Annotated in this window: 51 protein-coding genes and 13 tRNA genes (1 of these 64 running past the window's edge); 8 read left to right on the top strand and 56 right to left on the bottom strand. The window is 36.0% G+C overall.

All coding sequences use genetic code 11. From position 1 onward, the window contains the following. From FN817_RS20290 to FN817_RS20265, 6 genes are all read right to left on the bottom strand, one after another. Positions 1 to 640 carry the 5' portion of a helix-turn-helix domain-containing protein gene (locus FN817_RS20290; protein WP_167498906.1) on the bottom strand. Its footprint begins 239 nt before the window's first position, so the window shows 640 of its 879 coding nt (coding positions 1-640); the start codon lies at positions 638 to 640; its stop codon lies off the left edge, out of view. Positions 641 to 911: 271 nt separating this feature from the next. Then, positions 912 to 2,084: an MBL fold metallo-hydrolase gene (locus FN817_RS20285; RefSeq protein WP_142719517.1), complete on the bottom strand. Its 1,173-nt coding sequence runs from the start codon at positions 2,082 to 2,084 to the stop codon at positions 912 to 914. Between the two features lie 17 nt (positions 2,085 to 2,101). Next, positions 2,102 to 2,755, bottom strand: a complete 654-nt coding sequence (locus FN817_RS20280; protein WP_142719516.1) for an NAD(P)-dependent oxidoreductase — start codon at positions 2,753 to 2,755, stop codon at positions 2,102 to 2,104. 59 nt (positions 2,756 to 2,814) lie between these two features. Beyond that, a complete protein-coding gene (locus FN817_RS20275) occupies positions 2,815 to 3,225 on the bottom strand; it encodes an Rrf2 family transcriptional regulator (RefSeq protein WP_142719515.1) in 411 nt (136 codons plus the stop codon). 65 nt (positions 3,226 to 3,290) lie between these two features. Next, positions 3,291 to 4,241, bottom strand: coding sequence for a hypothetical protein (locus tag FN817_RS20270; protein ID WP_142719514.1), 951 nt, complete (start codon positions 4,239 to 4,241; stop codon positions 3,291 to 3,293). 146 nt (positions 4,242 to 4,387) lie between these two features. Then, entirely contained in the window at positions 4,388 to 4,822 is a 435-nt protein-coding gene (locus FN817_RS20265) for an FKBP-type peptidyl-prolyl cis-trans isomerase (protein WP_051934256.1), read from the bottom strand. Positions 4,823 to 5,120: 298 nt separating this feature from the next. Here FN817_RS20265 and FN817_RS20260 point away from each other — a divergent pair, with 298 nt between their 5' ends. Then, positions 5,121 to 6,128 carry a catalase family protein gene (locus FN817_RS20260; protein ID WP_142719513.1) on the top strand — a complete coding sequence of 336 codons (1,008 nt, stop codon included), beginning with the start codon at positions 5,121 to 5,123 and terminating at the stop codon, positions 6,126 to 6,128. Between the two features lie 206 nt (positions 6,129 to 6,334). Here the strand turns inward: FN817_RS20260 and FN817_RS20255 are convergent, their stop codons facing one another. The 9 genes from FN817_RS20255 to FN817_RS20215 all read right to left on the bottom strand — a co-directional run bounded on the left by FN817_RS20255 (position 6,335) and on the right by FN817_RS20215 (position 13,636). Next, positions 6,335 to 6,748 (bottom strand): nuclear transport factor 2 family protein, encoded by a 414-nt coding sequence (locus tag FN817_RS20255; protein WP_142719512.1) that lies wholly within the window; start codon positions 6,746 to 6,748, stop codon positions 6,335 to 6,337. A 3-nt stretch (positions 6,749 to 6,751) separates the two neighbouring features. Beyond that, positions 6,752 to 7,279 (bottom strand): TetR/AcrR family transcriptional regulator, encoded by a 528-nt coding sequence (locus tag FN817_RS20250; protein ID WP_142719511.1) that lies wholly within the window; start codon positions 7,277 to 7,279, stop codon positions 6,752 to 6,754. A 362-nt stretch (positions 7,280 to 7,641) separates the two neighbouring features. Further along, complete coding sequence (locus tag FN817_RS20245; RefSeq protein ID WP_142719510.1) at positions 7,642 to 8,685, bottom strand: TerC/Alx family metal homeostasis membrane protein; 1,044 nt, start codon at positions 8,683 to 8,685, stop codon at positions 7,642 to 7,644. An 85-nt stretch (positions 8,686 to 8,770) separates the two neighbouring features. Beyond that, on the bottom strand, positions 8,771 to 9,379 hold the full coding sequence (locus tag FN817_RS20240) for a TerD family protein (RefSeq protein WP_047424109.1): 609 nt from the start codon (positions 9,377 to 9,379) through the stop codon (positions 8,771 to 8,773). Positions 9,380 to 9,445: 66 nt separating this feature from the next. Beyond that, a complete protein-coding gene (locus FN817_RS20235) occupies positions 9,446 to 10,393 on the bottom strand; it encodes a hypothetical protein (RefSeq protein ID WP_142719509.1) in 948 nt (315 codons plus the stop codon). Between the two features lie 16 nt (positions 10,394 to 10,409). Continuing rightward, entirely contained in the window at positions 10,410 to 11,585 is a 1,176-nt protein-coding gene (locus tag FN817_RS20230; RefSeq protein WP_185149927.1) for a toxic anion resistance protein, read from the bottom strand. A 2-nt stretch (positions 11,586 to 11,587) separates the two neighbouring features. Next, positions 11,588 to 12,145 (bottom strand): TerD family protein, encoded by a 558-nt coding sequence (locus FN817_RS20225; protein ID WP_142719508.1) that lies wholly within the window; start codon positions 12,143 to 12,145, stop codon positions 11,588 to 11,590. Beyond that, the gene (locus tag FN817_RS20220) at positions 12,135 to 12,959 is read right to left on the bottom strand and encodes a phosphoribosyltransferase family protein (protein ID WP_142719507.1); all 825 of its coding nucleotides are present in this window, start codon (positions 12,957 to 12,959) and stop codon (positions 12,135 to 12,137) included. Before FN817_RS20220 ends, FN817_RS20225 begins: the two co-directional genes overlap by 11 nt. An 8-nt stretch (positions 12,960 to 12,967) precedes the next feature. Further along, positions 12,968 to 13,636, bottom strand: a complete 669-nt coding sequence (locus tag FN817_RS20215) for an HAD family hydrolase (RefSeq protein WP_142719506.1) — start codon at positions 13,634 to 13,636, stop codon at positions 12,968 to 12,970. Positions 13,637 to 14,263: 627 nt separating this feature from the next. Between FN817_RS20215 and fusA the strand changes: the two genes are divergently transcribed. Continuing rightward, positions 14,264 to 16,330: an elongation factor G gene (gene fusA, locus FN817_RS20210; RefSeq protein ID WP_142719505.1), complete on the top strand. Its 2,067-nt coding sequence runs from the start codon at positions 14,264 to 14,266 to the stop codon at positions 16,328 to 16,330. Positions 16,331 to 16,415: 85 nt separating this feature from the next. Here fusA and FN817_RS20205 read toward each other — a convergent pair whose 3' ends face one another. Next, positions 16,416 to 17,954, bottom strand: coding sequence for a SulP family inorganic anion transporter (locus tag FN817_RS20205; RefSeq protein ID WP_142719504.1), 1,539 nt, complete (start codon positions 17,952 to 17,954; stop codon positions 16,416 to 16,418). A gap of 609 nt (positions 17,955 to 18,563) precedes the next feature. Here FN817_RS20205 and FN817_RS20200 point away from each other — a divergent pair. After that, positions 18,564 to 18,992 (top strand): transposase, encoded by a 429-nt coding sequence (locus FN817_RS20200; protein WP_142719503.1) that lies wholly within the window; start codon positions 18,564 to 18,566, stop codon positions 18,990 to 18,992. An 11-nt stretch (positions 18,993 to 19,003) separates the two neighbouring features. Continuing rightward, on the top strand, positions 19,004 to 19,339 hold the full coding sequence (locus FN817_RS20195; RefSeq protein WP_142719502.1) for a helix-turn-helix domain-containing protein: 336 nt from the start codon (positions 19,004 to 19,006) through the stop codon (positions 19,337 to 19,339). 871 nt (positions 19,340 to 20,210) lie between these two features. Here the strand turns inward: FN817_RS20195 and FN817_RS20190 are convergent. Beyond that, positions 20,211 to 20,432: a phosphate ABC transporter substrate-binding protein gene (locus FN817_RS20190; protein ID WP_142719501.1), complete on the bottom strand. Its 222-nt coding sequence runs from the start codon at positions 20,430 to 20,432 to the stop codon at positions 20,211 to 20,213. 839 nt (positions 20,433 to 21,271) lie between these two features. Continuing rightward, positions 21,272 to 22,789, bottom strand: a complete 1,518-nt coding sequence (locus tag FN817_RS20185; RefSeq protein ID WP_142719500.1) for a TROVE domain-containing protein — start codon at positions 22,787 to 22,789, stop codon at positions 21,272 to 21,274. A 416-nt stretch (positions 22,790 to 23,205) separates the two neighbouring features. On the opposite strand from FN817_RS20185, the gene FN817_RS20180 reads away from it, so the two are divergent. Beyond that, complete coding sequence (locus FN817_RS20180; protein ID WP_142719499.1) at positions 23,206 to 23,658, top strand: VOC family protein; 453 nt, start codon at positions 23,206 to 23,208, stop codon at positions 23,656 to 23,658. 124 nt (positions 23,659 to 23,782) lie between these two features. Here the strand turns inward: FN817_RS20180 and FN817_RS20175 are convergent, their stop codons facing one another. The 30 genes from FN817_RS20175 to FN817_RS20045 form a co-directional block, all read right to left on the bottom strand. Continuing rightward, complete coding sequence (locus FN817_RS20175) at positions 23,783 to 25,144, bottom strand: SWIM zinc finger family protein (protein ID WP_142719498.1); 1,362 nt, start codon at positions 25,142 to 25,144, stop codon at positions 23,783 to 23,785. Between the two features lie 3 nt (positions 25,145 to 25,147). Beyond that, a complete protein-coding gene (locus tag FN817_RS20170; protein WP_142719497.1) occupies positions 25,148 to 27,844 on the bottom strand; it encodes a DUF6493 family protein in 2,697 nt (898 codons plus the stop codon). A 553-nt stretch (positions 27,845 to 28,397) separates the two neighbouring features. Further along, positions 28,398 to 30,389, bottom strand: coding sequence for an AAA family ATPase (locus tag FN817_RS20165; RefSeq protein WP_142719496.1), 1,992 nt, complete (start codon positions 30,387 to 30,389; stop codon positions 28,398 to 28,400). A gap of 105 nt (positions 30,390 to 30,494) precedes the next feature. Then, on the bottom strand, positions 30,495 to 31,046 hold the full coding sequence (locus tag FN817_RS20160; protein ID WP_047424089.1) for a 3'-5' exonuclease: 552 nt from the start codon (positions 31,044 to 31,046) through the stop codon (positions 30,495 to 30,497). An 87-nt stretch (positions 31,047 to 31,133) separates the two neighbouring features. Then, positions 31,134 to 32,057: an RNA ligase family protein gene (locus tag FN817_RS20155; RefSeq protein WP_142719495.1), complete on the bottom strand. Its 924-nt coding sequence runs from the start codon at positions 32,055 to 32,057 to the stop codon at positions 31,134 to 31,136. Between the two features lie 99 nt (positions 32,058 to 32,156). Further along, the gene (locus FN817_RS20150) at positions 32,157 to 32,720 is read right to left on the bottom strand and encodes a DinB family protein (RefSeq protein ID WP_142719494.1); all 564 of its coding nucleotides are present in this window, start codon (positions 32,718 to 32,720) and stop codon (positions 32,157 to 32,159) included. Continuing rightward, complete coding sequence (locus FN817_RS20145; protein ID WP_394345056.1) at positions 32,720 to 33,076, bottom strand: cyclic-phosphate processing receiver domain-containing protein; 357 nt, start codon at positions 33,074 to 33,076, stop codon at positions 32,720 to 32,722. The genes FN817_RS20150 and FN817_RS20145 overlap by 1 nt, the downstream gene beginning before the upstream one ends. A 96-nt stretch (positions 33,077 to 33,172) precedes the next feature. Beyond that, a complete protein-coding gene (locus tag FN817_RS20140) occupies positions 33,173 to 33,658 on the bottom strand; it encodes a ribonuclease H-like YkuK family protein (protein ID WP_047382462.1) in 486 nt (161 codons plus the stop codon). Between the two features lie 98 nt (positions 33,659 to 33,756). Beyond that, positions 33,757 to 33,827 (bottom strand) — tRNA-Trp (locus FN817_RS20135). A gap of 182 nt (positions 33,828 to 34,009) precedes the next feature. Next, positions 34,010 to 34,082 (bottom strand) — tRNA-Phe (locus FN817_RS20125). An 85-nt stretch (positions 34,083 to 34,167) separates the two neighbouring features. Continuing rightward, positions 34,168 to 34,243, bottom strand: a tRNA-Leu gene (locus tag FN817_RS20120). Between the two features lie 367 nt (positions 34,244 to 34,610). Further along, positions 34,611 to 34,682, bottom strand: a tRNA-Glu gene (locus tag FN817_RS20115). Between the two features lie 77 nt (positions 34,683 to 34,759). Continuing rightward, positions 34,760 to 34,896, bottom strand: a tRNA-OTHER gene (locus FN817_RS23265). Positions 34,897 to 35,104: 208 nt separating this feature from the next. Next, a tRNA-Cys gene (locus FN817_RS23260) sits at positions 35,105 to 35,186 on the bottom strand. A 218-nt stretch (positions 35,187 to 35,404) separates the two neighbouring features. Further along, positions 35,405 to 35,478 (bottom strand) — tRNA-Ile (locus FN817_RS20110). 5 nt (positions 35,479 to 35,483) lie between these two features. Beyond that, positions 35,484 to 35,555, bottom strand: a tRNA-Glu gene (locus FN817_RS20105). A 6-nt stretch (positions 35,556 to 35,561) separates the two neighbouring features. Next, positions 35,562 to 35,633, bottom strand: a tRNA-Pro gene (locus FN817_RS23255). Between the two features lie 68 nt (positions 35,634 to 35,701). Beyond that, positions 35,702 to 35,773 (bottom strand) — tRNA-Asp (locus FN817_RS23250). Positions 35,774 to 35,779: 6 nt separating this feature from the next. Then, positions 35,780 to 35,853 (bottom strand) — tRNA-Arg (locus FN817_RS20100). Between the two features lie 7 nt (positions 35,854 to 35,860). Then, a tRNA-Lys gene (locus FN817_RS20095) sits at positions 35,861 to 35,934 on the bottom strand. 8 nt (positions 35,935 to 35,942) lie between these two features. Further along, positions 35,943 to 36,010, bottom strand: a tRNA-His gene (locus tag FN817_RS20090). A 575-nt stretch (positions 36,011 to 36,585) separates the two neighbouring features. After that, positions 36,586 to 36,714 carry a penicillin-binding protein gene (locus FN817_RS20085; protein WP_142719492.1) on the bottom strand — a complete coding sequence of 43 codons (129 nt, stop codon included), beginning with the start codon at positions 36,712 to 36,714 and terminating at the stop codon, positions 36,586 to 36,588. Between the two features lie 243 nt (positions 36,715 to 36,957). After that, positions 36,958 to 37,980 (bottom strand): soluble NSF attachment family protein, encoded by a 1,023-nt coding sequence (locus FN817_RS20080; protein WP_142719491.1) that lies wholly within the window; start codon positions 37,978 to 37,980, stop codon positions 36,958 to 36,960. Then, the gene (locus FN817_RS20075; RefSeq protein WP_142719490.1) at positions 37,973 to 39,670 is read right to left on the bottom strand and encodes a nicotinamide mononucleotide transporter; all 1,698 of its coding nucleotides are present in this window, start codon (positions 39,668 to 39,670) and stop codon (positions 37,973 to 37,975) included. Before FN817_RS20075 ends, FN817_RS20080 begins: the two co-directional genes overlap by 8 nt. Then, positions 39,660 to 42,038 carry a hypothetical protein gene (locus FN817_RS20070; RefSeq protein WP_142719489.1) on the bottom strand — a complete coding sequence of 793 codons (2,379 nt, stop codon included), beginning with the start codon at positions 42,036 to 42,038 and terminating at the stop codon, positions 39,660 to 39,662. The genes FN817_RS20075 and FN817_RS20070 overlap by 11 nt, the downstream gene beginning before the upstream one ends. Next, complete coding sequence (locus FN817_RS20065; protein WP_142719488.1) at positions 42,029 to 42,772, bottom strand: hypothetical protein; 744 nt, start codon at positions 42,770 to 42,772, stop codon at positions 42,029 to 42,031. Before FN817_RS20065 ends, FN817_RS20070 begins: the two co-directional genes overlap by 10 nt. After that, positions 42,745 to 43,878, bottom strand: a complete 1,134-nt coding sequence (locus FN817_RS20060; protein ID WP_047424062.1) for an AAA family ATPase — start codon at positions 43,876 to 43,878, stop codon at positions 42,745 to 42,747. The genes FN817_RS20065 and FN817_RS20060 overlap by 28 nt, the downstream gene beginning before the upstream one ends. 12 nt (positions 43,879 to 43,890) lie before the next feature. Continuing rightward, on the bottom strand, positions 43,891 to 44,472 hold the full coding sequence (locus FN817_RS20055) for a DUF4919 domain-containing protein (RefSeq protein WP_142719487.1): 582 nt from the start codon (positions 44,470 to 44,472) through the stop codon (positions 43,891 to 43,893). After that, positions 44,459 to 45,115 carry a hypothetical protein gene (locus FN817_RS20050; protein WP_167498904.1) on the bottom strand — a complete coding sequence of 219 codons (657 nt, stop codon included), beginning with the start codon at positions 45,113 to 45,115 and terminating at the stop codon, positions 44,459 to 44,461. The genes FN817_RS20055 and FN817_RS20050 overlap by 14 nt, the downstream gene beginning before the upstream one ends. A 336-nt stretch (positions 45,116 to 45,451) precedes the next feature. Further along, on the bottom strand, positions 45,452 to 45,841 hold the full coding sequence (locus tag FN817_RS20045) for a VOC family protein (RefSeq protein WP_142719486.1): 390 nt from the start codon (positions 45,839 to 45,841) through the stop codon (positions 45,452 to 45,454). A 262-nt stretch (positions 45,842 to 46,103) separates the two neighbouring features. Here FN817_RS20045 and deoD point away from each other — a divergent pair, with 262 nt between their 5' ends. After that, complete coding sequence (gene deoD, locus FN817_RS20040) at positions 46,104 to 46,814, top strand: purine-nucleoside phosphorylase (RefSeq protein WP_047424056.1); 711 nt, start codon at positions 46,104 to 46,106, stop codon at positions 46,812 to 46,814. Positions 46,815 to 46,872: 58 nt separating this feature from the next. On the opposite strand, the gene FN817_RS20035 is transcribed toward deoD, so the two are convergent. The 3 genes from FN817_RS20035 to FN817_RS20025 all read right to left on the bottom strand — a co-directional run bounded on the left by FN817_RS20035 (position 46,873) and on the right by FN817_RS20025 (position 49,257). Beyond that, the gene (locus FN817_RS20035) at positions 46,873 to 47,658 is read right to left on the bottom strand and encodes a TatD family hydrolase (protein ID WP_142719485.1); all 786 of its coding nucleotides are present in this window, start codon (positions 47,656 to 47,658) and stop codon (positions 46,873 to 46,875) included. A 231-nt stretch (positions 47,659 to 47,889) separates the two neighbouring features. Beyond that, positions 47,890 to 48,540 carry a hypothetical protein gene (locus FN817_RS20030; protein WP_142719484.1) on the bottom strand — a complete coding sequence of 217 codons (651 nt, stop codon included), beginning with the start codon at positions 48,538 to 48,540 and terminating at the stop codon, positions 47,890 to 47,892. 3 nt (positions 48,541 to 48,543) lie between these two features. Beyond that, positions 48,544 to 49,257: a DUF434 domain-containing protein gene (locus tag FN817_RS20025; RefSeq protein ID WP_167498903.1), complete on the bottom strand. Its 714-nt coding sequence runs from the start codon at positions 49,255 to 49,257 to the stop codon at positions 48,544 to 48,546. A gap of 291 nt (positions 49,258 to 49,548) precedes the next feature. On the opposite strand from FN817_RS20025, the gene FN817_RS23435 reads away from it, so the two are divergent. Further along, on the top strand, positions 49,549 to 50,388 hold the full coding sequence (locus tag FN817_RS23435; RefSeq protein ID WP_228451619.1) for a DUF4822 domain-containing protein: 840 nt from the start codon (positions 49,549 to 49,551) through the stop codon (positions 50,386 to 50,388). 90 nt (positions 50,389 to 50,478) lie between these two features. Here FN817_RS23435 and FN817_RS20015 read toward each other — a convergent pair whose 3' ends face one another. The 4 genes from FN817_RS20015 to FN817_RS20000 form a co-directional block, all read right to left on the bottom strand. Beyond that, entirely contained in the window at positions 50,479 to 51,528 is a 1,050-nt protein-coding gene (locus FN817_RS20015) for an MBL fold metallo-hydrolase (RefSeq protein WP_142719482.1), read from the bottom strand. A 12-nt stretch (positions 51,529 to 51,540) separates the two neighbouring features. Then, positions 51,541 to 53,121, bottom strand: coding sequence for a Na+/H+ antiporter (locus tag FN817_RS20010; protein WP_142719481.1), 1,581 nt, complete (start codon positions 53,119 to 53,121; stop codon positions 51,541 to 51,543). 130 nt (positions 53,122 to 53,251) lie between these two features. Further along, positions 53,252 to 53,815 carry a hypothetical protein gene (locus tag FN817_RS20005; RefSeq protein WP_142719480.1) on the bottom strand — a complete coding sequence of 188 codons (564 nt, stop codon included), beginning with the start codon at positions 53,813 to 53,815 and terminating at the stop codon, positions 53,252 to 53,254. Between the two features lie 253 nt (positions 53,816 to 54,068). After that, complete coding sequence (locus tag FN817_RS20000) at positions 54,069 to 55,820, bottom strand: alkaline phosphatase D family protein (protein ID WP_142719479.1); 1,752 nt, start codon at positions 55,818 to 55,820, stop codon at positions 54,069 to 54,071. A 92-nt stretch (positions 55,821 to 55,912) separates the two neighbouring features. Between FN817_RS20000 and FN817_RS19995 the strand changes: the two genes are divergently transcribed. Next, a complete protein-coding gene (locus tag FN817_RS19995; protein ID WP_142719478.1) occupies positions 55,913 to 56,302 on the top strand; it encodes a hypothetical protein in 390 nt (129 codons plus the stop codon). A gap of 513 nt (positions 56,303 to 56,815) precedes the next feature. Here FN817_RS19995 and FN817_RS19990 read toward each other — a convergent pair. Further along, positions 56,816 to 57,592, bottom strand: coding sequence for a hypothetical protein (locus FN817_RS19990; RefSeq protein ID WP_142719477.1), 777 nt, complete (start codon positions 57,590 to 57,592; stop codon positions 56,816 to 56,818). Between the last annotated feature and the right edge of the window lie 79 nt (positions 57,593 to 57,671).

Below are 57,671 nucleotides of genomic sequence, written 5' to 3'. Positions count from 1 at the left end.
TTTCGCTGTAAAAAGTAAGCCTGTGCTGATTTCTAAAATTATTTTCTATTAAAGTCTGAAATTCTTGAAACTGAATGAATGATGAATTGGAGATACTTTGAATAGGGACATTCTTTTTTTTAATCTGGTAGATTTTCAGCAACAATGATTTTAATAAATTTAGAATTAAAGCTGAAGTGAATATCTGATCCGTTTTAGCCTGCGAATGAAGAATCCCGAAAAGCGATTTTATTTCTTTTGCTTCACTTGCGGACAGATTGATTACCGGGAAAACATCTATATCATTGAAAACAGTAAATTTTAATAAGAATTTTGATTGCGGTTCATCATTCTCAAAAAATCTATCATTAAATTTAATGACTCCTCCTTCTGAAAGTGTTTTTTTATGAATTTTATGTACATTTTTTGGATGGAGCAGAAATAAACAGGGCCCGGAATAGGAATAATCGGTAAGATCAATTGTATGAACTCCATGGCCGGTTTCTACCCAAATAATCTCATAATAAGTATGCTGATGTTCGTCTACCCTATTTACGTATTCGATATTTTTATCCTTATAATAGTTAATGTAAAAGTTTTCTATCTTACTGTTATGAAAACTTTCCTGTTCAGAATAAAGATGAATATGGTCTTTTTTCAAGAGAATAATGATTATACTTTTAACAAAGAATAAATTTATATATAAATTGAATATCATCTATAAATTTATATATAAATTGAATAGAAGGATAAATTTCTCCTTCCCCTTACTTACTATATAATCAATTAAGTCTTTGAGAGACTTTTTACGCAAAATTTCATTTTCTAACCTGTAAATTTTAAGTTTAAAAAGAAGGGATCAACAAGTTGGTTGATATTTAAGTATTGATCTATAACAGAAACTGCTGTCTCGTGACAGCAGTTTCTATTGATTATTTCAAAATCTTAAGGGTTCCTTTCGGATGGGTAAATGTCCCATCAGGACCTGCGATATTTGAATACACTATATTTTTATTATAATCCTGGATATGGGTTACATTGAAGCCAAGATGAGGCTCATGCCAATAGATCATGAAAACATTCTTTGCTACTTCTACAGCTGTATATTCTACGGTATCTGTACTGTTTTTTGAACTTCCGGCTGTTCCGGTAAAGGTCATTGTTTTATTATCTTTAAAATCAAGAAGGAATTTCACTGTTCCAAAATCAACTTCAACCTTATGACCAATGGCCGGGTATGGAGATTTAAGATCCCAATCCATTTCGCCAAAGAAAACTTTAGCTCCCATTCCCAGTTCGTCTTTTCCCGGAAGATCAGGATATTTTTTAACCATAAAATCTACAACAGCAGAGGAAGTTTTATTTTCTGTCACTGCCTGTCTATAGTTTTCCAGATAGCTTTTCACAAAATCAAGAGATTTTGGAGTGGTAGAAAGTTCTGCAAAATGAGAAGGAATAACCTGCTCCGGCTTCAATGCTTTCATGGCATCGATCTGTCCTATCCACTGATTAATTGCTTTTACATTCGGAGTGTCTGCCATCCAAAGGTGTGAGCCTACGGAGACTGAAATACCACCCGCAATGGTTTTAATGGAAGGGATCCAAAGAAAACTGTGTGCAGGGTCTTCAGGATTTTGTCTGATTTCGATTTTGTTTCCTTCAAGATCAGGAATGGAAACAGCAGCTTCAGGAACGATAATTTCTGATGGAGCATCTGCCTTCAACTGTGGTTTCCACACTGCAAGTTTTTCATCTTTGGAGGCTGATATCAGGTAAGCTGTCTGCGCTGTTGAAATAATCTTTGCATCAGGAAACGCTTTTCTGATAACATCCAATCCAAAATAAAAATCAGGATCGCTGTGAGAAATAAAAACTGTTGTAAGGTTTTTTCCTGTTGCTTTTATTTCTTTCACAAGCTGCTCTGCGTATTGTTTCTGAAATTGGGCATCAACAAGTATCGCATCTTTATCCCCGTAAATAATGGTGGAAGTAATCGGGAAAATAGCTTTGGTTCCCGGATTATATACTTTCACTTTGAGGTTTCCCGCAAATATGCTGATAAACCCCAACAACGTCAATAACGACAATAATTTCTTTTGTATCATTTCTGTCTTTTTTATCATTAATAAGCTGCTGTAAAACGTTCTCTGATATGGTTGTTTTGTTCCAGTTCATCTACCAAAACTACGGCTACATCTTCTACAGACAGACGGCTTCTTCCGTTTTCATCAAATACCGGAGTTTCCAATGATGTTCTGTATTTCCCTGTTCTCTCTCCTACATTGGCCTGGTTCATTTCTACTGCGGGGCTGAAGAATGTCCAGTCCAGCGTTTTGTTTTCTTTGATTTTGTTCAGATAATCTCTTGCTGCTGTAGCGCCTGGTTTGTAAGCATCCGGGAAATCAGGAGTGTCTACAATTTGTACATTATCCGGGGTATAAAGGCTTCCTGCTCCACCTACTACGATAAGTCTTTTTACACCGGACTGTTCTACTGCTTTTTGAATATTTTCAGAACCATTCAAAAAATCGTTGTAAAGATTAGGATTGGTCCATCCTGCGTTGAAGGTACTGATTACAGCATCACTTCCTTTTAATGCTTCAGCTAATTCATCTACATTGTTTACATCAACACTTTTTGCTGTTACATTTGCCTGGGATTTTACCTTAGATGCATCTCTTACCAATGCTTCTACGGCATATCCTCTGTCTGCTAATTCTTTTACCACGTGTGCTCCTACAAATCCTGTTGCACCAATTACTGATACTTTTTTCATAATGTCTTATTTTTAATTAAATTGTAATAAATATTGTTACATTTAAAGATAAAAAATTTTTATTCGAACTGGTCAGCGAATTCCTGTAATGACTTGTCTCCTAAAAACTTTACTACCAAATGATCTGTTTCTTCAAATAATGTATTTAAATGAACATTAATTTCCTTACCAACACTGCATGCCGGATTGGGATTTTGATTTTTTTTGCCTAATACTTCTGTATTTTTGACTGCTTTATAAATCTCTGAAATAGTGATCAATTCTGCAGTTTTACCAAGCTGACTTCCTCCTTCTTTTCCCTGTCTGCTGATAATCAAGCCTGCTTCTCTTAATACGCTGATCTCCTTTCGGATAATCACCGGATTCACATTGATACTACCGGCGATCCACTCGGAAGTAAGCCACTCCTGAGGGCTCTTCGCCAATAAGGTCATAATATGTATTGCCGTAGCAAATCTTGTATTGTTCATTGTAATTACAGTGCAAATATACACATTTTTTAAATGTAACAAGATTTATTACAGTTAATTTTTTCTTAAAGGATTAATTTATCCAGATCAAGCAGCAGATAATTGATATTCTGATTGATGGTACGCGTTGCTGACTGCATTTGATTGAGCATAGCAGCGCGGTTATTGAGATCATCTGCTCTGTAAAATCCTCCGTCGCTGAAGATCACAGACTTATCCGCAGCTTCTTTTACATCATCAAACTGGTAATGAAGCCATCTCTGTTTCATATTTCCTATGATAGAATACTCTTCTTTGTTGGAAAACTTTTTCTCAGTATACATATACCAGATGAAAGGTGGAAAGTTGGGAGATTCCAGCTTTTCTTTCCAGATATCCCTTAAAAGATTTCTCTGATGGATAAATTCTACTTTTTTTCCTTTGGGATTGAGGGTTGCCAACCCAAACCCTGCTCCTAAAATACCTCCTCCGATACCTATTGCATTATCCCAGCCATCACTTTTCACGATTCCGCCGGCAATGGACGAGGCTGCTCCGGCAATGATAGAATATAAAATCAGTTTATTGTTTCTTGAGGCATTCAGGTTGTCCACATAACTTCCGATCTGAGCTACTCTTTCTCCTTCACAGTCAAATTCTGCAGCCACTGCATCCAGCTCTGTCAAAGCAATGGTAATTCTGCTGTTGATTTTGGTTTTAAGCTGCAATATTTTCACCTGTGAGGTGAGGGAAGAATCTTTTTTCAGTTCGATGATTTTGTGAACATCATTAAGATTACCCAATGCATTTAAAATTAATATACTCTGATCGGTAAACATTCCGCTGAGTTCTTTATTGGCCGTTAAAATAGAATCCGAATTATAAGACGGAAGTTTATTATTGTAATTATATTTAAAGGGAGCTTTACAGTAGCTGTCCTTAAGGGTAAGAATATTCTGCTGGATTGCCTGATTTTTTTTGGAAACACAGGACACCAGTAAGCCAGCAATAGCAAATAGGTAAAAAAGTTTTTTCATACAGTCATATTTTGTGCTGCCCGGATATATTGTAAGCTTATCATTTCTTTTTTCTTCTCCATCTTACAATTCATCAATACGAATATAGTATAAATAAAAAAAATTACCTGATCTCAGGTAATTTTTTAATCTATTTTTAAGAAGGATTATTTAATATCCAGCAATTCTACTTCAAAGACAAGGGTACTGTTAGGACCAATTTCTTTGCTGATTTCCTGATCTCCATACGCTAAATGCGGAGGAATAATCAGTCTCCATTTGCTGCCAACCGGCATCAGCTGAAGTGCTTCTGTCCAACCTGAAATTACTCTGTTTAAAGGGAACGATGCAGGTGTACCTCTTTTTACAGAACTGTCAAATACCTTTCCGGAAATGGTAGTTCCATGGTAGTGGCATTTTACAGTAGACTTAGGACCTGGTTTTGCTCCATCTCCTTCTGTAATGATTTCATACTGTAAGCCGCTTGGTAACTGCACAACGCTTTCTCTCTTACCATACTCTTCCATATATTCTTTACCGTCTTTCAGGTTCTTTTCTGCCAATTCTTTTTTACGTTTAAATAACATATCTGCTACTCCCATATTATAATTTTTTTACAAAGATAAGGCTTTTTAGAGTTGGAAGATGGAAGCTCGATGAGGGAAGTTTAAAAATCCGGAGCATTTCCTATCATAACAACACGCTTTTAATTCATTCTTATTAAAAAAAACTAGATACTAATAATCAACAAGTTAAACAGCTTATTTTTTAACATCTACTAATCATATTGCCTTACATTTCCCTATTTTTAAACATCTTTTCCACAAAATTCAAATAATTGTAATACTTACTTAACACAGATTTCGAAACTTGGCGTTATAATTGAATTTTAAAAACTAAATGCCAAATCCATTAAAATATAATAAGAAGTTTGATGAACTGAATGAGGAGGAAAAGAAACTTCTGGAACTCAATAAAAAAACAATAGCGGATTTTGTTGAACAATCCTCTTCCATCAGTGACGTCAATTATGCTACCCGAAATGCCCATGCAAAAACGTATGCGGCAGCAAAGGGAACATTCTGGACTGAACCGGATATTCCGGAATCACTGCAGCCTTTTTTTGATAAGGAAAAATTTGATCTGACCATCCGGTTTTCCAATGCCCAGCTGAAAATTAAAAACTCTAAAAAGGATATTCCTGCTTATGGGTTTGCCGTGCAGATCAAGGATGAGAACGGTGGATTACTTGCCAATTATCCATTGGTGAATTTTCCGTTGTTCCCGATTAATTCTGTATCTACTTTCCTGAAATTGTTTACCGCTATTAATAAGTTTTACATCAAAAAATGGAGCAGTCTGTTTCCAATGCTGCTTCAGATAATTAAAGTAATTCCTTCTGCATTGACAGGTGATATGATTCGCAATATAATCAAGCTAATGGGTAAAAGAAACGATTTTATCCTCTCCTTTGATTATTATTCTGTAGGTGCTTACCGACTGGGAGATCAAATCATTAAAATAAAGTTATCTCCTAAAAATGTGGATAAACATACGGGTAAAAAACAGCAGATCAAAGACTCACTAAAAAATTACCTGCAAGCCCATGATTTTACTGCTGATATATTGATCCAGCTATGTTACGATCTTCATGATCAACCGGTCAATAAACTGAATGTAGAATGGAAAAATTCTCCCTTCATTAAAATCGGTGAGGTAAAAATAACTAAAGATTCATTGCTGGATTCCCGTGATTGTAGCAATGAACTGCTTTCATTCAATCCTTTTGAAAGTAAGATCTTTTTTCAGCCTGTAGGAAAAATACAGAAATTACGTGATGAAGCTTATAAAGTGTCTGTACAGACGAGGAGAAAGATTAATAAGCTGCTGCATGGGAAGAACAGTTAAAATAATGATGAATTATAAATGATGAGTTATGAATTTTTGAATGCAAAACAAAGATTTTATCTAAAAAAAGTATTTCTTGGAAGTGTCATTCTGAACGAAATGAAATGTAGTGAAGAATCTCACATCATTGTTTATTATTAAGATTCTTCCTTCGTCAGAATGACAAAAACCAAATAATTTGAGTTTTGAGATAATTTCTTATTATTTTATCTGAACTTTCGATCTTCTTCTTTGATCGCCAGATCATTGATGCTTGCATATCTTTTCGCCATCAGCCCGTTTTCATCAAATTCCCAGTTCTCATTTCCATAGGCTCTGAACCAGTCGCCGTCTTTAGTCTGATATTCATATTCAAAACGAACAGCGATTCGGTTGTCTGTGTGTGCCCAATATTCTTTTTTAAGATGATAATGAAGCTCTTTTTCCCACTTTTTATGTAGAAATACTACAATATTTTCTCTTCCATTCACGAATGTATCTCTGTTTCTCCATTCGCTGTCGATGGTATATGCTTTGGAAACCTTTTCAGGATCCTGACTGTTCCAGGCATCTTCTGCCATTTGAATTTTTTCCAGTGCCGTTTCAAGAGTGAAGGGCGGAAGCGGATGTTTTTGTTCCATGACTTATTGTATTAAATTGGTTGCTATTTTCTTTGACTTTTCAATTAATTCATTGGATTTGAAAAGCTGGCTTTCTATAATGCTGCTTTCAAAAAGCATATAAATGTGATCGGAAAGAGTATCATCATTCAGTAATTCTAAAAAAAAGTTTCTGAGATCAGCTTTATGAGATTGAATTACGCTGAGTATTTTAATATTATCCATTGGAATTTCTGATAAAATATTCAGGAAGCTGCACCCACGGAAATTTTCTTTTTTATTCATATATACCAGAAAATCGAAAGCTTTGGTTGTTTTAGATTTCGGGTCTTTTTCCTTTGATAAAAAATTACTGAGTTCACTGAACCAATATTCATGTCTTACTTTCAGAAATTCTACACATAGATCTTCTTTGGATTTAAAATATTGATAAAAACTTGCTTTAGCTACTTCTGCCTCGGAAATGATCTGGTTGATTCCTGTAGAATTATACCCTTGTTTTGCAAACAATTCAAAGGTTGTTTCTACTATTCTTTCTCTTGGAGATTTCATATTGTTTTTCTTTTCTGGAACAAATGTATGAAAAAAAATAATATACAGACCAGTCTGTCTGTATTTTTTTTAAAAAAAAATTATTTGGTAAAATGTTGGAAAACTAAAGGGCGCGAAGTTTTTATGAAAAATAATGTGTTAAGGCGCAAAGATTTTATCTTCGATAAAATTGAATACCGGTAATAATATGGCTTTGAATAATGCGAATAATTAATATAAGTAATTATCCTTGCTGAAAATCTTTGATTTTCTTGCGTCTTAAAAAGCACATAATTTTCATCTTCTTTGCACCTTTGCGTTCTTCCAACAAAAAAGCCTCCAGAATTGAATTCCAGAGGCTTTTAATATATTTTTAAATAAGATTATTTTTCTTCCAATTCTTCTTTCTTATCTTCTTCTTTTTCAGGGAAGATGATGGATAAAAGAACAGAGATCACCAATACTCCTCCTACAATCCCCAAAGAAACCGGAGACGGAATATGAATCCAAGGTGCGATAAGCATTTTAACTCCAATAAAGGACAGGATAATCGCCAATCCGTAAGGAAGTTTGCTGAACATATGGATAAAGTTCGCCAATAGAAAGTATAATGATCTTAATCCTAAAATCGCGAAGATATTTGACGTATAAAGGATAAATGGATCATTTGAAATTGCGAAGATCGCCGGAATGGAATCTACTGCAAAAAGAACGTCAGTAAATTCAATAACACCAACTACCACTAAAAGAGGAGTTGCCATTTTGATCCCGTTCTGAATGGTGAAAAATTTATCTCCATCATAGTTGTCAGAAACTTTCCAGAAACTCTTGATCAATCTTGCTCCTGCTGTATTACTGTAATCTTCGTCGTCACCATCGTCACCGTCGCCCCAGGATTTGATTCCAGCATATACCAGAAATAAACCGAACAGCGCCATAACGATATTGATTTGTACAGCTTTACCAAAAATATTCATTTCAGGAAGGTAAGTCAGGTTAATTAATCCTACGCCAGCAAAAATGAAGATGGCTCTGAAGATCAATGCTCCGATAATTCCCCAGAAAAGAACTTTATGATGAAGGTATTTCGGAACTTTAAAGAAACCGAAAACGAGGATAAATACAAATAAGTTATCCACAGACAGGGCCTTTTCAATCCAATAGGCAGCCTGGTATTGTGTGAATTTCTCTACTGCCAAAGCGTGGCTTTCGGGACTTCCATCGGTATTGAATACCCAATACACCACTCCTGAAAAAACCATTGAAAGTGAGATCCATACGATAGACCAGATGGTAGCTTCTTTGGAAGAGACTTCATGACTTTTTTTATTAAATACCCCTAAGTCCAGGAGCAGCATGATAACGACTGTTACTGCAAATCCCCACACCAGACCTGGGTGCAGTTCTAAAATACTTTGATGTTCCACTTGAGTTATGTTATTATATGATAAAAGCAATAGATGCACAGAGTACAAATATTGCTAATTTATTTATCTTTTGATTGACAATTGATTATAGATAATTCATCTGAACTGTCTGAACCGTCTGCTCCAGCTTTTTGTCTGCAGTAGGATCTCCTATTGCATTGAATTTCCACTCTCCATTTCTCTTGTAGAACACTCCCATTACCATAGCAACATGCCCTCTGAAAGAAGCATCATTGGCAATATCATATTTTGCAAACACTTCTCTCACATTAGTAGGTGTTCCTTCATAAATACGGATAGAAGCAAAAGGAATGGTTCCGAAATCCTGACCTCTGTAGCTGTTCAGTACCATTGCAACGTGTTCTACGTTAGGCTCCAATTGGCTGAAATCTACAGTGATTACTTCATTATCCAATCCGTCGTCACCATCTACGTCCCCGGTAAGATCATCTCCGCTGTGTCTTACAGATCCGTTTCTGGATTTAAGGTTTCCGAAATAGATTACTTCAGTAACGTTTTTGTTTGAATCATATAAAATACAGCTTCCATCTAAGTCTACTGCTTCTTTTTTAGTTCCAAAAAATCCTTTTTTCTCAATTGCTCCCCAGTTAATTCCCACACAAGCTTGAGAAAGCTCAGCTCCATTTTCTTTTTTAAGGTTTATTCTCTGACCTTTTTGTAAGTTGATAGCCATCTTTTTATGTTTAGTTGTTAAATACTTTTTGCAAAAAAGCGTATTCTTTGCTTTACAAATTTCGTTTTAGTTATTATTCAGATTCAAATTAAGCATCGCCCGCAGAATATTTGTTTCTTCGTCAAAATCAAATATTTTGCTCATAATATCCATATTTTCAAGGTTTTTAATATAATCTTTCAAAACACCTTCCACTTCAGCTGGTAATGCACGTTTTCTTTCGTTCATACTGTTTTCCAACTGTTCATTTTTATTTCTCAGCTGATCAATAATGGAGCTCTGATTAGACTGATTTTCAGAAATATCCAGCTTATCCAATTCTTTGTCAAAAAGATACAATTTCTTTTCGTCTACACTGAATATAAAATAATCATCAGACTGAAAGATTTTAAAAAGTTCATAATCATGGGTTCCTATAAGGTATCCACATACGAAACGTACTTTAAATCTCTGTATATTAAGCCTACCCAACAGTTTTCTTTCAATGGAATAATCTTTATACTGATAGGCAGGAAAAGAATCAGATTTCAGCAGTGTTTCATCTGCTTCTGTTCTGTAAAATTCCTGGGCATATTTTTTATGAAAATACAGTACATTTTCCCAATTGGCCGTAAAACGATCTTCGGTAAGGTCTTTATATACCGTTTTCAAATGTTGGGAAAACACACCGCTGTACATTTTCCTGTCAGTCTCAAAACTGTCTACCCGTCTTTCTTCAAAACCTGAAATATATTTACTGTTGATGTTAATTTCATTGATAACAGCCAGCATGTCATTTTCCTTCTGTTTTTTAATCTTAGTAAGAAGTTCTATGAGACTGTCAGTATACTGCAGGTGGAAAAGTTCCAGTTTATTGTAATCCAAAGCCGTATTTTCCTGGAACAGATTGTGGATAATATCAGTTTTGATGTAAATTGATATGATGTCAATATGTTCAAAAAAATTAGCGAGAAGCTTAAGCTTTGTTAATCTTCTTTTGCTTTGCGACAATATGGTTGCTGCATCATCCCCCACCTTGGTATCCTATAAATTAACCTCTGACATTCGCTTTTAGTTCATGTTCCAATGTCTGAAGATCCTGATCCAGTTTTCTTCTGTTATCTGCTCCCTGTTTCTGGATTTGTTTCACCTCATTCAATGTATTGATCAACATTGATGTTGTTTCTTTCAATGTTTCCACAGATACAATCGTCTGCTCGTTCGCTCTGGCAACATTTATTGAATTCTGGCCAAGACGTTCTGCATTCTTTCTTAAGATTTCTTCTGTAGTAGAAGATACTTTCTGCTGGATTTCAATATTCTGCTGCTGTCTGTACATTGCTACAGCCAATGAAAGCTGATTTTTCCAAACAGGAAGTGTCGTGGTAAGAATCGTTTGAGCTTTTTCAGCAATAGAAACGTTGTTGTTCTGTACCAGTCTGATCTGCGGAAGTGACTGCATCATAATCACACGCACCACTTTAAGATCAGCCATTCTTCTGTCTAATCTTGCAATAAAATCTCTTTTATCCGCAATCTGATAATCCTGAAAATTCTGAGGAGCTGCCTCCATTTGAGCAAGCTCTACTGCCGCTCTTTCCATTCTGATATTTCCGGCAATCACAAGTTCTTCAATCTGCTTGATAGAATTTACGTTGCTTTCAAAAATAGTCTGAAGTACAGCATTATCTTTTGTAGAAGTGATAATTCCTGCATTTACTTTATACGAGATCTGCTCAATATTGTTGATGATCTTATCGTATTTTGCAAATAAGTTCTCTACCTGGGTCATCACCTTCTTCATGAATGGCAATTTGCTCAGAAAACTTTTCACTTTGTTTCCGTTAAGCTCTTCTACATCTACATAGTTCAGCTCTACCAAAAGATCATTGATAAGGCCTCCTACTTCTCCGGAATTTGATCTTCTTACATTTCCTAAAAAGCTGTCACTCTGGTTAGTTAATGTTTTTTGAAGTTCCGCTCCAAAGTTCACGATGGAGCCCGGATTGGCTTCATCAATAGAGTTCGCAAGAACTTCATATTTCTGACGTTCTTCTGACTGCAGTTGTGTCAGATTTACATTTCCCTCTCTGTCCACAAGAACCGCCGGCGCTGCATTCTGAGCAGACTGAGCCGGAGTTGGAGGAACCATTGGAGTAGGTTCAAAGGTTTTAAGAGGTTCTATTGATCCTAGTGGATCTATGGGTTGATTTTCCTGATTGTCCATAATTACTTCTGATAAATTGATACAAATTTCTCAAGGCCTTCTCTCTGTCCTGCCCCTACAGCCTCAAATTTCCATTCTCCGTTTCTGTTGTAGATTCTTCCGAATTCTACTGCAGTTTCGATTGAGAAATCTTCATCTAATTCATATTTTAAGATCTCTTCATTCGTATCTGTATTGAAAATTCTGATGAAAGAATTTCTTACCTGTCCAAAGTTTTGTTTTCTTGAATCTGCTTCGTGAATGGTTACCACTACTGTAATTTCTTTGATGGCATCATCAATTTTGGTAAGATCAATTTTGATCTGTTCATCATCTCCAGCTCCTTCACCTGTAAGGTTATCTCCTGTGTGGATTACCGATTTATCCGGAGACTCAAGGTTGTTATAGAAAATAAAGTGATTATCTGAAACTAATTTTTTGTCGTCTCCCAGCAAAAACAAAGAGGCATCAAGGTCAAATCCTGTTCCTGTAGAAGTATTATTGATATCCCATCCTAAACCTACAGTAAATTTAGGTGCGTTAATATTTTCTCTTTGTCCTTTTTGTAAGTTAATAGCCATAATATAATTCCGTTTGTGTTAAAGTATTGATGTTATTTTCGTATTCTTTTATTAAATGATAATTGTTGCTGATGGCCAGCTCCAAAAGCAAATCCATCTGTTCTTTTTTTACTTTAGACGTAAGATAGTCAAAATTACTTGATTCCAGGCCTAAAATATATTTTACAATCCTTGTATTGAACTCAAAACTCTCTTTATTCATCACTTCTGCAACATGATTTACATTTTTTACTGCGTAATAGTTAAAAAAGTTTTCAATTTTAGGATCAAGGTCAAAATTCATCAGTTCAGCATAATACAGGAACATAAAGTCTGCTTCTACGCTATATTCGTCCAGGATTCTGTTGACTGTGTATTCATGACTTCCCGTGATTTTTATATCGTCTATAAAAATACAAAGTTTTCCTCTCAAAAAATCTTTATCGATATAATAAGTATCATTCGCAATCAGATTTTTGCGGTCTTCAAAATTGAGGTTTCCATAATCTGTGATATAGGTATGATTACGGTTGATTTTTGACAAAATGCTTGACTTTTTCCCTTTTTGAAACAGATAAAAATCCAGATGCTTTTTAAAGAAAAAACATAAGAAATTAGAAGCCGTAGGAATCGCCATATAAGGGCTTGGAAGTACTACAATCTCTTTATCAGTATCTAAAAGTGTTTCGTTTTCGGAAATAAATCCGTCGAATAATTCTCTTGCAAATTTTTCAGCATACGACTTATCGCCATATTTGAAATAGCTGTATTCCGCGGGTGAGAAAGTAAACTCATCTGCTGAATGAATGTGGTGTAAGCTGTATCTTTTATTCATGTTTATTTTTAGTGTTTAAGTAAATGTGCACTGAAACCGAAGTTTTTTGCCCCTTCATAATCTGCAAACTGATTGTCTCCGATATGCAGAATCTGATGCATTGGCAAATCCTGATCTTTGATATTATTCTTCACTTCCTGAAAAATAAGCGGGTTCGGTTTGGAATAGTTAATTTCATCAGAATAGATATGAAAATCTATGTACTGATCCAGATTTTCATGGATCAGAAATTTCCTCATGGTTTTTCCTTTGATAAATCCTGTATTGCTCAAAATATTAATGGTCTTTCCCTGATTTTTAATATCCTCAAAAAAATCATGGATATTCTCAAAAATCACAATCGGCCTGTATTCCAGAAATAAATCTTCACTTTTTCCGTAAAACTCATTAAGTTTTTCTTTATTCAATTGCTTTATATCCACGCCCAAAGAACCAAGAATCATCAGATAAATTTCAAAAGTGTCTATATTCCCTCCAGTCACTTCATTAATAGTATTGCAAAGATCATCGTAATATTTTACAGTTTTCGCAACTTCTTCTATCGGTTTATCTACGTTAAAAAATGAGGAGAACAGCTCAACTCTTTTTGCTTTAAATTCAGGATGAGATTTGATTAAAGTGAGCCACAGGTCAAAGGAAAAATGACAGTGGTTATGGATGTCGATATCTGTTTTCAATAGGTTTTAAGTTAAAAGTTTTTATTTAGCTTCTTGAAAAAGATTTAAAATTTTTTAATCATCAAAAAGTGTTTACAATACTATTCTTCCCAAAGATAAAATATTTATCATAAAAGCATTACGTTCGTTATCTGTTTTAAGATATTTTTATGAAATTCTATGGATTTGAAAGATTCTCAGAAGTTGATTTAAAAAGTGTTTAATATCCGTTCACAAAAAATATTTTCAAAAATTCTTTGAAAATCAAAAAAAAATTATAATTTCGCAACCGATTAACAATCAACAATGTCAACAAAAATGATAAATATTATTAACTTAAGTAATCCTGTCAGAGCTGTGTTCTTTGGCAGCACTGAATATTTATCTGAATAGTTCTATAGATCTTTTATACCCAAAAATATATTAAAGACCTGTCTATTCGGATAGGTCTTTTTTGCTGCCCTAATTTCAGACTTTAACAATTCACACAACTTCTGTTATTTGTTAAGATTTCTGAAAATTTCACTTTGATACACAATACAAAAATGTTTTTACCGGCTCCATGAGACCGGAGTGTATTTTGTGTTTATTTTTTTCAGAGCCTTTTCCAAATACAGATCTAAAAATCAACAATTTAAATTAAAAAAAATGAAATACAACACACGAAATATAGGGATTATAGCACACGTAGATGCGGGAAAAACAACTTTATCTGAAAGACTTCTGTATTACACAGGACTTATCCATAAAATCGGTAATGTAGATGACGGAAATACCACCATGGATAAAGACATACAGGAAAGAAACAGAGGGATTACCATTTCATCCGCTGCGGTTTCAACACAATGGAAAAAAGATGATACTGTTTATAATATCAACATTATTGATACTCCGGGGCACATTGATTTTGCAGTAGAAGTAGAGCGTTCTCTAAGGGTTCTGGACAGTGTAGTTGCAGTTTTCTGTGCTTCATCAGGTGTTCAGCCACAGACTGAAAATGTTTGGTTCCAGGCCGAAAAATATGGAACCTCCAAGATTTGTTTCATCAACAAAATGGACAGAATTGGTGCAGATTTCTTTGCCGTTCTTCATGAGATAAGAACGAAGCTAAGTACTGTTCCTCTGGCTCTTCAAATCCCGATTGGAGCTGAAAGCCATTTTGAAGGTGTCATTGATCTTGTCAAAATGAAAGCATTATACTGGACCGATGAAAATGGAGAAACTATTGCAGAGAAGGAAATTCCAGCCACCTCTCAGCCTGAAGCCGATGAATACAGAATCAAATTACTGGAAACCCTGGCAGAATATGATGAGACGTTTTTTGAAATCTTCATGGATACTGAACATACAATCAATGTTGAAATGGTTACAGAAGCTATACAAAGAGTCTGCAGAACAGGATCTGCCGTTCCCGTTCTATGTGGTTCTGCCTTTAAGAATAAGGGAATTCAGCCTCTTCTTGATGCGGTTGTAGCGTATCTTCCGGCACCTGATCAGCTTGCTGACCTGCATGGAAGAGATCCTCACACAGAAGAAACGATAACACTGGAAAGGAATGAAACTGTTTCTTTTTCAGGGCTTGTCTTCAAAGTTGTGATTGACAAGCATATGGGAAGACTGGCTATGCTCCGTGTATATTCCGGAAAAATTAAATCCGGAGATACTTTACTGAATGTAAGAACGGGCGAAAGTTTCAGGATTTCCAGGATTTTACAAATGCAGTCTGACAAAACGTTATCACTGGAAGAAGCTAAAGCGGGAGATATTGTTGCTTTGACAGGAATAAAAGATGCCAAAACTGGAGACTCTTTATCTTCTATAGACAAGCCTATATTGCTGGAATCGATTACGATCCCAACTCCTGTTATCAGGGTGGCTATTGAGCCGAAAACCAATGGTGATGAGAAATCATTTGGTTTGGTGCTGGCAAAAATCCAGGAAGAAGATCCTTCTTTGGTGGTTGAAAGGGATAAACAGACCGGAGAAACTTTATTGAGTGGACTGGGAGAGCTTCATCTTGAGGTTACTTTGGAAAAAATACGCCTGAATCACGGTATTGAAGTTAATCAGGGAAAACCTAAAGTTTCTTATCGTGAGATTTTAACAGCAACCAAAGTTCATAGAGAGAAACTTTCCAAACAGAACGGAGGAAGCGGGCAGTTCGCTGATATCAGTTTTGAGATCGGGCCAGGAAATGATAATGAACATGGATTGGAATTTATCAATATGATCAAAGGAGGAGTTATCCCCACTGAATTTATTCCATCTGTTGAAAAAGGATTCAGAGAAGCTATGGAAAACGGACCTTTAAAAGGATATCCTCTGGAAAACATGAAGGTTACTCTTCTGGACGGTTCTTTCCACGCTCAGGATTCTGCGGCGCTTGATTTTGAGATTGCGGCAAGAGAAGGATTCAAAGCTGCGGCCAAAGGATGTAGTCCCAAACTTATGGAGCCAGTCATGCAGGTGGAGATTCAAAGTATTGAAGAATATACGGGTGCTGTCACTGCAGATATCAACAGAAGAAGGGGAATCATCACTTCTATTGATGAAAGGTCAGGAAGAAAAGTTTTTGCAGCGGAAGTTCCGTTGGCTTCAACTTTCGGGTATATTTCTGATCTTAGAACGCTGACAAGCGGACGTGCTTCCATCAGCATGAAATTGTCGCACTATGCTTTAGTGCCTGATTTTATTGCAGATACATTAATCATCTAAACAAGCAAGGACTGTAGATTTTTTTCTTACAGTCCTTGTCTTGTTATTGAGGTTTATAATTGATACAAATTCAATTTTAATTTCTTTATTTTTCCGGCATCACCTTATAAGTAGGATCCTCCTGGATATTAACTTCTACTACAGCTTCTGCATTTTTCAATATTTTTCTACAGTCTTCACTGAGATGTCGTAAGTGTACTGTTTTATTTTGTTCTTTATACCGTTTAGATAATTTGCCTAAAGCTTCTATAGCACTCATATCCACAATACGGCTTTCTTTAAAATCCACAACCACTTGATCAGGATCATTCATTGGATCAAACTTATCTGTAAATGCTGTTACAGAACCGAAAAACAACGGTCCGTATATTTCGTAATACTTCACCCCGTTTTCATCTATATACTTTCTTGCCCGTATTCTTTTGGCATTATCCCATGCAAAAACCAGCGCAGAGATGATAACTCCAACTAACACTGCCAATGCCAGGTTATGTAAAATTACAGTAATCAATGCTACAGTAATTCCTACGAAGATATCTGATTTTGGCATTTTATTAACAATCCTGATAGACACCCACTGAAAAGTACTGATTGCCACCATCATCATTACTCCTACTAAAGCAGCCATAGGAATTCTCTCAATGACAGGCGCTCCACACAAAATGATTATTAAAATTAGAAGTGATGCTATTATTCCCGATAATCTTGCTCTGGAACCTGCATTAAGATTCACTAAAGTTTGTGCCACCATTGCACAGCCTCCCATTCCTCCAAAGAAACCGTTCGTAATATTGGCTAATCCCTGAGCTACAGATTCTTTATTGGCACTTCCTTTTGTATTGGTGATTTCATCCACCATGGATAATGTCAGAAGAGATTCAATAAGGCCTACTCCAGCCATAATTAAAGCATATGGAAAAATAATCTGTAACGTTTCCAGTGAAAAAGGGATTTTTGGAATATGAAAACTTGGAAGGTTTCCACTGATATGAGCAATATCTGCTACTGTTTTGGTTGGAATATTAAATCCAAGAACTACAGCAAAGACAATAATGATCGCTACGAGCGAAGCAGGAACTGTTTTCGTTATTTTTGGAAAAAAATAGACTACGGCAATCGTCAGGGCAGTTAAACCAGCCATTATATACAAAGACATTCCTTGCAGCCAGCTTACGGCTCCGCTGCTGTCTGTAATTTTAAACTGCTCTACCTGCGCCATAAAGATAATAATGGCCAATCCGTTCAGGAATCCGTACATAACCGGTTGCGGAATCAATCTCACAAATTTTCCCAGTTTAAAGATTCCTACCAGCATTTGAAGTATTCCGGCCAGTGCTACAGTAGCAAAAAGATATTCTACGCCATGAGATTGTATCAGAGCAATCAATACAACGATGGTTGCACCAGCTCCACCGGAAACCATACCGGGACGTCCTCCCAGAACGGCGGTTACCAATCCCATCATAAAAGCTGCATAAAGCCCTGTAAGAGGAGACAAACCGGCAAGAATAGCAAACGAAAGAGATTCAGGGATCATCGTCATCGCTACCGTAAAACCAGCCAGCAGTTCATTTTTATAATTTATTTTCTTCGAAAAATCGAATAAGCTTATAGTATTTTTCATTGATTTGCAAAGGTATGGAATACAATTTTTCTTTTTATCATTTTTCTATGAGGAAGCCCATCAGCTGTAAGCAATTCACACATTAACTGTTATAATATGTTAATTTTAATTAAAATAAATAGATAAAGTATGATTTTTACATTTCTATCTCTTTTTACTTCTTATTTTTGTTTACATTTGAAAGCGAATAAGCAATTATTTGGTACTCATTAAAAAATTCAACGCGTAAAAAGCTGTATATCAATTTATCTGCAGCTTCAACACATAGAATTGTATAAAAACCTTAATAGGTCATATATTATTTACACAAATGGCAGGAAGAGAAGTTTGAAAGAGAAGAAGAAGAAACCATTGAAAATAAAGAATATATCCCAAGTACATTAAGGTGACTCCTACCCACCTTTTTTTTGATATTTGGTAAATTACTAATCTGTTTTTTTAAGACTCATCGTCTTATTAAACGCAATTTAACATTCTTACATCATAATTTCTATTTCTTATCAATTTCAAATTGAAGTGAGTTATTTCCTACCACATAAAATAATATATGGATTCTATTTTCGTTTTTTTGATACATAAGTTTAAACAAAAGAATAATATTCAATAAAAATGTTATATAAAGAAATCCATATTGGGAAATTTATTAAGGAAAGGGTAGATGAAAATGAAATAACAATAGAAAGGATATGCAAATTTTTAAGCAAAGATGAAGGGGCAATCGAGGTAATGTATGACAGCAAATCGATGGATACAGATCTTCTTTTAAGATGGAGCAAATTATTGGAATATGATTTTTTCAGACTTTACAGCTCACATTTAATTTTATATGCACCGCCTTCTGCCATCAACAAAAACCAGCAGAAGTCTGAAAAAACGCCTTATTTCAGGAAAAACATTTACACTCAGGAAATTAAAGATTTTATTATGAAGAGAATTCTTTCCGGTGAAATGACCCAAAGTGAAGTCATTAAAGAGTATTCTATTCCGAAAAGTACCCTTCACAGATGGCTTCAGAAGAGCGATAATGTAAACGGATAAACAGATAAGATATGCGCCCCAATTACAAAAAAATTTATCAGGATATGCTAAAGATGGAATATCCGGAAAAGCTAAAGGATCCGAAAATCAAAGAACTTCTTGAAAAACTTAATACCAGTGAGGATGTTTTGAAGTTCAATGAAAAGCTGTTCAAGCAGTCCAGAGAAAATCAAAAACTCAAAACCTATGACAGGCAGACTATGCTAAAACTGCTTCAGTATCAGAAAAAGCACGGTCACTCTACAAGCTATATGTCCAGAAAATATAAAATAAGCAGAACGACTCTTTCAAAATGGAAGCTCATGTTTGAAGAAGAACTTGATACAATGCAAAGTGCCGGTAAATAATTTACCGGCATTTTATAAAAGGTAATGATAAGGAAAAAACAGGGCTGTACGTTTGCCGGAGTCGAACCGGATAACCTTGCCGGAATGACCGGCTTCGCTATTCCTCCCTTAATTGTGTTACGATGAATTTTTTCCTAACGACACTTCATAATCGTACTATAAAGAAGCTGGAAGTGGGAAGAAGAAAGATGGCAAGCCTGAGATTCCTCCGACTCTATAGAAAATTATAATACAAAGATATCTTTCAACGTTCCACTTCCGGCTTCTAAGTTTATGAAAACAAGGCAACATCCGAAAAATGCAGTCGTGCTCTAACCAACTGAGCTACTCTTCCTATATACATCGTGTTTTTTTGCTGTGGAAGAGACGGGACTCGAACCCGTGACCCCGTCGTGATGAGCGAAGTAACATTTTTCTACGGCACTTGTTTGTTTTTTAAATAAAAAGAGGCAAGATTCGAAAAGACTTGTACAAGATCATTTCCATGACCTTGTGGAGTCGAACCAAATTAAACCGAAGTAGGCCTTCTCTACGGCACTCTTTATACAATCAAGGTAAAATTCTCAGAATCTTCCGTGCATTTGCTCTACCTGCTGAGCTACCTCTCCTTTTCGAGGGAAAAGGCAGGATTCGAACCTGCGACCCAATGTTTACTCAATCTCGAAGTATGATTCTAAAACGACACTTGATTTTTATTTTTTTATTTATATGTCTACTACACTTTTTATAGTATCAGGGCAAAACGGCGGAATCTTTTCTTTTTCTTCTGCTCTATCTTTTGAGCTACATTCCGTTTACAACAGGAATAGCAGGAATTGAACCTACATCTGAAGACTTAACTCGAAGTATGACTCCAAAACGGCACCTGATATTATTTTTTCCATTGGGTTTTTCTATATTTCTTCCAGTTTCTCTGGAATTTTGTGTACTTTGCATTCACCACATCATAACCATGTGGAAAACAGTACGAACAACCCATTTCATTCCCGTACAAGATTCTTGAAATCTGTACACCGGAAATTTTCTTTGGAAAGTCAATCAATCCATATTCATTGAATCCGAATTTCTTTCTTACTATCTTTGCTTTTTTCATTAGTATTGAGTATTAACCTCAATACAGTGCTTCTTTTAGATTTGGTTTATGGTTATTCATTGTTATTAGTTTTAATTTTTACAAATTTATATTGTTAGTGCGCATTCTTTTTACGCAGTTCTATTTTTATTAAAAACCAAGCAATTAAATAATAAGAGTAAATGATATTCAATTGGAAGTTGACGATGAAACTCTTATCTACGGCATTGGTTATAGCTACCGGGCAATCTGTCGAAAGACTCTGTCAGTTTAGAATCGAAGAATGTCTTTCTAACGGCACTGGTATTATTTAACACTGCAAAATTATATTGTATGTGCGCAATCTTTTTACGTAGTTTTTTTTATTTAAATATTTGTTCGTTTTGCCTTGAAGCAAAAGAACCAAAAATTCAAGACTTGGAAATTCCTGCTAAAAATAATCTACACTCTCTAAAAATTCTAAAACTTGCGCGAATGTAATATTACTTCTTCGTTTCAATTTCTGTGTCGCGCTTCAAACAATAGAATTTTCTTAACGTTCGCATAGTTTATTTTCTTAACGTCTCCATTTCCTATGTCATTCTTTAATTCCAGCCAATTGTTTTGAAATTTTTCTGGATATTTACAATTCCGCGTTTTTAGAACAGATACTATTCTTTTTTTAAATTGATTTGTTGCATGATTACTTTTTCTAACTCAGCTTTGAGTTCAGATTCTTCTACTTCTGCAACAATTCTTATATTTTCAACATCTTCAATATTGGATTCTGTATATTCTGAGAAGTAGACTTTCCCATTTTCCCTTTTGTAATATTGATTGTTTTGATGCTTATCAATTATTATTTTTAAAAGCAGTGCCTGTTACAGCACTACTTTATGAATCATTTCTACAGCTGATTTTTTGTCTTCCAACGCGTTCAGCACTTCGAAAATTTTATCTGACCAGCCAGCTATAAGATGTACATCATTCTTTCTGATATCAATCGGCTGTCTGCCATAACCTGCCAGATCAAAGATATACAGCTTTGCATTGGGTGCGATCATTTTATATCTGTTCCACAGGTCTTCAAAAGATTTTCTGTTTCCAGTGCTGTCCCACATCTGAGTATCGGTGAATAGCATTACTTTGTTCACTATTTCACCTCTTTTGATCAGATCTTCAATAACGAGATAACCATTCGTAGAATATCCTACTTCACCTTCGCGTTTGTAGAAAGCGTCTACATTTCTTAAAATACCGTTTTTAGGCATGGGAACTCTCAGCCAACGGTCACCGAAAATACCTGTCACCACGTTTTTACACTGTGACTGAAGGATCATCGACATCAGCAAACCGATATCATACAGCAAAATTTTACTTTTATTGGAAACTGCTTTCTGCATAGAACCGGACACATCCGCAGCGATCACTACCGAAGTATCAAAACCAAAGCCTTTGATATTTTTAGCACTTACTACCACAGCATCTTCCAATGCTTCCAATACGGATGACAAGTAAGGAGAATCTATAGTCTTTAATTCTCTGTAAGCCGCCAGAAATCTGAATGGGAGCTGTTTTGAATTGGATACCGCTCTTTCATCTGAAAGATATCTGCATACTTTATTCATCGCATCTGGTGATACGCCCGCTTCCAGGATATTTCTCAGGTTTCTCATAGTTGCCATATACCCTAATTTATTGCTGAAGATCAGTTCTTCCCATTTATTTTTGAAAGCTAATCTTCTTTCTGCGTCATTAGCAAATTTTGTCTGACCCAAAACGGAGAGCCCTACTTCCCATGTGTATGGGGTTTCCAATGTGTTATTGGCGATTTTATTGAAAACAGCTTGCTGGCTTTCATCCTTAGCTTTCGGGTGAACCAGAAATAATGCGTCTTTCAAGGTAACTTCAGCCTTTCTGTTATATTTTGCAAACTGGTATTCATCAAATTTATTAAATGATCTCACCAGACCTTTCTGAATCTGCTTTGACAGTTTATTCAGCTTTTTCGTATCTGTTCTTTTATTCGCAAGTTGGTAGTACGCCAGCAATTCTGTGATTTCATCAGCTCTCTGAACGACACCTTCTACTGTTTTGCTTACCAGATCCGTACCGGAAGTCTGTTTAGCCAGTTCAATTGCCAACACCAATGGAATGGAACGCAAATACATATCTTTTCTTGCGTATACCGCCAATTTTGCCACAAATTCCGGATCATTTTTTTTGATCAGAGACTGGATTCTTTCCAATCTGTCATTTCCTTTTTCATAGTTGGCATCTGACAGTCCTGTTGTAACAACAGCACTATACAATTCTTCTGCAGGTGTCATCGCATATGCTTTTGCACCTTCGTAGTTCAATACTACTTTAGTTTCTTTTTTTAAAAAATTAAATTTCATGGTTACTGTTTTTTGTTAAACATTGGGAAGGATTGATACTTCCTCTCTGATTTCTGATGCAAAGTAAAAACAGTATTACGCAACCTTTTTGCGTAGAAAATTTTTCTTCATTTTTTTTTAAATTTTTTATTGCGAATAGATTTCTTTAGAGATTTTAAGTTTTGGCTAAAGCCGTATGAATGGGGCATTTATAAGGCGGGCTAAAGCCCACCGCTATTGAATTAATATTGAAAACAATTATTGATATTTGATAACAATCTAATTCATCATTCATCATTCATCATTCATCATTCATCATTTATAACTTATAATTCATAATTATAAAATCCTTCTATCATTCATTTCAATTAAAGAAATGGGTAATGTTACGTTTTCTAATGAGGGTTCTTTAGATTTGCTATTACTAAAATTAAGCTATGATTAAAGGAATATATGAGACCCATGTTCAGGTGAGCAATCTGGAAAATGCAATACAATTTTATACGGAAGTGTTAGGATTGAAACTGGCTCACAGAGATGAAACCAGGCCTATTGCTTTTTTATGGGTTGGAGAAGGGAAAGAATTTATGTTAGGATTATGGGAACAGAAGGAGAACCTTCAAACCAGACATTTTGCTTTTTCCAGTAGTAAAGAAGATATTTTAAACTATTCAGTAGAATTTTTAGAAAATAAAGATTTAAAACCTTATAATTTCCTAAAAAATGGAAGTGTTGAACCAATGGTATTTGCATGGATGCCTGCATTGGCCATTTATTTCAATGATCCGGATGGAAACCAGCTTGAGTTTATTTCCATTCTTGAAGGGGAAAGCAAACCGGAATTGGGTGTACTTAGCTATGAAGAATGGATGAACTCTGTAAAAAACTGATATAAAAACTGTTAGATGCTAATATAACGCAGAGGCGCAAAAAAAAAGATTTAAAGGGAACGAAATTGAATTCTTATTAAACAAAATTTTTTGCGTCTCTTTGACTGTCAGCAAAATAATATAATCAGATAGAAAAAGTTTCACCTGTTTTTATCAGTTTCTTCACTGCCAACACATGTTTACAAGGCCCTCTTTCACCCTGATATTTACTGAACCATTCGCAGGTACAGCGTTCTTTTTCTTCTTCAATGATTACCGTATGATGTACGCCGGTTCCTTCTACTCTGGCTTCTTTTCTTGCTTTATTATTGTTTAAAATCTCTACTTTTCCGTTTTCTATCAACTTATCGGCATTTTTTATGCGGGGATTGAGTCCGATAATGCGGCTTAACTTAAAAGGAAGCCTGCGGTAGAAAAATTCATGGTCATCAAGGTCATACCCCAATAATCCCATTGCAGCGAGTCTTCCTGTAATAGTATCAGTTTTACTGAAACTCAGATTCTCTTCCAGAGCAAGCATATCTGGATTAAAAGATTGGTTGGCATAAGCATACTTATCCAGAGCATCAATCCACTCATCAGAAACCTCAGAAATCAGATTTTCCAAGACAGCTCCTTCTCCTGAGAAACCTCTCCAGCATTCTCTGGATAAAGAAAAACAAAATCTGATAGGTCCCATATAAAGCTGCCACGTTGTAGACTGCATATTAGAATGAGAAAAAACCTGCATAGAATCAATATAAGGAAGCAAAGGTTCTAAAAGACGAAGTCTGTGAAGCCCGCCTATACAAACAGTATCCGCTGACTTTACCGGAGAAAAAATGGGTTTATTTCCTCTCACAATCAAATAATAATCAGACTTTACCACTCCTTTCGGCATCCCGCGGAATAGTTGTTGGGTCTGAATTTTATTGAAAGTATGACGTTTTTCGGATTCCGATAAATAAACCTGAACCGTTCCCAATCCTTTAATCCATTTTGCGGGTAAAGGAACTTTTCTTTCTATCACTTTATCTTCTTCTTTATACAGGCCTACTTCTTTTTTTCCCACAGAAAGCATAATTTTTTCATTCGGACGGATGCTTCCCAGAGCGGTTATCATAGGCTGGTTAAAATCTACATTCGTAGTTCCGTTTTCCAAAAATTCTCCTTCCAGACCTGCAGGCAATATGTCAACTCTTGCATAAACTCCGGCACAGTGAGAAAAACCTTCAAAGCGTAATCTTTGATTTCCCGCTGTTACGATCGGATCTTTAAGAAGTGCCACCTGAAACGGAGACAGGTTAAAGCTCGATTTTACAATATTGGACAGTGTAATAAGACACCGCGCTAAAATAAAAGGCTGTCTGACATTTCCCCAGAAAAAGCATGGAGCATCGGTATTTTTATGTATCTCACTGTATTTAGCAAGAAAAAGCCCTTCAAGCGCATCTTTCCTTACTAAAGAGGATGTACCTGAATAGTTGTAAATAAGCGTTTCCTCCATGATTTATTTTTTCAGAAGAAGACTGCAGATTTTTTTCAGACTTGAATTTTCTTTCCAGCTATTGAGTTTCCCGATGATCTCTTTATGAGCTTCTGAATGATTCAAAGCCAATACTTCATGATAGATTTCCAGAATCTTTTTCAGATTGGTAACCGGAGCATCCATTTGAAGCAATATATTGGAAATCAATTCTTCCAGGGCAATATTATGGTTCTTACTCACATTCAGCATATGTTGCTGTATAAGATCCGTCAATCTTTTAACAGGTGCCCATTCCAGTTTTTCATGCAGGCCGATCACTCTTCCTAACCATGCATTATCCATCGTTTGGGAAGAAACATGTTCCAGCCATATTTCAGCTGCTGTACCACGAATGGTTTTATCGCTGTCCAGGAAAATAGTTCCTAAGAATAAGTACCCGATTTCGTCTAATGGCTTTTTGATCTGATAAAGTGCATTGGCTGTATTCAAAACCAGGCTTCTTTCATAAACTTCAGCAATTCCTGAAAAGAAAAGGCAATGCTTGATTACTTTTGCCAAAGCATTTGCCGGAGTATTCGGAAAGCAAAGCATCAAGGCAGGAATTTCGATAAGCTCTTTCTGTTCGGCAACGAAATATTCCACGAATAAAGGTTCTTTCCTTTTGGCAAGATGATATTTTGGAATAACAATCTTCAGATCTACAGGATAGTATGAGTTTTTCTTATTATCGATGGTCTTCCATTTGTAAGCCCCTGAAAAGAATTCTACAGGAATATCATCATACCCGAAACTGCTGAATTCTTCAAACACGGTTTCCGGCGAACGGGTAATTCCTGCAGTCATCCACCATGAAGGGTGTTCAAATTTTCCTTCCGGCTTAGCATTTTTGCCAAAGAAGAAAAGTAACAGTTCTTTATATTCTCCTTTTAATCTTTTTTCAGTTTCTGCAATAGCTTCTGAAGTATTATCTAAAGCACAACGCTGCAATGCCAGCTGAATATCCAGATGATGGGGGATAATATTATTATTCTGATAACTTTCCAATCTTTCCACCAGCGTCACTGGGGAAATCCAACATGGAGCATGGGTAACCGTGAATAATAACGGGATCTTATCTCCTGATTTTATTTTTTCATACGTATAAATAGCAAGTTCTTTAAACGCAATTCTTGCAGGGCAATCTGCTCCTACATTTTCAATCGGCCCCAATTTTTTCTGATAATTGGAATAAGATTCTCTTGCAGCTTCCTCTTCTTTGGTCTTATGATAAATCTTTTCCAGGTTTTTAAGCGGAACAGGATATTTTTCCATTAGATCCAAGCCATAATTGATAATGGCATTACACAGTAAAACATTCAGATAAGGAACTTCCCATTTCGAAATTGTTTTACAGGCTTTCAAAAATACCGGTTCTATTAATTTCACGGATTCGGCATTTACGTCTCCGGCAAAACGGATAAATCCAGCCAAGGCAATATCACAATGCTGACTGTATGGATCATCCATAGCCACAGGAAGATAAAACATCAGATCTTCAAAGTTCTGAAGTACTTTCACTGCATTTTCTTCTGTAGTCAGAGATAATTTTTCCGAAGCTATTGCCACCAGTTCCGGCTGTGTTTCTTCAATATATTTTACAAGAAGAGGACGTACATTGGTCAGTATATTATCTGAATAATGGGAAAGTGCCTCTATCATATTTTCTGAAGCCGGAATATATTTAAGAATGATCTTTGCTGCTTTTGACTGTATACCATCATCTTTACTCACAAATGCCGTACTTAAAGCCATTCCCAACATTTCGGGATCTATTTTCTTTCTCTGGAATATTTTTTCGGTCAGTACCAGACTGGAAACAACCACTGTTTTTACTTCTGAGCTCAACAGATTCGGAAGGTAATGGGAAAATTCATCATTTTTAAAATCAGGAACCCCCACAATTTTTTTCAAATGTGATAATATGGTATTCACAGCTTTTGACTGTGAGGAAGCCAGCCCTGCGAGTAAATCATCCTGCAGTTCAGTCAGTTCTTCTTCAGTTGGTTTTAATGAGGTAAATGCATCCATAAACCAGCCTGTGACATTTTTATTAAAATTTCTGTTGGAAGCCAGAAGGCATTCTTTCAAAAACCTTTTCCTTTCAATCTTTTTTTCTGCGATCAGCTTCTGAACGATAGGAAACCATTCTTTACGGAAGGGTAAAGATTTGGAAGGATATTCACATAAATACCAAAAGTGGATATTAAGGGTTTCTGGGTGGCGGTCCAGTTCAGCCGGATAATTACTCAGATGATGTCCAAGCAACTCTGGTTTGGGCTGTACATACCCTTTTTCTGTCCATCCTAAAATGTCCTTATAGTTAAATGCTGTAAATTCAGCTTCTACAGATTCATTGATAAAATCTGAAAACCATTCCGGGCAGCCCCATTCCAGAATCTGTTCGGTTTGTTCTGCGTTACGAAAAAGACTCCAGTAATTTTTACCAAAATTCTTTTTATCCATGCAGACAAATGAAGCAATATCAATAATGGAATGCTGATTCACAGATCCTGCCGTATGGTAGGAGTTTTTAGTCATCACAATTTTACTGATCTCCCTATCCATTTTCTTTATAGATGGCACCAGTGTTTTCCTTTCTTCATTACTAAGCTCTTTTAAAAAAGGGATAATCTCATGTATCTTTTCCTCATTAAGGATCTCATAAAGTCTTTCTTTCATGTGCTTCTAATTTGATGTATAAATTTGTTTCAGGTTATTGAGCAACGACTTCTTTTTTATCTTTTGGTGTAAGCTTTTTAAGAAAAGGAACCATCTCTTTTATTTTACAGTTTAAATATTTTCTCTTAAAATCCTCATCAATAAGCATAAATTCATTCTTATCAGCTAAAATAAAAAAAAATGACTGACAGACAGTAAATTATCCCATTAAAGTGAATTTTTTAACAAAATATTAAGTTAATAAAACAACTAATATCATCTCATTAACATCACAAAAACAATTCCCTGTTTAAAGATATAATAGTAAAAAAGTGGCTAAAGACTCTCTATCATGATATTTACACATTATTTGGTGTCTTATTTTTAAAATCTATAATGTCTCAGAATAAAACATTATATAGCACAGATACGTTAATTTTATTTAAAATATTGCAGCATGAATTTTTTGAGGAGGTCAGCAATCGGAGATTGTATTAATTTCGGGATCGTAAAGCCAGATAATATGATTATCACTTCCTGACTGCAAAACTGATAATTTTATGATATCAATGACTTACATCTTAAAAGTTTTTTCCACCTCTGTCAACCCCATTTTTGCCAGATGTTTGTATATTGTTGGTAAGGTAAGATTTCTTTTTTCTGCAATTTCAGAAGGAGGTATTCCTTTGTCAAATAATTCAAAGGTAATCAGATGTGTAGGTTTTTTCGCAATGACTATTGATGTATCTACTTCAAGTGTTCTGTCAAATAAAGGAAGCTCTAGGAGATAGCATTCTTTCAGTTTTTCAATATAGTCTGCAAGATCATAAAGGAATATTTTCGTTTCTTCATTAAAGGCTTTCAGTCCTTTTGTTCCCGCAGTTTCTGAATATAAATCCTTTAAAGGTAGCAAGAAATCTTCCGCAATGCTTTTATAGAAAAAATTTACAGCACCTTTACATTTATCTTCAATTTCAGTCCAATGGCAGGTTCCGGCTGCAAAACTTAATGCCTTTTGATGAATAATTTTTCCAAATTTCCCAGAAACGGCAAAGAGTTTTTCACTTTCTGATTCAAAATCTTTTAATAGCCTTTTTAATTTTGCCTGATCCGGTATTTCTACTGATAAGGCAGCCGCAGCCCAAATCATGACGGTATCTTTCAACCAGCCAGCGTCTACGGTCATCCGGAGTTTATGCAGTGTATAATCATACTTTTCCTGCTCAATGAGCTGTTCTAAAATATCATTAGCATGGGTTGACTGCTGAAAATGTTCAATCCTGTGGTCACAAAATATGGCTTCCGGTGTAATTTTAGACTTAAGAACAATTCCTTCCAGAGTCCGGCATCGGCTTAATGCAACATATACCTGTCCGCTGGCAAAAGATCTTCCCGCATCTATGATTACCCTATCGAAGGTTAGTCCCTGGCTTTTATGAATAGTGACCGCCCATGCCAAGCGTATAGGATATTGTTCAAAACTTCCCAATACTTCTGTTTTGATATTCTTTTCTCCATCAAGCGTATATCTCTTTTGTTCCCAAACTTCTTTTGTTACTGTTATTTCTTTTCCCGTCTCTTCAAATACAGCCTTGATCAGATCTTCATCCAGATAGGAAATTTTTGCCAGCCTACCATTGTAAAACTTTTTTTCAGGAGATGAATCATTTCGGATAAACATGATCTGGGTTCCTACTTTGAGTTCTAACGTTTCGTCATTGGGATATTGGGTTTCTTTAAATTCACCAATGACAACCGCTTTATAAAAATGGGAATCGTCAGGGAGCTCATTCAGTTTTTTCTGATTAATATGATCGGATATCCGATTGTGAGAGCAAAGATGGATATACGTTTCATTTTCAGGCTCAAAATCAGGATTATATCTGGAATTTAATTTTTCAAAATCCAAATTACAGATATCCGCATGTCTTACTGCATCAAGTATTTCCAGAAATTCAGGACTCTGTTGACGGTATACTTTCAGTAACTCTACTGTTATCAATGGAATGCCCTGAAATGCTTTGGCAGAAAAGAAAAACGGTGTCTGATAAAATTTTGACAAAATCCGCTCCGATTCATACCTTACCACCGGAGGCAGCTGGTATAAATCTCCGATTAACAGCAATTGTGCCCCTCCAAACGGCAATTGGTTTCGTCTGACTCTCCTTAATGAATGATCCATCATATCCAGCAGGTCGGCTCTCAGCATTGAAACTTCATCAATAATAATCAATTCAATTTCTCGGAAAAGATCAAGTTTATCTTTCCGGTATTTAAAATGAGGGAAAAGTTCATTAATATTCATTGCCAGATTGGGATCAACAGGCTCTGTGGTGGGAACAAATGTACGCGAAGGAATTGCAAATAATGAATGAATGGTTACGCCACCAGCGTTAATGGCTGCGATACTTGTGGGTGCAACGATAATGTGTTTTTTGCGGGTCTTTTTTACAAACTCATTCAGGAAAGTAGTCTTCCCTGTTCCTGCTTTCCCTGTCAAAAATACATTTCTGCTGGTATGTTCAAGTAATTCGGTAAGTCCGTCCAATGAATAAAAAGTTTTCATCAAAGTTAATTTATAAAAGGCTAAAAACACCCTATTTATAAAAAATAAGACTCCCTTTTTCAAGAGAGTCCGTTTGATTGATAATGTTGAAAATCCAACATTACTTTAATAATTTTTCAGGCACCAATGCAGAATCTTTGCAATGTTTTTGGCATCGTCCACTCCTCTGTGGTGGGTGCCTTCAAGGGTAAGACCCAATTCGCCCAAAGCTCTGTTCATCCCAACACTTTTCCTGATGGTAGGATGAATTTCTCCGAATAATGTTTTCACATTGATATGATCATCACTCATAGGATAATCTGTGTAGAATCTTCTTGCCTGATTCTGAAGCATATTCAGATCGTAATTTCCATAGCTGGCCCACGTAAGTTCTTCTGAATCATATTCTGCTCTCAGAATATCGAATGCATCATCCAGCATGATTCCTTCATTATCCAGCATATTCTGGGTAAGGGTGGTAAGCTCCGTACAAAACGGACTTACTTTTGAATGTTGGGGTTTTATTAAAATCCCTTCATTTTTGGAGATCTTACCGGTTTTTGCATTCATGATGCAGACCCCGATTTCGATGATCTCGCTTTCCTGGCCTCTTGGCGGTCGGTTTTCCCAACATGTTGCTTCGAGGTCTACTATTAATATATTTTCTGTTGTTTTCACTTGTTTATAATTTAATTATTAAGGTGGAAGATGGAATAGCTTTTACGGTTTTATACATAAAAAGTTTCGGTAAATGAATTACCGAAACTATACTTTAAGAGTCATTAACTCTTCTTTTATAAAATCAATTACTAAAGAATTCAACTTTTTGTTGATCCTTTTCTGCTCTTCTTTTTCAATTACTGTAAAAGCTGCCGGAAAGTCTTTCTCGAAATCTTCTAAAATATCCTGAGCAAAAAGGCCAATCACCTTACCTATCATTTTAGGCTGGAATTCACCAATTTTGGTGATAACATTATTCAGTCTGTTGACAGTAGCATATTTCTGGATTTCACCCAAGATTTCCTGAGCTTTTTCGCTGAAATGAACCTGTTTATGAACAATTTTAGCTTCCTTTTTAACCATTTTAGCTTTTTCGATCCATTTTTCATTCTTATTTTTAAGAATAATTCTTGCACCATTTCCAAAATATTTGGTTTTCAAGGTTTTTATGATGGTACCTTCACACATATTGTCCTCCAATTCAGGCAATCCCAGCCAGGCAGGAATTTTTGAATTGAAAACATTGGGGAATCTCAAAGCGTCTTCAAGGGTTCCCTGAAACAAGATTTTAGCATAGAAAAATCCTGTCTCCTCAAAAATCCGATTGACAACGTCTGTATCCAAATAGGTAATCCCATTCAATTTGATATCGAAAGCGTAAAATTCGTTATGAGGGGCATATTCAATGCCTTTCTGTACCTTCACAGCATCTTTCACTAGTTCTACTTCTTTATGTTTGTAACCGCCACCGAACAATTCACCATAGATCACTACAGTTTCTACATCCGGGTGAATGGTTTTCACTTTCTGAAACACTCTTGTTACATTTTTTCTGTAGCGTTCCAAAATCTGATGTGCATTGAAAAATTTCTCATCTTTTTCGATGAAAGCAGTTCTCTTCGCAATTTTAATTTCATTTCCATCGGTAAAAAAAGAGAAATTAGCTCCGTGAACTTTTTCCTGTACTATGAAAACCTCATCCCAAAACCCTGCATCCTGATCTGTTCGATCACGCGGGCCTGGTAAGCATTTTCTATAGAGTTATATGTTTTGAAAATCATTTTGTTTTTAGTTTTTAATTGTTTCTGATTCGTTTTTCTTCATCTGGGTAATGTGTCTCTGAGCATGGAGTGACAGAAAATAAATATATTCGTATACATTAATTTTCCCCAGTTCATTCACCGTCATTGTTGTTTTATACAAGAAACCTTCCCCATTTTTCATTACTTCCAGATAGTGTAGACACTGAAGATATTGCTGAGTAATCAGGCTTCTGATTTCATCCGGGCTCATTTCCCCTTTCGGTTCCATATGTTCCGGTCTTATCCATTCAAAAGCGCCATGTTCACCTACTCTGTCAAAGTTTTCTTTATTGAAACTGTAGTTTTTCATTTCAGATTCAAGGTCAAGATTCAAAGAATTTTTCATTGCTTTTTTGGAACCTTTTTCAATAAGGATCAGCAAGTAAAAATTCGTAAGATAAATATGTTCTAAAATCTGCTGAATCGTCCAGCCTCCGTTTGAAGGCTGATGATTCAACGTTTCTTTATCTTTTTTAAACCATCCGTCTACCTCATCAAATGTGAGTTTCAGATGTGTTTTTATATCCTGAATATATCTAAAAATGTCCATTACAGTTTTTTAAAGTTTTTTAAAAGGCTGATAATATTTTCCTTTCCTACAGGGTTCATAGAGTGACTATAGAATTGTGGAAGATCAAGATAATTGTCCATACAATATTCTATCAGCCATTTGGCGCAGTCATATCCTGTCTTTTCGACAAATTCCTGAGAATACTGCTCCAAATCAGCCAGGTCATGGTCAAAAGAAATCATTTCCGGAAGTCCTTTTTCCAAAATCCTGTTGACAAACTGTTCGTAATTCCGAACAATATGCCAGTCGTTTCTGAGGAAAATATCCTGTCTGGTATAATGATACGCCTCAATCGGATATCTTATATCATCCAGAAATAATAGTCTTTTTGTCATTTTCATTGTTTTGCTTTTTGGGTTAGAAACCGGATATTGAAAGTAATATTGTACTGCTAAAAACTTCCAGCTTCCAGCCTCTGGCTTCTTTTCTTTTTAAACCATCATATCAGCACAGTTAGAACTTGCAAAGGCAAAAGGTTTTGCTTTGAACACATATCCCATTCCCAGAATATATCCCATTGCATCTTTTAATGCTACATTGGATTTAAAATCCGGGTCGGTATTAATGTCTGCGTGTACCTCCATTTCCACACCATAAGTATCCAACACAGAGCAGATCGCGTATGCAATTTCAACAGATTTGTTAACCTCATTCAGCATTCGCTCTTTGATACTGATACTCTGTATTTCTCTTTCTTTTCTGATAAAGGTAAACGCTCCTTTTCCCTCGCGAATAAATACTACTGCCGTAGCATAATTGATGGCATCTCCATATACATGAGAGTCTGATCCCACACATACTTTCAGACGGTGTCCGTTTGCCTGTTCGCGGATGATGGCTTCTTCTACCAGCTGTGTGATAGAGTTGTGGAAAAATTTTCCATTCATATTCTGCCATGTTTGTTGTTGCGTTTCCATTTTTTCTACATGTTTTAATTCATAAATGATTGTTGATAATTGATAAATGATCACTAGCTGTCATCATTTCTAACTTAATTTCTAATTTCTATTTTTTGCACTCTGAACCGGACTCGAACCAATACCATCAGTTTTGGAGACTGAGATGCTGCCATTACACTATCAGAGTAAATTGTTAATTCATTAGGACTCGAACCTAAACTCCAAGAATCAAAATCTTGTGTGCTGCCTATTACACTATGAATCAGTATTTAAATTAATGAGTAATAAGTAATTGGTAATGAGTAATGCTAGAAACCAGTCAGGTATCAATGATTACTCATTGCAGATTACTTATCATTCATATTTTTGTGGAACAGACAGGAATTGAACCTGTACCTTTAGTTTTTCAGACTAACGTGCAGACCTTCTACACCACTCTTCCGGATTTTATAAGCAATGAGTAATTGGTAATGAGTAATTTTCACTCTATATCATTACTTATTGCCCATTGCTTATCATTTATATTTTGGTACGGGAAGAGGGACTCGAACCCTCAAAAGCTTGATCCTAAATCAAGAGTGTCTGCCATTCCACCATTCCCGCAGATTTTTATGAGTGATGAATAATTGGTAATGAGTAATTCTTGTACAGCTGATTACTTATTGCTCATTATTCATTGCTTATCATATTGTGTTTAGGTTTGAGAAAGCTCTGTCTGTTTATAAAGTATGCCTGCTAGTATTTGTAAAGATCTTCTGTGCTTGACAAACCTTTCTCATTTCCTAATGTATTTTGTTTTTAAAAAAGTAAAAGGCTGTCTATTTTTATTGACTAAAGATCTTCTGCTCCTGACAGACCTTTTCTCTTTTCTTCATTTTTTGTGTGAATGGTAACTGGCCAATTTTTTTAAAAAAATCTGAACTTTCATGGTATTATATCAATTCAATATTGACCAGTTATTCACATCCAGTACTCTATAAGGGAATCGAACCCTTGTTTTCTGCTCGAAAGGCAGGCGTCCTCACCGTTAGACGAATAGAGCGTTAACCCACTGACCAGGAATCGAACCTGAACAACAAGAGTACATTTCCTGCATGCTGCCATTACATTATCAGTGGTTGGTGGAAGTAGTAGGATTCGAACCTAATCAGCTATGAAGCAACAGATTTTAACTTTATTACATTCATTTTTTATGGAATCGTTCAATTCGTTCCTCATGTCAGTCTGCCCCGACTCTCCAACTTCGGCGTACTTCCGGATTTTTATGAGCAATTAGTAATGAATAATAAGTAATTCCTCATTTTTCCTTTGAAAAAAAGAAAAGGTCTGTCTTTATTGAATGTTTGATTAAAGATCTTCTGCGCTCGACAGCCTTTTTCTTTTATTAATAAAGGATATTCTTTGCTATAGATGATAAAAGATCATTGATAAAAGATTCTTATATCTCCTATAGTTTTTACATTGAGATGGCTATGGGATTCAAACCCACTCAGTTTACACAACGGTTTTGCAGACCGCCCCGACTCTTCCACTTCGGCGAACCATCAGATTAAAAAAATAAAGTCTGTCTAAAATTGTTTGATATAAGAACTTCTGCGCTTGACAAACTTTATTTTTACCTAAAAATTTATAAATGATATTCTTAACTTTTAATTAATCCGGAGAGAAGAAAAGCCTGTCTGTATTTTCGTGTTTGGCGTAAAGATCTTCTGCGCTCGACAAACTTTTACTTTTTCTCCTGAAACAATTAACAATTAGTTACTGTAATTCCGGAAGGACTCGAACCTTCAACCTTCGGTGTATCAGACCGATACTCTAACCACTTGAGCTACGGAATCATTTGTATTCCATAAGGGGATCGAACCCTTGTCGTTCGGTAGAAAGCCGAATGCACTCACCACTATGCTAATGGAACAAATTGTCTGGAAAGCAAGATTCGAACTTGCGACCTCCCGCGTCCAAGACGGGTAAACAACCACCGTTATCTTTCCAGCTTTGCAGATTCACTTTAAAATTCTTTTCCGAGAGACAGTCGGAACCGAAATCTTTTATGAATCTTTGCGGTCTATGCGAGAATCGAACTCGCAGTGCCCAAGAGACAGTCGGGCAGGTTAGCCATTACCTCAATAGACCTTTTTGTGATTCCGAGAGGACTCGAACCTCTAACCCTGGGTTTAGAAAACCCATGCTCTATCCAATTGAGCTACGGAACCGTTTTTGTAACCCCAGAAAGATTTGAACTTTCAACCCCCGGTTTAAAAGACCGGTGCTCTAACCACTTGAGCTATGAGATTTTATATTTTGGGTATCTCCGGGAATCGAACCCTGTTCTCCGGTTCCACAGACCGGCGCTTTACCAAATAAGCTAAAGAAACCATAAAAAAAGCGCCTCTTTTCGGGAGGCGCTTCATATTTTTAAACGTAAGAGATCATTAGCTGACCCACGTATATAAGCACCTTTCATCCACAATTTCACTATCAAAAATACACAGAACTCCTGCCGGCTCATGTCCGAATAGTCTTGAATATTGATTGAATATGTTGTGTAACTGTTTCATTTTATTTTTGTTTGTTTCTAAATTATTTTTAACTGAATCCTGAAAACCTGTTGCTTTCAATTTTCGGTTGCAAAGTAAATATGAATTTTTGGAATCCGCAAATAAATTTTCAAATCAAGTCATTGATAATCAATTAATTACATTTAATCTTTAGAATAGAGAATTTCTGTCCGCAATATTTTGCAGATATCATAAATACCTAAATGACTGTCTCTCATCGGGTTGCTTATCACTCTATTTTATCGTATTAAAGTTTCATTGTTAATTAAAAAATTTTCATGTTTATGGTTATTTTTTTTCATTCTAAATAATTTCTGACCTAAAAAACAAAAAACGCCTCGGTTTTCCGAGGCGTTTCTGTTGTATTTTGATTAATTTTTTACAAGTTTACAGTAAATAATTTCCAAAGTCAGCACATTTCGCCTCATTCCATATCATCTCATCATACCCGAATAATCCTTTATTAGAAGGACTTCCGAATAGTTCCGCATTGATATGTGCTCTTTGTATTGTCATAATTTTCTGGGGCAAAGATAAATCTTTTTTGGTATTATTTTATAATTGTCACGATCTCTGGAAAGTTTTAGATACGCAAAGGCGCAAAATAATATTAAAAAAATATGCTTTAAGGCGCGAGGATTTTATCTCCGATAAAATTTAATACCGCTAATAATATTGTTCTGAATAATGCAAATAATTATATTGATTTAATCAGGCAAAATTTTTCTTTAATTTTTAAATTCTTCAATCTTTAAATATTTAATTCCTAAACATTTTATTTCTTCCGGTTTTAAATCTTGAAATATCTTTTAGAATCACTTCATCATTGGGATTAAAATATTTTAGCTCATTCACAATTTCTGAGCGGGTGGCTACTTTTTCAGCAATAATTTCATAGGCTATATTTCTGGTTGCCGTATGTAATTTCGGGTCTTTCTTGAATTCATATTTCATGGCTTCCAGATAAGTGATCTTTTTATGAGCCGGAGTTTTCTGATATAAATGCTGTATTTCAGATTCCAGTTTTTTAACATCAAAAATATTGGCAAAGTAGTTATTCAAACAATTGAAAGCATCTCTGTCTTCTTCCCATCCTTTTAGCAGTACTTTTTGTGCCTCTTCAGCTTTTTCCATTTTTTTACGGTATACCAGGGAAGCTTTCACCATCTGATTATTGATTGTATAGTCATCTGCAACTATTTGATAGTAATGGTGGGCATTTTTAAGATCGTTGATTTCTTTATAGAGATCGCCCACTTTTTCTTTCTGCTCCATTTCTTTATAAAGGTCGATTGCCTTTTTATATTGCTTTGCCTTTTCATAGCAAACTGCTGCATCAGTTTTATTATTCAGTTTCTTAAGGTATACTACGGCTGCTTCATTGTAGAACCCGCCATTTTCCAGTGTTTTTGCACCTCTGTAGTTGTCCTGCAGCAAATTCATATAGACTCTTGCTGCTTTTTTATAATCGTTTTCAGCAATATATTTTTCGGCGAGTTCTTCATATTTGCTCCGGATTCTGTCAAAAAGTGAGTTTTCCAGATAGAAACTACTGCTTCCACTGCCTTTTCTTCCTGCTGAATTTCTGTTGTTCTGTTCTTTATCTTTTAAGGAAGTGATCACAAGAAGGATAATAAAGGCTACAATTAAAAAGATCCCTAATGTTCCAATCACACTCCAGAAGCTTTCATGGAATAATTGGGCAACAATTCCGATGACCTTAAACATAGCCAGCAGTACGAATGCCGCCATAAATTTGTCTATAAATTTCTGTTTATTCATCATCATCGGATTTTAAAATGGTTTTATCTTCTCTGAACAGACGATAAAGGAGCAGCATTACGCAGATCACCAGCACCCATACAAACCAGTTGTAGCCAAACATTTTTACCAACGGATAAAATAGGTACACCAGCATCGCCACAAGGATTGCTATTAAAATAAATTTCACCCAAGCAGGTACATTATCACCGCCAAGGTTTAATGATTTATTTTTAAATAAGAACAAATACAGTCCTACACCAGCAATCATCAGGATAACCATATACATAATATCTGAAACCGGGGCTTTATTCTCCAATGGAGTCCCTTCCGTCCCCACTGCTTTCACTTTGGATTTGTCAATGGAAGCAGAAGAAGGGTCTACAATATCCAATGTTCCGTAAAGTTTACCCAAAGAATCGGCCATCAAAGCTTTTTTCTTTTTCAGCAGGAATTTTACGACTTCTCCGTTTACAGGTTTTCCATTGGTATACTGCTTCAGGGAATCTGAAATTTTACGTTCCAGCTTTTCAGATTTTTGTTCAAGGTGCTTTGTAATCTTTTGGGTATAAATGGTTTTAAGAGAATCTCTGCTTTGTTTTTCTTTATTCACAAGTTTTCCGATATCTCTTCCTATTTCACTGACTTCTCTTCCACCCGCTTTTTTATAATTTTCTTTGTCTTCTTTTGTTTTGGATTCTATGATCCCGGCATGAATAAGTTCTTTGGACAGTTCTTTTCTCTCCTGATGATATAGAGAGTCTATCTTCAGATCAATTTCTGAGGTCCCGGACTGGAAAGCAATCATATCAGATGGTGCTTTTACTGCGTTGCTTGCAATTTTTCCGGAAGAGGCTGTATTTTCTTCCTGATCAGCATTATTTTTGTCTGAAGGCAACGCAATCTTTAAGACGATAGCCACAATAATAACCGCCCAGAAAATTCTGCGAAAGTTTCTTGTTCCTGCACTTTCGGTTTTCCCTCCGGAACCTCTACCAAATAATCCTTCCAACCAGGTAAATTTGCCAAAGCCGTCTCCTCTGGAAGTTCCCATTACATCAAGCGAAACACCCAGTTCTACTGCTCTTTCAGGGTATTTTTCAATATACTGTAAATACTTTTCTATTTCCTTTTTATTCCCGGCCATTACTTTTTTAAGGTCAAACGGAAGGTTATTCATCCATTCTTCTTCGGTTTGTTTTGGCTGTAATGCTTCCATCACTTTTTCGTCATCTATTTCAACCGTATAGCTTTCAATTTTTTGGGGAATTGAAACTCCGTTCAGTGGTTTTCTGATGCCTTCGTCTATACTACCGGGCTGCAGAATTAATGAAATCCAGTCGATTTCTTCAGAGAGTTTTACGAGTCCGAATTCAGGATGCATAATCAGAAAACGGGAATCAAGCTGTGCCCAGTCTTCAGGATTTATTTTAGGATAAAAAGTAGTGTTTTCAGGAATAAAAAGCCTGTTGTCTACGCATTGAAAATAAGCGTTCCTACCTATTTCCTGCGGAGCCTGCTCATTAAAAACAAGGAAACAGCCATACAGCAGATCAGGACTGTTGGCAGGAATTGCATAAGATGTTACCTGGCTTACATTAATGCCAAGCGTCTCCATTTCCTGAAGCCATACCACAGGTGAAGAGCCTCTGATCAAGAGACCTTTTTTGGGATAGTTATTTTTCGGGAAAGGTTTTATTCTAAGCTCCATAATCCAAAATCTGTTCTATAAACGGTTTCAAAAACCTGTCGCACATATCATCCATTGTTCTTACTTTCAGCAAGGCATGTTCCGGAAGGTAATATTCTGATCCTCCAAATTCTGTATAGGTTGCCAAAGAGAGAAACCCATGAGCCGTGGAAGGAATAAAAAATTCTTCGATACTTTTGTTACTGCTTCGGAAAGTCAGCATTCCTCGTGAGTCTGTAATAATTTCGCTGCCATCGGGAAATGTAAATTTATTTTTGTTCTGCTCAGCAAAAATTTTAATATCATATTTATTTTTGGAAAAATCCAGCGTGTTTTCTGAAGAACTGTACAATTCATGTCCGGAAATAACCAGATTTTCATATTGATTGATTCCTATTTTGTTGAAATTATTGATAATTCTCAATCCGCTTCCCTTCAGTTTCGCAACTTCAGCTTCAGCTTTTATATTATTTTTTTCAAACTCTTTATCTTTTCCGGTAATAGGTTCTACAGAAATATTTCCCTCCATGTTTATTTTATAGTGGGTAGAATTATCCGGATGATGGAGATAAAAGCTCCGTCCAAAATAAATCAGTTTGTACGACTCCGGAATATTCATCCCTGTAAGATTCTGCTCAGAATATTCTCTTGTATTAAGGTTAAGCTTTGATATTAATTTCTGATCATGCTGATACTGGCACAGAATAAAGTGCTGCTGCTTGTTTTTTGCAAGGGCAAACTGCCCTTTGGGTTTTATGGAAATATTATCAAACAGAACTTCACAGCCGTGATGTGTTTTATAGTAATCATAAGAATGTTTATCGTAATAATTATCAGAAAGATAAGTTTTCAATAATTGTTTTTTAGAACTCAGAATGAAAAATTCGCCATCATATAAAAACTTGGCAATCTTATTAACAGGGGTTGGAAATAAGACAGGATAGTTTTGTGGAAGATCGGTTTTCTTTCCATTGAAATTATGAACAGACTGTTTTTGCTGTGGCGGATTGGCCCACAGCTCCTGCAATGGGAGTTTTATTTTCTGAATATGTTTTCTGGTTCCTTTATGATGTTTATAAAAATTAATTTCACCATCTGATGTTGTAGTCACCAGAAACTTAAGCCTGTCTCTGTTCTGATGAACCACCCGCTGCACTTTTTCATCCTCCATATTCTCCTGATGGGTAATGAAGAACACTTCAATATCCTTTTCGGTATGTTCCTGATTAAAAAAACTTTCCAATGCTTCGGAAACTTCCAGAACCGGACTCACCTGATTGAGGTTTTCAACCACTTCCTCTACTTTATTAAGAGCAATAGGAACACCTGCCTGTCCTAAGGCAAAAACTTTACATTCAGAATGGGCTTTCGGGTGTTTGATGACAGCAATTGCAGAGGCAAAAGCCAATACTTTTGGAGTTCCCCAATTTCTGAGAGAAGTATCAATCAAAATAATTCTTTCAAAAATATTTTCTTCGGGCGGAATTTCTCTTTGAATGTAAAGCGCTTCATTATTGGCTACCCGATTCATGAATACGTCATCTTCATTGGCAAATTCGGAAAGAAGCATCCTGTGAAAATCACCTTTGTTGGTCATATCAGAAATTCCTCCGACAGGCTGTTCTCCTGGTGAAAGATGGCGCATCGGAATTTTCAGACCACTCCAAATTCTTTTGATGAGACTTCCTACCTGAAATGTCTTTGGTTCTTCAATTAATTCTTTGATAAAATCTTTATCAGTATCCGCTGTTGCTTCCTCTTCTACTACCTCATCATCCAACTCAGGCTCATCGATTAGCCCCTTCATCGCATTAATGATGGATTGTACAGTAGGAAATTTTTCATTCAGATCTAAAGCACTTAAATCTTTGTTTAAAGCAGATGGACCAGCATGTTGTTTTTCTGCACTGGAAGCCAGCTCATGCGGCCGCTTGTAATAGATTCTTATATTCGCTTCAGCATTTACTGAAGATATTCTGTTGTGGCTATTGCTGAACAAAGTCTGCAGCAGTACAATTCTGTTCTGTTTTTGCTTATAAACATTGGGAAGTGATTGTATTTTTTCAAGAAATTCAATTTCTTTTTCTGTATTGAAATCAAAATTTCCAATGCTGTAAAACTCTGCGGTACGTCTCAAAGGGCCGGCAAAATCAATATAGCCGTCCTGCATCGCATACAAAACCATAAGCAATGCTCCAAAGGGAGGCCATCCCTGTGGCTGAAGTTCTTTAAGAATCTCCATCACATAAGGCCTGTAAGCTATCGCTCCCACTCCCGGAACCGAGAGGAGATTGTTTTCATGATACCCGGAATCACCGGGAACATCTTCATCAGTTTTCCATTCCCAGAAGTAATTTTCATAGGACTGGAAATAGGCCTTTAATTCCATTCTCTTGATTTTTCTGTAAGACGGAATGAACTTACCGACAAAGGACGGAAATCTGTTTCTCTTATTAAAAGATAATTCCCGTTTTCATCCCAAAGTAACCATCCTTCCGGATCTTTATTATATTTCTGCTGTAAAAGCGTACTCAGATTTTTAAATTCAAAATCCAGACCGGCCGGCAATAAATGTCTGTCTTTTGTCCAATATGTTTTTCCGGGAAAGCTTAATAATGGAATGCCTACAAACAGGGCTTTATTTCCTAAAACAGTCCATTTTATTTTTTCCAGTTTAAACTTCGGTAATGCTGCGATACTTTCTTTAATATCAGCAATATTGCTTAATAAAGAGATTACCGGCTGCTCTTCATTGCTTTCTTTTAATTTTACCTGAACCTGTTCCTGAATTCCAAAATAGTTCTGATTGGAAGGAGGAAAAGTAAGCTGCAATGCCTTGTCTATAGGTATCCAAAGCAATGCTGTTCTCATTTTTTTACTTGGAACCAAAGCTTCTTTCCTGAATAAAAGACCATCCCGAAGCTCATACAGGATAAAGTCCGGCAACTGCTGTACTTCCGGAGATTCTGCCTGTTCGTCGGTAAAGCCTTTCAGCCAGATTGTTTCTTCCTCCACAGCGATCTGAATGTTTTTCCAGTCTCTGACAGAGCCCAGAAAGTCTTCATCAGCACGGGGAAGTTCTGCCCAGAATTCTTTTAAACGCTTTGAAGGATCTTCTGCCATAAGCTTTCAATTTCTTGCTGGATATACTGCTTCTGTTCCGGATTTCTGATCCAGTCACAACGGGTCTGCAGGTATCTCAGTTTATCTTTTATTACATTCTGTTCTTCAAAGCTCAGCATTCCGCCATTCCATTTTTCCACAAGAATTGTCACATCTTTCATAACCTCCTCGGGATTGGGAGTTTTGTTATGCATCGCCTGAGGGTGGGAATCCGGATGATCGTCTTTCTCTATGGTTCTGTTGATAATTCCCTCCAGAATTTCAATCTGCTCTTCTGTATCCCAGATATGCTTCAATACCCAGAGGTCAGAAAGCACGGCTTCTTTTCTTCCACAGATCAGGGCACTTGCAGCAATCAGGTTCTGAAGCTTTACGGCTCTACGGTCTGAAATGGCAATTCCTGTATTCCGAAGGCTCATAATGGTATTGAGATAAACTTCATAGATTGGTTTAAGGTCTATGGTTCTGCACAGGTTCTGAAGCTGCCTGATCTCATCGGCATGGATTTCCGGAATTTCCACTTCTTCCTGGTTCTCCAGTTTTCTTCCGGCTAAAAGCACCTGTTGTAACAGTTCAGGTTTTACATAATCTACATTGATTCTCACCAGAAAACGGTCAAACAATGCGTTCAATGCTTCATCTTCAGGAAGAACGTTACTTGCCCCTACAAACATCAGTGCAGGTAAGTGTTTTGTTTCTTTTCCTCTTTTAAAAATCTTCTCGTTAAGTGCCATCAGAAGGGAATTCAGAATAGCAGAGTTGGCGTTGAAAATTTCATCCAGGAAAACCATGGAAGCCTCAGGCATCATTCCTTCCGTATTGGTCAGAAGTTCTCCTTCTTTCAGTTTTCTGATGTCAAAAGGTCCGAATATTTCGTTCGGTTCTGTAAAGCGGGTTAATAAATATTCAAAGTTTTTGCCATCTTTTACGGTTTTTGCCAAGGTTCTGACAATCGCCGATTTTGCAGTCCCCGGAGGACCGTACAAAAAAGCATTTTCTCTTGCCAAAAGGCAGATTCCCAACAGATCTACGACATCATTTTTACCTACAAAGGTTTCTTTTACGTAGGTAAGGACTGTATTGAGTTGATTGATATTCTGATTCATTGATTTAAAAAATTAAAATTTCCACCATTTTTTCTTGTGGGGTTTCTCTTCATCTTTACTTTCTGCCTGTTCATTTCTTTTGCTGAATGAAAAAGCGAGTCTCTGATAAGGGTCTTTGATATCAAAGTACAGTTGCGTTCCGTCATCAAGTGTAAGTGCATCCATGATTTTATCTCCATCTTTAACCAGATTTTGGGATACGTCCTGTTTATTGAGGTGATGTCTTACTAAATCCCTTTCGTCAGAAATTCTTGTAATCATATAGGGAGATTCTTTGGTTCCGTCTCCGGTTTTTTCAAGACATTCAAAAATAATCTGAGCGATTGTCATTTCAATACTTCTTCCTTTTTCATCACCCAATTCTTTGTATGCAAAATATTTATAAATATGAGCCCTGGGGCTTAATAGAATATTGACATTTACATATTGTATAACCTCTTCAAATTTTCCTTCGTTAAGTAAATCCTGCATGTTTTCAATATCTTCGGAATATGGGTCATATTCAGGATCATTGATTACCAGTTCACGGCATTTCAGAAAGGTTTCTTTGGTAGGGTCAGCTAAAAATTCAAATACTTTCTCATACGTTTTCATTGTTTTCTTCGGTTATAGTTTTTAGTTCTCGCCAGAATGCGTCTTTGTGAATTCCGAATTCGGCTGTTATTAGTTTATTGATAAACGGAATTTCCGCCAGTTTATAATCTTTTTTTTCAACAATTCTTTCCAGATAGAGTTTTCTGTAGGTTGTATCTTTCAATTCTTCCTGCCAATTGACATTTTTCAGATCGAGATCATACCCGATTCCTGAATAATGAAACTGTGCCAGAATATTTTCCAGCATGGCAATCAAAGGGTCTTCCGGATCTACAGAGTTTAAAGCAACAATAATTTGTGGTAAAAACCTCAACGATAAGTCTGCGGATAAGATAGAAGAAATATCCCGGCTTCCTTTAAATACGGGAATAAGATTTTCAATATTTTTCTCTGTATTTTCTCTGATCAGATAAAGCTGTGCGCTGTGATAGAGAATCTTTGCTGCCCATACAGCTGCCAGTTTGTTACAGATTAACTGGTCTGATAAAAATTCAAGTCTTTCTTTTTCAAATTCTGTTTCAAAATAATCTCCTGCTTCCACCTCTTCCTGAGGGGAAATTTGCTGTAAGCTTGAGAAGAGAGTAATACATTCTTCCTTACGAAGCAAAAAGATCGTGTCTAAAAACGGTGACTTGGTTTCCATGATCTAACAAAAATAAAATTATTTCGCTGAGAATAAAATTTTAAAGTGAAGATTCATGGTTAAATATGGAATTAAATTGTTGGAAAACGCAAAGGCGCAAAATTTAATATATGCAATGTAGTAAGGCGCAAAGATTTTATCTTCGATAAAATTTAATACAGTGAACTATAATTCTAATAAAGTAAATCACTACGAAGTATCTTTGTTGAAAATCTTTGATTTTTTTGCGCCTTAAAACAGCATAATGTTTAACACCTTGCGCCTTCGCGTTTTCCAACCTATTGACTTATGTTTATAAAGATTGCTTCGTCGCTAAAGCTTCTCGCAATGACCGGTTTAGGCTACAATTTCAATGATATTGTTTTCCGGGTCAAGGATTACACTTTCATAATAACCATCTCCGGTGATACGAGGTTCTCCAGCCACTGTGTATCCGTCTTTTCTTAATGTCTCTGTAAGTTCATCTACTTTTTCTTTACTGTCTACTGAAAATGCAAGATGGATAATTCCATACTGTTGGGATTCATAGGAATTTTCGGTTTCTCTGATATCTGGTTTGGTCATAATTTCAAGCCTGCAGCCATTATCAAAGCTTAAAAAGTATGACTGAAAATTTTTGACAGGATTATGGTATTTTTCATTGGAAACCGCTCCGAAATATTTCTGATAAAATGCTCTGGATTTTTCAAGGTCTTTAACCCAGATGGCAACATGCTCAATTTTCATTTTTTAAAATTTTATTGTTTTACTTATGCAAAACTAGCCTGACTGCTTCCATTACACCTGCTCCATATTATTCTTTTATTGTTCTGTATTTACCAGATTACGTTTTGAATTATACAAAAGACAGCATATATCGTATTATTTAAAGCATTTATTGATAACATCTTATATATTCTGTTGATATGAGAAGGCTTCCTTGTTTCCATTATCGTAATCATGGAGACAATCTAAAAGTTATTATCTTTGCTCCATTCAAAATAACATTATGAGTATTCACATCAGTGCAAAAAAAGGAGAAATTGCCAAAGTAGTATTGCAGCCGGGGGATCCGCTTCGTGCACAGTATATCGCTGAAAATTATTTAGAAAATGCTAAACTGGTAAGCAAAACCAGAGGAATTTTTTATTATACAGGTCTTTATAAAGGAAAAGAGATCACTGTAGGAGCTAGTGGAATGGGATTCCCAAGCATCGGGATCTATTCTTTTGAGTTATTTACAGAATATGAAGTAGAGACGATTATCAGAATCGGGACTTGTGGTGCTTACAATACGGATCTTAAACTTTTTGATATTTTAAATATTGAAAATGCTGCCAGCGAAAGTACTTATGCCAAATATGCATGGGGAATTGAAGATGAAATCCTTCCTCACCAGGGAAATATCTTTGGTACCATCAATGAAACGGCTAAAGAATTATCATTAAACGCTAAAGCAATCAACATCCACAGTAGTGATATTTTCTACAGAAAAGATCCTGCGACTCCTGAAATTGCTACAAAATACAACTGTCCTGCAGTAGAAATGGAAGCGTTCGGTTTATTTGCCAATGCTCAGCACTTAGGAAAAAATGCAGCGACTATCCTTACAGTAACGGATATCATTCCAACGCATGAAAAAATCTCTGCTGACGAAAGAGAAAAAGCTTTGAATCCAATGATGGAACTGGCTTTGGAATCCGCAATAAAGAGTCTGTAAAAAGAAAGACAATTCTGCTTATAAAAAAAGAGCTTTACTTTATCAGTAGGGCTCTTTTTTATAGTCTGAAAAAATTTCTGGCCGTTTCTGTGGTCTCGTCTGCGACCTCGGAAATACTTATCTTCTTGAGATGGGCTATTGTTTGTGCTACATAAGGTAAAAATGAGGGTTCATTTCGCCTGTTCTGCATTCCGGGCATATTTTTCGGAAGCATAAAGGGAGCGTCTGTTTCAATCATCATCCGGTCAAGAGGAACATATTTTATAACGTCTTCGAGATGTTTAAATCTTTTCTCATCGCTGATAGCTCCTGTAAATCCTAAATAAAATCCTTTGTCCAGATAGATCTTTGCTTCATCCAATGTTCCGGTAAAGCAATGTACAACGGCTTCCGGTAATTGGGAAAGGTATTCATCTGTGATGTCATTAAATCTTTTAAATGCGGATCTTTCATGAAGAAAAAGGGGTTTATTGACTTCTATAGCCAATTCCAGCTGGGCTTTATAACATCTTTCCTGAACGGGTCTGGGGGAAAAATCACGGTCAAAATCCAGTCCGCACTCGCCTACTGAAATCACATGATCCTGTTTTAATAATTTCCTGAGTTCAGCGATGCTTTCTCCGTTAAACGATTTGGCATCGTGGGGATGAATTCCGGCTGTTGAAAATAAAATTTCCGGATATTCTTCTACAATCTCAGCAGATTCTTTACTTCCTCTTACGCTCGTACCTGTGAGAATCATATGTTCTACACCCTGGTCCAAAGCACGGTTGATAATTTCTTCGTGTTCATTATAGAACTGTTTATTGGTCAGATTAATGCCAATATCAATGTATGTGTTCATTTTTTTTATTTTTTATTATGTATTATTTTTCAAATATAAAATGGAAGCTGGTAAAAATTCATGACTCCTGTTTTATGGCTGTAAAAATATAAGTTTAGTACGCAATATTTTTACGTAGGGCAAAAAATACTAAAAAGCGAAGAGTTAAAATCGCTAATCTGTACTGTGAATATAGAATCTGTTTTATTGCCAATCTGCGAGAGTTTTTATTTTCTCACAGATTTCGCAGATTTATTCGTTGATAAATTTTTCCAGAAAGCCGATCAGCTTTGTTCCGCCATGGCTCCAACGGATTCCGTGGCCTTCTTTTTCTCTGACTTCAAAAACCAGTTCATGTTTGTAGTGGAAGAAAACATTCCACCAGGTTCTGTTATCCAGAATATCATGGATTTTAGCCATTACTTTTTCCTGTTTCTGTTGATTGTTTCCTTTGATTTCTCCCCAGAAATTATCATCCATTCTTCCAATATGTTTTTCCCAGGCTCTCTGTGCAATGGTAATTTCATTATTGAAGGGTTCCTGACACGCATTGATAAGCATTGTTTTCAAAGGCGGGATCGCATGTTCATCGCGAATGCTTGCAGAAGTTAATCTTTGTCCTAAAATATTCAGCCAATGCTCAAACGGAATTGTTTCTAATAGTTCTGTTTTCACCTCATCAGAATCATTACTTTCAAGAATATCAATGAACTTTTCAAAGCTTTCCTGCCTGTCAATGATTATTTCTTCATTAAAATAAGGAAGGTGAAGTTCTAATGTATTCTCTTTATATCTATAAATATTTTTTTCCAGGGCTTCCAGGTGTTCTTCTGCTAAAACAGCTTTATATTTGCTTTTCCATTCTTCAGAAAAAAAGGAAATATAGGGATCAAAAAGGTTCATATTTTACAACATTTTAATCAGATTAACAGGAAGTTTTTCTTCTCTGATCAAATAGCCAATCAGGTTAAACCATTCTTTACAATGATCAAGAATCCAGGCATCAGAAGAAATAATAATTTCTGAACTTTCCGCTAAAAACTTATCCGGATTAAACTGCAGATCAGCTTCCCAGTTGAGTTGGTGCTGCTCAGCGAATTCAAGAATAATCTGCTTAATCCGCCCACTGTTGGAAACCGGTTTGTCAAAAATCCATACCAGTTTCTGAATCTGATTTTTCTGGTAAAAAGCAGCAATCAATTCTACGGCTATTAGTGTCTGATTAACTCTTTTATAGGTTCCATGAACACCGGAAAGATCGCGGATACAGCCATCCAATCCTTCAAAAATATACGCTTCGGAAAGCAGACTTTCCAACAGGATCAGGACATTAAAACCGTCAAGGTAAACCGTTCTCCCTTTTAAATCCAAAGTTTCTACATGTTTCAACCGTCTGTTGTGAAGCTGTGAATCTGATGCTGAAGCTCCCCGTAAAGCTTGTATCTGACGGGTTTTCAATCTATATCTGTTTCCAACCAATTCGGAAGCTGCTTTTTCCGGGTACTCTCTGGTCAGAAGATACCGCATATCCTCAACAGCCAGTTTCAGTTTACTGATCTGCTTCTCTGAACCGAACAAGGTATCATCACCCGTATTTTTTCCGCGGTTTCTGCTATTCATACTCAAAAATAGAATTTTTGGTGAATTTTATGGTAAGAAATATGTTTTTATCTGGGATATTAAAACCACCCCGTCAAAAATTCTTTGAATTTTCGCCACCCCTCCAATGGAGGGGAATTACGCCGATTAATAGTACTATTCGTTATCAATATGGATATTATTAAATAGAAACCAGTGTGAATTATCATTCATTTCCATGATCTGTTATGTTTTCTACAACAAAAGAGATATTTTGTACAAAGTTTTAATATTTATTAGGAATAAGTTTGCAAAGACTTAAAAAATACCCTTATGAATACACTGAAAAAATTATGTTACCTGTCTGCAGCCACATTGTTATCAGCATCTTTTGTTGCCTGTTCAAGTGATGACAATGAGATTATTACTGAACAGCAGACTCCCTCGCAGGTACTATCATCCACTCCATGGGAAACTACCGGAGCTAAGGATAAAAGTGGAAATAGTGTAGCACTTACAGATGCCAGTGTTGCCGGATATGTAGGTTTTGCTTATTTCAAAGCAGACGGAAAGTTTGCCATATATAATCTGACTGATGTATTGAGATCTATGGGAACATGGTCTGTAGATGCGCAGGGAAAAACAAGAACTATTGCCGCATTGAACCCGGATGGAACTACTATTTTCACCCGTGATGTTGAAATTCTTGTTTTGAACAAAAATGAATTCACGTACAGAATCCGTCCTAACTCAAGTGATCCTTCTGTGTATTATGACATCATCCACACAAGAACTTCTCATACGGAACCCACCAACGGACAGCTTATATTAGCTTCCACGCCATGGGAAACAACCGGTGCGAAGGATAAAAGCGGAAATAATGTTGCATTAAGTGATCCTAATGTTGCCGGATTCGTAGGATATTCTTACTTCAAAGCTAACGGAACTTTTAAAATTTTCGGATTAAATGATGTATTGAGATCTGAAGGGACATGGTCTATTTCTCCGGACGGGAAAAAGAGAACACTTACCACTCCAACTTTTACACGTGTTGTGGATATTCTGGTTCTGAATGAAACAACGTTCACTTACAGAATTACTCCTGATGCCAATAACCCATCTGTATTTTACGACATTATTCATACGAAGGTCAACCATAAGGAGCCTTTGTAGTGATTATTTTTTGATAATAAGGAAGAAACCTGCTCAGTAATGGGCAGGTTTTATATTTTAAATTAAAAGGAATGTATTGTTTGTAATGCATTACCAACAATCCTCCCACCATTTTTTCCAGGTTATGGTTCCGAGCTGGTTCAGGTCTACTTTTTCACCGATCATGGGAAGGGTAATGGGGATATTGTTTTCTTCAGCATTTTTTGAGGCAAGTTCTAAGGGTTCATACCATGCATGCTGAGCCAGCTTAAATTTGGAATTGTGGACAGGAATAAAATTATTGGCCTTCAGTTCTTTTATTTCTGTGATGAGCTGATCCGGCAACGTATGAATATATGGCCATTTTTCGTTATACTGTCCGTTTTCCATGATGGCCAGATCAAACGGTCCATATTTATCTCCAATTTCTGTAAAATGATTTCCATAACCGCTATCGCCGCCCAAAAACAGTTTTTTTGTAGGTGTTTTTAAAACGAAGGAAGTCCAGAGTGAGATATTACGGTTCAGCAATCTTCCGGAGAAGTGTCTTGCCGGAGTGAGCGTAATTCTGAAGCCTTCTGCGATGTCTATGCTTTCCCACCAATTTTTTTCGATGATTTTGTCGAAATCCCAGCCCCAGTATTCAAAATGCTGGCCCGTGCCCAAACCACAAATAACTTTACCAACTTTATCTTTTAATTCCTGAACAGTTTTATAATCGAGATGATCCCAATGATCGTGGGAGATCAGCAGAAAATCTATTTCCGGCATATGTTCCGGCTTATAATAATCAGCTCCCTGAAAAGCTTTTATAGAACCCGGCATTGGAGAAGCGTTTCCGCTAAAAACGGGATCTACCAGAAATTTTTTGCCATCTACCTGTATGAAATAGGAACTGTGCCCAAACCATACCAAAACATTTTCTTCCGGATGAAGGTTCTTTAGATCTGTTATTATAAATGGAAGTGCTGTTTTTGGCGAAGTATTTTCCACTTTACACAAAGTATGGAAAAGCACTTTGGTCATGCTTTCTCCTTCCAGTAAAGAAGGTGTTGTCAATATATTCTGAAATCTCCCATTGAGATAATTAGGAAGTGTATTGAAATATTCTTTTCTTTTTTCATCGGGAAACTGCCCGAGCTGCTTTTTTAAATTTTTCATTCCCTTTTATTTTTACATTCTGAGCCTTTCTTCCTCAAGGTCAAGTCTTGTTAGATAATGTCTTATATATTCTTCGTCAATATTCGGGTTGCGTCTGTTTTCTGCCCGTAGCCAGATTCTTTGCTGCTCCAGGGTTTCAAAATAGATTGCTTTCGCTTCTTCAGACAGCTTATGAATAGAGTCTTCTTTATCTTCCTGCTCCCAGCGGTCCATCAGTTTACTAAAATATTCATTTTCGCTTCTTCTTTCTTTATAATTTTCATCCAGATATTTAAAGGCTATCTTGCGCATTTCCCTTCTTAAGAAATGTTCAGATTCTTCCTCAGACCAATATCCTCCTCCGGTATCAGATAAATTAAGTTTTTTGATCAAAGCAGGTAATGTAAGCCCCTGGACAATCAAAGTGGCAAGAATTACAATGAAAGTAATGAAGAGGATGAGATCACGATGTGGGAAAGGTTGCCCGTTTTCCATCACCACAGGAATAGATAATGCTGCTGCAAGAGAAACTACCCCACGCATTCCCGTCCAACCCATCAATAATGGGGCTTTCATTCCCGGATCTCTGTCTGCTACATTAATAAAATTCCGCATAATCAGAGTCACAAAAACGGCACCAAAGGATGACAGAAAACGTACAATAATCAGTACCGCTGTAATGAGTAGTCCATAGCCAATAGCATCTGATAGACTGATGCCTTCTTTATTTAATCCTACCATAATTTCCGGCAGATCTAATCCAATGAGTAAGAATACAATTCCGTTGATCAGAAATACAAAACTTTCCCAGACATTGGAACCTCTTAATCTGGATTGTGACGTTCTGAAAATCTCATGTCTTCTTACGGAAAGAAATAATCCGCCGCTTACTACTGCCAGTACTCCCGAAGAGTGTACTTCTTCCGCAGCAATGTACATCACATAGGGAGCAACCAGACTTAATATAGCATCCATATTGACATCGGTAGGGAATATTTTTTCAATTTCAAGGAATACAAAAGCCAATACAACTCCTATTCCCAGTCCTCCGAAAACCATCCATCCAAAACTAGTGGCTGCATCCTGCCATATAAACTGACCTGTAGCCACCGCTACCATTGCAAACCTGAAAATGATGAGCGAAGAAGCATCATTGAATAAACTTTCACCCTCAAGAACTGTAGATAGATTTTTAGGAACTTTTACAAATTTTAAAATGGCTCCTGCGCTTACTGCATCCGGTGGTGATACAATTCCCCCCAGCACAAAACCTAATGCCAGTGAAAATCCGGGAATGTATGAGTTCGCTACAAAAGCTACAGAGATTGCCGTAAGAAAAACCACAATGAATGCAAAACTGGTAATGATTCGTCTCATTTTCCATATTTCTTTCCATGAGACTGCAAAAGCAGCTTCATACAAAAGTGGAGGCAGGAAAATAATAAAAATAAGTTCAGGATCTATTTTTAACACCGGCAATCCAGGGATAAAACTAATAAGAAGTCCGGCAATCACCAGGATGATGGGATATGCTACTTTCAATCGATTGGCCAGCATAATGGCCCCGATAATGACAAGGACCAGTCCTAAATAATAAATAAAATTTTCCACCATTGTTTTTCAATTAATTTTAAATCAAGTCTCTGTTATCGAATAACAAAATTTAAAAGAAAATAAATATAAGCATAAGATTTTGAGAAGTGAAAATAAATTTAATCGACCGTGAAATTTTTGCCGGATGATTTTAATGTAAATAAATCTGAGCTTTGGAAAGCCATTTAGCCAGTCCCAGCATAATACATCCCAATACTGAACCTAACAGGATTAATACAGCTAAAGTCTTGACAAATACCATCCGGTATTCCTTTTTATCAAATGTAAAATCTACAGAATTGATATTGTATTCGGTATAAACAGAAGGATTTATACGCAAATCCGGTCTGAAGTAAACAATTCCCTGAATATATCTTCTCCGTAAAGCTTTGAGATTGACAATATAGCTGCTGTAACCTGCATCCACTCCATCAAAATCCACATATATTACAGAGTCTTTGTGTTTTACTTTCAATACATAGATTTTATTTCTGGGGCTAAGATCTACATCATATTCATCTGCAAGGTTATATTTTTCCAGATCCTGGTAAAGAATATGGTCTGTTGTACCATCTTTTCTTTCATAGTGAACTCCCTTATCATCTACCACAATTCTTTTAACGACTCTTTTTCTGACCGTATTCTGGTAAAGAATAAAACGGTATACACCAAAACCCAGGGCCGGATAGTACAATATTGATACTACAACAAGCATTGTAATATTTTTACAAATGATAACGGGCAATATCAGTAACACTAAGGACAACACCAATAATAAAAGTACAGCCGACGTTCTGGTCAGGCAGGTCATGAACCTCCATGATTTAGAAACTAACGGTAAAAAATCTTTTCTTACATCCTCTTGCATCTGTTCAAGATACGAAAAAAGTGAATACTATAAAAGAGCCACAGTGGCACACCATGACTCTTTTTACCAAATTGAAAATAAGATATAATTAAATTGAAACTTATGAAATCGTATATGTTTTTTCTGTCGTTGTATTGTACGTATCAGAGATCACGTTGTCTACAAATCTCCATTCCGCCACGGAACTTCCCATTGTAAATTTTACATGCAGATATCCTCTTTTATAGAGATTGGCATAATCAAGATCATCAATCAGTAACGAAAATGCCTGCGCCAGTTCTATTGCTTTTGCAGGATCAGACGTTATTCCAAGATAGCCTTCCAATCCCGGAGAAGAAACGGAGCTGCAGGCCAGTTCGGTTCCGATGAATTTCCCTTGAGCATCAGTTAACTTTCCTAACCATGCATTATGGGTATCTCCTGCCAATACCACTACATTTTTTCCTGCAAGAATAGAATACAGCTGTTCCCTTTCCATGAAATATCCATCCCAGGCATCTAAATTATAAGGTAAAGTAGTTGCAATTCTGGCAATTTCCTGTGGCGTTAGTGTCGGGTCCTGCTGTTGGTATCTTGTCTTAAGAATAATTAATTGTGTGATGGTATTCTGAAGTGCCTGCATGGTAGCCGGCTGTGCGCTTCCGTGCTGTTTTATTTCTGCTAAAATCTGATTCAATACCATCAGAAGTTCTGCAGGGACCATCATTTTAGTCATTAAAATCTGCTGTCCGAGTACTTTCCATTTTGCAGTATCCCCATTGATTTGAGAACCCAGCCATGACATCTGTTCGTTCCCGATCAGTTTTCTGCTGGTACTCAGGAAATCTGTTTTAAATTGCACCTGATTGAAGTTTCCTGCATTATCAAGATAATCAGAATATTCCATTTGTTTATCCCTTGCAATTACCCTAGTATCCATCATATAAAGAGAAACGATATTTCCGAAGCTGAAGCTTCTGTAAATTCTCATATCTTTCCCTGTTTTAAGAGGAATGTATTCGCTGTACGCCTGGAAGGCTGCCATTTTTCTTACCTGAAAATCGCCTTCATTAGGCTGATGGTTTTCTGCTCCGGTTTTATAGGTATCATTAGCAAACTCATGATCATCCCAAACACAGATAAATGGTTTTTTCTGGTGAAGAAGCTGAAGGTTTTTGTCACCTCTGTACTGTCTGTATCGCTCTCTGTAATCGCTGAGGTTAAGAATTTCCTTAGCCGGCTGATGGGCTCTTCCTAACTGATTGGTATAAGGGTTTGTTCCGTATTGCCCCGGAGCATATTCATAGATGTAATCTCCAAGATGCACCACTACATCGGCTTCAGATTTTGCAATCGCCCCATAGACATTGAAAAGTCCTGCAGGAAAATTGGAACATGACACCACTGCCATTTTCACTTCATTTACAACATCTGATTTAGAAGGCAAAGTAAGGGTTTCCCCTGTTACACTTACTTCTTTAGTTTTCGTATTATAGAATCTGTAGTAATATTTTGTATTGGAAGAGATATTCTGCACATCCACCGCTACCGTAAAGTCATTTACTACTGTGGCATTGGCCTGACCTCTTCTTACCACTTCTGAAAAGCTGTTGCTTTTACTGATTTCCCATGTAATTTCTGCATCAGTTTCTTTAGAATATCTCGTCCAGATAATGATTCCGCTTGCACTTGGATCAAAACTCGCTACTCCGGATTCAAAGCCTCCGTTTTTAAGATCATCGGGAGCATTTCCATTTTCAGTAAAATCATCGCTGCAGCTTTCAATCAAAGGGGCAATAAAAATTCCTCCGGCTGCCAATAGTGAATTTTTAAGAAATTTTCTTCTGTTGAATTGGTTGTTGTTTTCCATCATTCCTTTTTTGCAAAGCAACGGTATCTGTGGAAGAAGGCTGTTAACTGAGTTTTAACTATCCTTTATGGTTTTTTAAACAAATGTTTAATGTTATGCATAGGAAATTTAAAGCTGCAAAAACATCACTTTTCAGAAAAGTAGAATTTGTTCAACTATTTTTAAAAGCTGTTCCCCTTTTTATTACATTCACGATACTAATAATTATGATAAAATTGCATGACAAAAAAATTGTTCTTTCACTACTCCTCTTAGTCGTAGGATATTTTTTCTATAACCCAATGATAATATCCTTAGCAGCTATAAAAGATCCTGAATCTATTAATTTTAAACCCGACCAAGTATTTAAATTAAAAGATATTCCTGAATTAAAAAATTCTCAAAATACAGTTTTATATATATTGTTTCATCCCGTGAGGATAGAAAAAATCTCAGCCCACAAATTCCAAAATGGAAAGTTTTACAAACAAGCAATGCAGCTTTGATCAATGATTTACTGAACTGTAAGTTCCAATACACCGGATCAGACGTCTCAACAGTACAGAGTATGATATATATCTATTCAAACAATACATTAGTTTTCGAAAGCGAAATTTCTTTGGATTCAAATAGTTTGGGAATTCAAAATAGAACAACAGGCTCGGCGACTCCGTCTGAAAGTAATCATTTCCTTAATATTATAAGCCAGTTTGATAGGTATAATCTACCAGTTTTGATTGTTAAATAGGTGTTATATTAGATTTAAAAAAACCGCTCACATTACGTAAGCGGTTGATTTTCTGTGGTCCCACCTGTAATGTCCCCCGTGTATTTATGTGGCATTAGATGGAGTTATATTTACTTTATATCAACTATCTATAAAAATATTGGAGTTGTATGAAGTGCTGTGGATGTAGATGGGTTTAAGCGTGTTAAAGAATAATTTAAATAAAAGCTTATTTTTTAACAAAACAGTTTTTTTTCATAATATAAGAACAAGTAATTACTACACTACTATTCTAATCAAAATAATCAATATTTATTTTTTCAAATTTAAAATCTATAGGCATCCAGTTATTTTTCTTTACCATTTCATAAAAGTGTTTAAATTCTTTCAATATTTCAGATTCATCAACTTTATCAAAAATTTTTTCCTCAAAAGATTCTTTGGTACCAAATATAATAGAGATATCGTTATTTCTTATGTTATATCCTTCATCCCTAAAATACAAAATTAAACTTTTGACATATTTTTCTTTTTTTTCCCGAGAATCTAAAACAGTTAAAATCTTTTTTTTAATCTCCTCATCACATATCTTTTCTCCATTCTGATTACTAGTTAAAGATTTATAATATAGATTCCAAAAATCATTTCCAAATAATTCCTCTCTTCCTAATTGATTAATTACATAAAATTTTAAGATTTCAAACATTTCACTTTCACTTAAGATAAAACGACTCGTCTCCCCCCTACGTTTATTTTTTCTAATCATTTCACATAATAGATATGCTCCTTTATTCATTGATTCGACCTTCACATTTTCAAATAAATCAATAAAATATTTTTTAGCATTGACTTCATTTCCAAAAAGATTTACCCAATCTTTTTCTACTAGTTTATATGCTAGAACCTCAAACTCTATCATATTATCTTTTATTGACTCATGCAGCAAATAAAAGGAGGCAAAAATTACATTCTTATAATTAGTTCCATTACTAAATTCAGTTATCCCATTTAATCTCCATGTTAAATCTTTTGCCCTACCTTCAGAAATCCAATTGTAAATCGTCAGCAAAAAGTAGACAGTATATAGTATAAAAGTTAAGGAGTGTTTTCAAAAAAGAATTACATTTAATTATGGAAACACCTAAAAA

The organism is Chryseobacterium rhizoplanae, from assembly GCF_900182655.1.
Lineage (GTDB): Bacteria > Bacteroidota > Bacteroidia > Flavobacteriales > Weeksellaceae > Chryseobacterium > Chryseobacterium rhizoplanae.
This window is presented reverse-complemented; position numbering and strand designations above follow the sequence as displayed.

What these genes read in the sequence shown, in the direction of transcription:
- FN817_RS20285 (WP_142719517.1), bottom strand. Translation starts at nt 2,084, where the DNA reads ATGATACAAAAGAAATTATTGTCGTTATTGACGTTGTTGGGGTTTATC.
- FN817_RS20280 (WP_142719516.1), bottom strand. Translation starts at nt 2,755, where the DNA reads ATGAAAAAAGTATCAGTAATTGGTGCAACAGGATTTGTAGGAGCACAC.
- FN817_RS20275 (WP_142719515.1), bottom strand. Translation starts at nt 3,225, where the DNA reads ATGAACAATACAAGATTTGCTACGGCAATACATATTATGACCTTATTG.
- FN817_RS20270 (WP_142719514.1), bottom strand. Translation starts at nt 4,241, where the DNA reads ATGAAAAAACTTTTTTACCTATTTGCTATTGCTGGCTTACTGGTGTCC.
- FN817_RS20265 (WP_051934256.1), bottom strand. Translation starts at nt 4,822, where the DNA reads ATGGGAGTAGCAGATATGTTATTTAAACGTAAAAAAGAATTGGCAGAA.
- FN817_RS20260 (WP_142719513.1), top strand. Translation starts at nt 5,121, where the DNA reads ATGCCAAATCCATTAAAATATAATAAGAAGTTTGATGAACTGAATGAG.
- FN817_RS20255 (WP_142719512.1), bottom strand. Translation starts at nt 6,748, where the DNA reads ATGGAACAAAAACATCCGCTTCCGCCCTTCACTCTTGAAACGGCACTG.
- FN817_RS20250 (WP_142719511.1), bottom strand. Translation starts at nt 7,279, where the DNA reads ATGAAATCTCCAAGAGAAAGAATAGTAGAAACAACCTTTGAATTGTTT.
- FN817_RS20240 (WP_047424109.1), bottom strand. Translation starts at nt 9,379, where the DNA reads ATGGCTATCAACTTACAAAAAGGTCAGAGAATAAACCTTAAAAAAGAA.
- FN817_RS20230 (WP_185149927.1), bottom strand. Translation starts at nt 11,585, where the DNA reads ATGGACAATCAGGAAAATCAACCCATAGATCCACTAGGATCAATAGAA.
- FN817_RS20225 (WP_142719508.1), bottom strand. Translation starts at nt 12,145, where the DNA reads ATGGCTATTAACTTACAAAAAGGACAAAGAGAAAATATTAACGCACCT.
- FN817_RS20220 (WP_142719507.1), bottom strand. Translation starts at nt 12,959, where the DNA reads ATGAATAAAAGATACAGCTTACACCACATTCATTCAGCAGATGAGTTT.
- fusA (WP_142719505.1), top strand. Translation starts at nt 14,264, where the DNA reads ATGAAATACAACACACGAAATATAGGGATTATAGCACACGTAGATGCG.
- FN817_RS20205 (WP_142719504.1), bottom strand. Translation starts at nt 17,954, where the DNA reads ATGAAAAATACTATAAGCTTATTCGATTTTTCGAAGAAAATAAATTAT.
- FN817_RS20200 (WP_142719503.1), top strand. Translation starts at nt 18,564, where the DNA reads ATGTTATATAAAGAAATCCATATTGGGAAATTTATTAAGGAAAGGGTA.
- FN817_RS20195 (WP_142719502.1), top strand. Translation starts at nt 19,004, where the DNA reads ATGCGCCCCAATTACAAAAAAATTTATCAGGATATGCTAAAGATGGAA.
- FN817_RS20190 (WP_142719501.1), bottom strand. Translation starts at nt 20,432, where the DNA reads ATGAAAAAAGCAAAGATAGTAAGAAAGAAATTCGGATTCAATGAATAT.
- FN817_RS20185 (WP_142719500.1), bottom strand. Translation starts at nt 22,789, where the DNA reads ATGAAATTTAATTTTTTAAAAAAAGAAACTAAAGTAGTATTGAACTAC.
- FN817_RS20180 (WP_142719499.1), top strand. Translation starts at nt 23,206, where the DNA reads ATGATTAAAGGAATATATGAGACCCATGTTCAGGTGAGCAATCTGGAA.
- FN817_RS20175 (WP_142719498.1), bottom strand. Translation starts at nt 25,144, where the DNA reads ATGGAGGAAACGCTTATTTACAACTATTCAGGTACATCCTCTTTAGTA.
- FN817_RS20170 (WP_142719497.1), bottom strand. Translation starts at nt 27,844, where the DNA reads ATGAAAGAAAGACTTTATGAGATCCTTAATGAGGAAAAGATACATGAG.
- FN817_RS20165 (WP_142719496.1), bottom strand. Translation starts at nt 30,389, where the DNA reads ATGAAAACTTTTTATTCATTGGACGGACTTACCGAATTACTTGAACAT.
- FN817_RS20150 (WP_142719494.1), bottom strand. Translation starts at nt 32,720, where the DNA reads ATGGACATTTTTAGATATATTCAGGATATAAAAACACATCTGAAACTC.
- FN817_RS20145 (WP_394345056.1), bottom strand. Translation starts at nt 33,076, where the DNA reads ATGACAAAAAGACTATTATTTCTGGATGATATAAGATATCCGATTGAG.
- FN817_RS20140 (WP_047382462.1), bottom strand. Translation starts at nt 33,658, where the DNA reads ATGGAAACGCAACAACAAACATGGCAGAATATGAATGGAAAATTTTTC.
- FN817_RS20085 (WP_142719492.1), bottom strand. Translation starts at nt 36,714, where the DNA reads ATGACAATACAAAGAGCACATATCAATGCGGAACTATTCGGAAGTCCT.
- FN817_RS20080 (WP_142719491.1), bottom strand. Translation starts at nt 37,980, where the DNA reads ATGAATAAACAGAAATTTATAGACAAATTTATGGCGGCATTCGTACTG.
- FN817_RS20075 (WP_142719490.1), bottom strand. Translation starts at nt 39,670, where the DNA reads ATGGAGCTTAGAATAAAACCTTTCCCGAAAAATAACTATCCCAAAAAA.
- FN817_RS20070 (WP_142719489.1), bottom strand. Translation starts at nt 42,038, where the DNA reads ATGGAATTAAAGGCCTATTTCCAGTCCTATGAAAATTACTTCTGGGAA.
- FN817_RS20065 (WP_142719488.1), bottom strand. Translation starts at nt 42,772, where the DNA reads ATGGCAGAAGATCCTTCAAAGCGTTTAAAAGAATTCTGGGCAGAACTT.
- FN817_RS20060 (WP_047424062.1), bottom strand. Translation starts at nt 43,878, where the DNA reads ATGAATCAGAATATCAATCAACTCAATACAGTCCTTACCTACGTAAAA.
- FN817_RS20055 (WP_142719487.1), bottom strand. Translation starts at nt 44,472, where the DNA reads ATGAAAACGTATGAGAAAGTATTTGAATTTTTAGCTGACCCTACCAAA.
- FN817_RS20050 (WP_167498904.1), bottom strand. Translation starts at nt 45,115, where the DNA reads ATGGAAACCAAGTCACCGTTTTTAGACACGATCTTTTTGCTTCGTAAG.
- FN817_RS20045 (WP_142719486.1), bottom strand. Translation starts at nt 45,841, where the DNA reads ATGAAAATTGAGCATGTTGCCATCTGGGTTAAAGACCTTGAAAAATCC.
- deoD (WP_047424056.1), top strand. Translation starts at nt 46,104, where the DNA reads ATGAGTATTCACATCAGTGCAAAAAAAGGAGAAATTGCCAAAGTAGTA.
- FN817_RS20035 (WP_142719485.1), bottom strand. Translation starts at nt 47,658, where the DNA reads ATGAACACATACATTGATATTGGCATTAATCTGACCAATAAACAGTTC.
- FN817_RS20030 (WP_142719484.1), bottom strand. Translation starts at nt 48,540, where the DNA reads ATGAACCTTTTTGATCCCTATATTTCCTTTTTTTCTGAAGAATGGAAA.
- FN817_RS20025 (WP_167498903.1), bottom strand. Translation starts at nt 49,257, where the DNA reads ATGAATAGCAGAAACCGCGGAAAAAATACGGGTGATGATACCTTGTTC.
- FN817_RS23435 (WP_228451619.1), top strand. Translation starts at nt 49,549, where the DNA reads ATGAATACACTGAAAAAATTATGTTACCTGTCTGCAGCCACATTGTTA.
- FN817_RS20015 (WP_142719482.1), bottom strand. Translation starts at nt 51,528, where the DNA reads ATGAAAAATTTAAAAAAGCAGCTCGGGCAGTTTCCCGATGAAAAAAGA.
- FN817_RS20010 (WP_142719481.1), bottom strand. Translation starts at nt 53,121, where the DNA reads ATGGTGGAAAATTTTATTTATTATTTAGGACTGGTCCTTGTCATTATC.
- FN817_RS20005 (WP_142719480.1), bottom strand. Translation starts at nt 53,815, where the DNA reads ATGCTTGTTGTAGTATCAATATTGTACTATCCGGCCCTGGGTTTTGGT.
- FN817_RS20000 (WP_142719479.1), bottom strand. Translation starts at nt 55,820, where the DNA reads ATGATGGAAAACAACAACCAATTCAACAGAAGAAAATTTCTTAAAAAT.
- FN817_RS19995 (WP_142719478.1), top strand. Translation starts at nt 55,913, where the DNA reads ATGCATAGGAAATTTAAAGCTGCAAAAACATCACTTTTCAGAAAAGTA.